The following is a 55,406-nucleotide window of genomic DNA, read 5'->3' on the forward strand; positions in this document are numbered from 1 at the left end:
TCCGAGGCCGCGGCCTCGACAGCCTCCCCAGCACCCGCCCCGACATCACCGACCCGGCTGACTAAACTGCCCACAACCGTTCACTTTTCGAACGCCGGAAGTGTTCACAATTCGAGCGCCGCCGACATCGAAAGGCTCCGGGCATCCGGGGCCTTTCGAGTACCTGAAACGATCAGTTTCGAGCGATTGCGGAAACCTACAACTCGAAGCCGTTGCGCCCGGACTCCTAGGCTGAGCGAATGGCGATCAACGTTAGGCAAGTCATCGACACCGACGAGAACGAGTGGTCGCGGCTCTACGCCGGTTACCGGAGCTTCTACAAGCTCGACGGCGATCCGCGAGCCGTGCACACCACATGGGCGTGGGTCTCCAACGCCCAGCACGGGTTCATAGGCTTGGTGGCGACCCTTGACGACGTCGTGGTGGGGCTCGCCAACCTCCGCCGATTCGCTCGGCCATCCACAGCCGCGATCGGCCTGTACCTCGATGATCTGTTCACTGACCCCGACTCTCGCGGTGCAGGTGTCGCCACAGCACTGCTGCACGAAGCGGCCGCCATCGCAGCTCGCGAAGGCGCGAACGTGGTTCGCTGGATCACCGCTGCGGACAATGCGGCTGCGCGGGGCGTGTACGACAAGGTTGCGACCGCAACTCCGTGGGTCACCTACGACATGAAGCCTTCCCCCGCACGCTGATCCACGACCTCGACCGAAACTCCGGTCCGAAACCACTCTCCCGAAACCCCCGGTTTCGATACGGGACAGCTTTACGGTGGCCGCTGCGGCATCAGTGCCAAGCGCTCCCGCAAACGATGGTTTCCGGCGAGCGGATGGCTTCGGTGCCTCTTGACCGCCGCTAACTTCCGCCGATACACCAATTAGATTGGTGCTTGTGACGTTGAGGCCAGTACCGCTAGGCGTCAGCTGTGACCACGATCCAGTAGCGGCGCTTGAGGGCACTGCGACCGGGACGAACGTCTTCGAGGATTCCGCCGAGCTTCTCGATCACCCCAGCTGACGCGGTATTCGTGTCGTCGCAGGTGACGAGGACGCGTTCGACACCCCTCGCCGCAAGGTCCGCGACAGCGAGACGAAGGATGTCCGTCGCATACCCGCGGCGACGATACTCAGGTCCGACCGCGTATCCGACGTGTCCTCCCTCATTCAACAAGAAGTCGTTCAGCACATGGCGAATTGACACCCGCCCGACGACCTCGCCATCAACGTCCGCGACGAGCCAGCTGCTACGTACGCGCCCCGGTGCGATGTCGACGCCCTCATGCTCTCGACGGACGGCAGCGCAGATCTGCTTCCAAGTCCCCTCCGCCTGGAGGAATGCAAAGTTCTCCGCGGCGAGCTGTTCATGCAGGCGACGGCAAGCCGCCTCGTCGGCCGGTCCAGGAAAGCGAAGCGAAAGCACCATCCGGAGACAATATCCAAGTTTCTCGAGCACGCTCGACTACGACCACGTACCGTGTTCGCATCGCCGAAAACCATCGTCTCTGGCAGGGTTCGCTTGTTGCGCTCAATCAGGCTTGTGTAAGACCTCTCGACCAAGCGCTCGACGGGGTCGCTTCACTTCGATAGTTGTGCGATCCATTCGGTACCTGCAATCGCTTCTCGTCGCTGGAAGGCGCGGAGAGTCCATCCCTTCGGCGACTCGGGGCGCACGGTCAGCGCACGGAAGGCACCACGGCCGACGTTCGCCTCGAAGTCCTCCACCGCCTCCCGTAGGGCCGCCGCCTTGAGCTGCAGCTCTCTCGCCGGATCCACCACGGGCGCGACCTCGAACTCGTAGCCGTCGATCGGGATGCCGCTCGAGAGCACCACCTGATCATCGATCTTCACGAAGCCGCCGTCGACGAAGGTGAGCTGCGCGTACACCTCGCGGCCGCGATTGCCCCAGGCACGCCCTGTCAGCCGAACGCGCTGGCCCTCGTAGTGCCGGGGCTTGATCGGGTTCCTGGTCATCGCTGGAGCCTCTTCGCCGTGTCCTCGGCGACTCGTCGGACCTCCACGCGCCACGAGCCGGCGCCGTTGAACGCGTCGTCGTCGAGCCGGATCGTGAGATATGTGCCGGCGCGACGAGTCAGTCCCTCATGCTCGGGGCATTCGCAGTCCTCCAGGCTGCATTGCATCGGCTCCCCGTCCTCGAACTGGACGGCGCGGATCTCGCCGGTCATCACGTCGTCGCTGGCGGGCTGGGCAGCACCGGCGGCATCCAGCACCGCCTGCAGGTCATCGAACTCGATGAGGTGCACGTGTCCATCGGGTGTCCGGTACGACGAGGCGGTGTGGACGGTGGAGCCGGCGTCCACGTACGCGCGCAGGCGCGCGATCGACGCGTCTAGCTGAGCCCTCGTCGTGGGCTCGGTCTTGTCGGTGGTCATCTCCAGCTCCGTCCTTCGTTCTGATCTCCGTCGTGCCAGCGCTCCTGCGTCCGGCCGTTGTCGCTCTGCGCGACGTGCTGGCGCTTGCGGTGTCCTGCCGGCTTCTGGCACCGCACCAGGTCGGTATAGCCGGCTGTCTGCGCGGTGACGTACGTCGCCGTGCAGCGATTCGTGTCGTCCATGAGGTCCTCTCGATGGGGTAGGTCAGGGGTGCGGCGCCTGGCGCGCGAGTAGCGAGGGGGCGCAGCGGGTGCAGCCGCCCGCACTCGTCAGCGCGAGGGGCGATTGATAGCGTGCGGTCATGCGCGCGTCGTCGGGGAAACCTCTGGTTCTGATCGCCTCGGTTCTGCTGCTCACCGGGTGCGCGGCGACACTCACACCCGCAGCAGAACCCGTCCGTACACCGACAGGTCCACGAGCAGCAGACGTCAAGCCGGTGGCAACGCGTCCTCCTAAGCCGACGCCGGCTCAGGCATCGACACCGCCCAGCCCCTGCGAGGGGTACGCGGTCGAGGGCCGCTCGAACGAGGTCGAAGACCGCGTGGGGAACTACTTCGGTCTTCCGAAGGACCTCGGCCCCGTCGACGGCGGCACCGGGGACGTCATCCTCAACGCCGAGGGCGAGCCCGCGGCTTACGTCGTGGCCGAGGGCGACACGACCTATGCGATCGCCGAGCGCTTCTGCTTCGGGACCGCGGCCTACCTCGAGGAGATCAACTCCATCCGACGGAACGGCGCCTGGGCGCCGATGTCCGACGAGGACGGGACGTTCGTGATCTTCCCCGGGGACACCCTCAACCTCGACCCGTACACGATCGCAAGCGTCGGCGACGAGCAGGGCGTGGTGTACGACCACACGCCGGATTTCCACATCCCGCCGCAGCGGTGAGGACCGCGGGAGCGTACCGTCTGACGCCCGGTACTTACCCGACGGGTGCACGTAGCAAGCGTTGTCAGCCCCTTCGCGCGGCTTCCGGAAGGTCTATACGCTTCGCGACGAAGGGAACGCCTCCCACTCGCCGCGGTCCTGCGCAGCGTGCAGTTTCTTCACCCTGTCACAGCTGCGGGAGGCGATGGCGGGCATCGAGCTTCCCGACAGCAACGCCTTCCTCGACGAGGTCCCGGCGGCCCACAAGCCGATCGACCGGGTGATGACCGACGCGCCGGCCTCGTGACTGCGCGGCACGCCCTGCGTTAGCTCGCCCCCGAGCAGCGGCCACGCGCGGACACCCGCCCGCCGCCGTCACACCACCGACGCTGCGAGGGCGGCGGGGATGGGCCGGCGAGCCCAGGCGGGGGCCGTGGCGTTCGACGACGCGGGAATCACGATCCCGTCGCGCCGCAGCAGCTCGGCCGTGCCCTCTGCGTCGACGAACCGTCCCACGGTGGCGGCGCCCGCCGCCGGCACGACCGTGTGCATGACCGTGCGCTCGTACACGTGCACGAAGTTCACCGTCTGCGCGGCGTCGCGCCACGCGTGCCACGACCAGGCGTCAGCAGATCCTGCGTGTAGCACGTCGACGACGCGACCGAGACGGGAATGCCCTCGAGGCTCGCGGTGGTGTTGTAGTGCAGGTGGCCGCCCAGGATGGCGCGTACGTCGCTGCCGCGCAGCACGTCGGCGAACGCGGCCTGGTCGCGCAGCTCGACGGTGACGGCGAGGTCCTGCAGGCACGGGATCGGCGGGTGGTGGAGGGCGAGGATGGTGCCCTCGGGCGCCGGCTGGGCGAGCACCCCGCGCAGCCACGCGAGCTGCGCGGGCTCGAGCTCGCCGTGCGCGTGACCGGGGACGGTCGAGTCGAGCACCACGATCCGCAGGCCGCCGAGCCACTCGACGCGGTCGCATGGCTCAATCGTGGGCTCCGCGTCGAGCAGCGTGCGCCGCAGGGTCGCGCGGTCGTCGTGATTGCCCATCACCCAGATGATGCGCGCTCCCATGCGCGCAGCGGCCTCCTCGACGACGGTGCGCAGCTCGGCATACGCCTCGGCCTGACCGGTGTCAGCGAGGTCTCCCGTGAACACCAGGGCCTCGGGGTGGATTCCCGTGTCCGCGACGGTCGCGAGCAGCGATCGCAGATGGGCGCTGGCATCGGCGACGCCGCCCAGACGCTCGCCGGGCATCACGAAGTGCGTGTCGGAGATGTGCACGAGGAAGTGCTCGGGCAGCGGGTGCTCCGCGATCCGGATTTTCATCAGAGCTCCTGTTCGAGGGTGGCGGCCGGGGCGATGCCGACCGAAGCGGTGGGGGGAGGTGCGACGGTGCGGCCAGGGACGAGGCGCCCGGGGACGAGCTCCCGGATGGTTCCCGACGGAGGGTGGTCGCCGATGAGGGCCGCGATGTTCGCGACGGCTCGCTCGGCGAGGCGCTCCACGCCGATGCGGTAGCTGGTGAGGCCCATCAAGTCGATGCCGGGCAGGACGGCGTCGCAGCCGGTGACGGACACGTCGCCGGGCGCCGACAGGCCGGCGACGTCGAGGGCACGCAGCACGTTGAGCGCGCGCAGGTCGGCAGGACACATCACGGCGGTGATCTCGCGGCGCCGCACGAGGTCGATCACGTCGGCGATGCCGTCGGTGAGGGCGACGGCCGGCAGTGGCACGATGCGCACGCCGCGGGCCGCGAGCTCGGCCGCGGTGTTCGTGGCGCGGACGTACTCGGGGTACGACGCGTGCTCCTGCGTCACGATGAGAGCGACCGATCGGTGCCCCTGGTCAGCCACATGCGCGGCGAGCGCGCGCGCCGAGGCGTGCTCGTCGTACGAGACGGCGTGGATGTGGCCGGTCTCCTCGGGCCGGCCGGCGCGCACGATGGGGATACGCTCCCGGAACGGCTCGAGCTGAGCGCTGGTCACGCCGCCGGTCGCGACGATGAGGCCGGCGACGCGCATGCCCATGAGGCGGCGCAGGCTGTCGATCTGCCGACTACCGCGCGGGTCGCCGCTGATCGTCATCGAGATCAGCGTGATGCTGGCGTCGTGGGCGGCCTCCTGCAGGCGCGTGAACAGCAGGCCGTACGCCGGGTTTGCGGCGTCGCGCAGCAGTAGCCCGACGACGGACGATCCGCGCGACGCGAGCTCGGACGCCATTACGTTCGGGACATACCCGAGCCACTCGGCGACCGCGAAGACCCGTTCGCGGGTCGCGTCGGACACCTTGCCCTGGCCCAGGAACACACGCGACACGGACGAGCGCGAGACTCCCGCGGCGGCGGCGACGTCCTCCATCGTGGGTCCCCGCAGCGATATGGGCGGCTGCTCGCTCACGCCCTCACCAGCCGTCGCTCGCGGTAGGCGTGCAGCAACCACGGCCAGTCGGTCTGGATGGCGTCAATTCCGAGCTCAAGGATCGCGCCCCACCCGGCGTTGGGGTCACCGAACACCGAACGGTCGTCGTCGAGCCCGGCGAACAGCGGCGGCCCCGACGTGAGCACCTCCGCGTTGGCCATCGCGAACACGCCGCGCTCGCGCAGGCCGACGATCACGTCGCGGTCGACGAACGGGCTGTCAGCGTCGGCGGCGAGCATCTCGATGCCGATGGTGTTGAGCGCCGGGTCGGCGACGATCCGCTCCGCCTCCGCGAGCGTGCGGCAGATCGGCATGAACGGGTACGGCTCGGGGTGGGCGCGCAGCAATTGCAGGCGGGTCTCGTCGGTCGCGTGGCACTTCAGTAGAATCCGCTCGGTCACGCCCTGCTCGTCGAGCCACGGCAACAGCGTCTCCCACCACGGCCACGACCGGTCGAGGTTAATAAGCGCGTCGTCGGGCAGGGCGGCCAGCAGGTCGCCGAGCTCTGGCACGCGGCCGTCGCGCGCGGAGCCCGCGATGCGCAGGTGACGCAGCGTGCGGATCCGGTCGGCGGACAGGTGCTGCAGGTTCTGCGGCACGCCCAGCAGGATGGGCTCCATCCCGTCGTGAAAGGCGAAGAGCACGCCGTCGTGCGACGCTACGGCGTCGAGCTCGACCACGTCGCCGCCCGATCGGAGCGCGGCGCGCACGGCCTCGATCGTGTTCTCCGCTACGGACCCCGTTGCGACGCCGCGGTGCACCACGATGAGCGAGCCCTTGTCGTCGAGCCGCTCGGCGAACCGGCGGTTCACGTGCGCGTGCTCGGGGCGTCCGAGCATGCGCGTCATCGCGCCGACTCCGCCGCCACGCTGGCACCAAGAGGCGACGTGGGCCAGGCGAGGGCACCCCCCGATGCGGCGTCGTCGCGGGATGCGTCCGAGACACCCCGGCCGGCCGCCCGCCGCCTCGCACCAGCACTGCGGGACGCTTTCCGAGTCGCCCGGCCGTAGACGAGCCACATCGTCACGCCCGTGATGATCATGAGTAGCACGGTGTAGACGAAGGTGTTCGCCCGCGCGTTCACGTCCAGCGAGCCCGAGGCGCTGGCCTGGATCACGAGGCCCAGCGGCTGGAACAGCGGGTGCGCCAGGAACACGGCCGTGTCGTAGTCATCCAGCAGCGAGTTGAAGTTCAGCGCGAAGACGGCCGCGGCGGTCGGCAGCACCACCGGCAGGATGATGCGCCGGTAGATCGTGAACGTGCCGGCCCCGAGCAGCGACGCCGCCTCCTCGAGCGCCGCGTTCACCCCGAGGTACGCGGCCTTCATGAGGCGCAGCGTGAACGGGATCTTCGCGATCACGAACGCGATCAGGAGGATCGCGGTGGTGCCAGTCAGCACGATCCCGCCGACGAGCGGGTTGGGGTGGTCGTAGCTCATGATCAAACCGAGCGCGATCATGGCGGCAGGCAGGATCCACGGGATGTGCAGCAAGTACTCGAGCGCCGTGCTGATCGCATTGCGGTGGCGCACGATGATGCGCGACAGCACAAGCATGGCGAGCACGGCGATGCCCGCGGCGAACGCGCTGTAGACGGTCGAGACGACGAATGGCCGCAGCGCCGAGCCCTGGCTCAGCACGCGCACGTAGTTGTCGAGCGACATCCGGTCGAGCGCAAGCGCGCCCGTCTGGATCGCGGCCGAGTCGGCGAACGAGTACAGCACGATCAGCACGACCGGCAGCAGGTACACGACGAACAGCAGGTACGCCGCGCCGTGGACGAGCGCGTTCACGATCGGGTTGCGTAGGCGCTGGCGCTGCAGCGGGGTGGAGATCTTCGACAGCGAGAAGTAGGTGCCGCCGCGCTCAATGCGAGTCAGGATCGCGAGCATCGCGATCGTGACGAGACCCAGGATCACGGCCATCAGCGCAGCAATGTCGCGCGAGGTGGCCGAGGTGGCGAAGCTCAGGATCATCGGGGCGATGGTCTGGAAGTCGCGCCCGCCGAGCACCTGCGGCGCCGAGAGGGCGCCGAGGCCGGTGAGGAACGACAGGATCGTGACGGCGAACAGCATGGGCCGCAGCGCGGGCAGCACGATGCGCCACAGGATGGTGCCGTTGCCGGCGCCGAGGTTGCGGGCGGCCTCGATCAGCTGGAAGTCGAGCTTCGCGATCGCGGGCGACAGGAACAGCAGGTGGTTGGTGGTCGTGGCCAGGGTCATGACCATGAGCACGGCCGGAAAGCCCTGGAACCACTGCGGATCCATGCCGGGGAACCACGCCAGCAGCAGCGTCGTGACGATGCCATCGTCGCCGTATACGAACCGGTAGCCCGCGGCGAGCACGATGCCGCCGTAGATGAGCGTGGTCGCGTAGCCGAGCCACAGGATGCGCGCCCCGGCAACGTGGAAGTACCGCGTCACGAGCACGATGAACACGCCCACGACGTTGGTGCTGATCGCGAGGGCGAACGCCAGCAGCACGCTGTTGCCGAGCGATCGCAGGGCCCGCTCGGAGCTCAGCAGCCGCTCGACGGCGCTGCCCGAGAACGCGCCGTCGGGGAAGAACGTCTCGAGCAGCAGGTTGGCGTTGGGCCACACGAGGAACGCGACGATCGCCCATCCCGTCACGAGCAGCGTGACGACCGTGAAGGGCGAGCGCAGCATCCGCCGCGTCGACGCGGCCGCGCTCATGCCACCGCCTCGGCGATGCGCGCGGCGATGCGGCGCCCGCTCGCGTCGTACTGCAGAACATGCGCGGGGTCGATGGCGAGGTCCACCCGCGATCCGGTCGAGGGCACCGCACCCTCGTCCGGTCGCACCAGCACCTGCACCTCGGCGCCCTCGGAGGCGACGGTGCAGCTGGTGTGGGTGCCGTGGTAGCGGGTGCCGGTTACCTCGCCGGCCACGCGCACACCGTCGGCATCGGCGCCCGGACGGACGATACGGGGCCGTTCGACGCGCACGTATGACGACGCGGCGGCCGGGAGGCCGAGCCGCTCGACGAGCGCGGGCGTGAGCTTCGAGGCGGCCCCGACGAACGTGCACACGAACTCGGTAGCCGAGTCCTCGTAGATGTCCTGCGGGGTGCCGATCTGCTCAATCCGACCGGCGTTGAACACGGCGATCCGGTCGGACATCGACAGCGCCTCGTCCTGATCGTGGGTGACGTAGAGGGTGGTGATGCCGAACTCCGACTGGAGGGCCTTCAGTTCCGCCCGCAGCTGCTGGCGGAGCTTCGCGTCGAGGTTCGACAGCGGCTCGTCGAGCAGCAGAATCTTCGGCTGCATCACGAGCGCACGCGCGATCGCCACGCGCTGCTGCTGACCGCCGGAGAGCTGGTCCAGCGTGCGGGCGAGGTGCCCGTCGCTCAGCTCGACGCGGCGCGCGACCTCGGCGACCAGCTCGTCGCGGCGGCGGCGCGGCACGCGGTTGACGCGCAGGCCAAACGCGATGTTCTCGGCGACGTCCATCGACGGGAACAGGGCGTAGTTCTGGAACACCATGCCCACCTGCCGCTGGTCGCTGGGCAGGCGGGTGACGGCGCGATCCTGCACGTAGATCTCGCCTCGCGTGGGCTCGACGAAGCCGGCCAGCGCGCGCAGCGCGGTGGTCTTGCCGCACCCCGAAGGGCCGAGGAGGGTGAAGAACTCCCCCTCGGCCACCTCGAGGCCGAGATCCGGGATCGCGGTGAAGTCGCCGTAGCTAACCTCGACGTTCTCGAATCGGATCACGGGATGTACTCGAGCTCGATCTTCTCGACCCAGGCGGGCAGGTTCTCGGCGACGAGGTCCCAGTCGATCTCCTGGCGCGGCAGATCCTCGTGGAACGCGACGATCTCGGCGTCCGCCTCGGCGATCGCGCCCTCGTTAACCGGCATGGAGTCGAACTCGGCCGACCACGCGGCCTGCACGTCGGCGCTGCCGAACCAGTCGATGAACTCCTGCGCCTGCTCGGCCTGGTCTGTGCCCTTGACGACCGCGACCTGCTCGACGGCGTAGGGCACGCCCACCTCGGGGCGCACGACCTCGCTGTCGATGCCGTACTGCTCCTCCCGGGCGGGCAGGCCCGAGGTCCACATCTGGCCCATGTCGACCTCATCTTCGGCCATGCGGGCGTAGAGGTCGGTGTCGGGCACGGCGGGGTTGCCGTGCTCGAAGTAGGCGGCGACCTGCTCCCAGCCCTCGTCGGAGACGCCGAGGTCGCCCGACTCGTCGAGGTAGCGGGTGAGGATGCCGGCGAACACGAGTTGCGAGGTCGCGCCGCCCAGGTCCGGCACGGTCTCGTAGCGGCCCTCGAAGCGGGAGTCGGTCCACAGGTCCGTCCAGTCCTGCGGGGCGTCCTCGGGCGTGGGGAAGGCGGCCGTGTTGTAGGCGAGTACGATGCCCTGCTGCACGAGCGGCCAGTAGTAGCCCTCGCCCGACGGATCGCCGAGCGCCGGGGCGACCTCCCCCGACCACGCGGGCGTGTAGGGCTCGATCGTGTCGGCGGCAATCAGCTGCGAGAAGTACATGTTGTTCAGACCGAACACCACGTCGGCCACCGGATTGCCGGCCTCGGCGATGAGCTTCTCAGTGGTGTCGCCGCCGCCCTGGCCGACGATCTGGATCTCGAAGCCCGCCTCGGCGGCCTGCGCGGTCAGCCACTCGGCGCGGCCGTCAGCGTTGGAGTTGGTGTAGATGATCAGCGGGTCGCCGCTCTCGGCGGCGGCCTCGCCTGCGGTTCCCGCGGAACAGCCGGCGAGCAGGGTCAGGGTGGCCGCAGCGCCGACGGCGACCGCGGTTTGGGCGTACTTGTGCACGGCTCGGTGGTCCTTCGCTCTGGTGGATCGGGCGCGGGATCAGCTCCCCTTCCGGGGGGAGCGCTCTCCCCGCCCTTCGACCCTGTCGAGCGAGGGTGACGCCGCCCTGGCGCTCACGCGACCGTTGAATGAACATCGGTTCCGCCCCCGTTAACCAGGCACGGGTACGCGGGGAGAGCGCTCCCCCTCACCCGTCGGCGCCGCGGCGCCGGCACGCAGACGGCCCCATGCCAGCGTGTGCGTAAGCGGATCATGCAAGCATGCGGATACGCCCGATGGCGCGGGTGGCGATCGGGCGCGGAGATCCGGAGCATCAGGCTCCGATCGCGAGCGGGTTCGCGGCGTTCGGGCAGACGCCGGTGAGCAGCATCACCTCGAAGCTGCCATCGATTCGTGACCGAGACGCCCAGACCGGGCTTTGTCCACTACTCCTCGCATGCCGCTACCCAAGAACCGGTTACGTTCCCGTTCTTCTTGACGGTTAACGTGGCGGTGCCGGCTCCCCGCGGCGCCGGCGACCTCGGGCCAAGTGAACCGCAAGGGATGGTCCTCATCGGTAGACGCGCTCCTGCATTGCGCGTTCAACTGCCCAGGGCCGCTTGGTGACGCGCGTGCGGTTGGCGAGAGGCACATCGCACAGCTCGAGAACCGCGCCAGGGAGCTTCTCGCGGGGTCGTCCGAGCGCACGCAACGCAAGACTTGCCAGGAGATCTCGTAGCGCTCCCCATCTGTCACCGGCGGCTTCGGCGCAGTGTGGCTCGCGCTTCCTCGACGCTCAGCGTGCGACCAGCGGCTATGTCCGACTCCGCCTCGTCGATCTCGCTCGCAGTGAGGGAATCGCTGAGCCAGGCGACCGTGTCGGTGAGCTGCTGCAGGTCATCGGCCGCGATGAGGACCGCAGCTGCCTCCCCATGACGCGTGATGGTGATCGCATCATGTCCGGATGCAACGGCCTCCACCAGCTGGGACAGCTTGTCCTTGGCATCGCTGACGTCCATGGTCCGCATGAACCGTAGGTTAAGGGCTTGGCCGAAACCTTGGCTAGATCCAGTCGAGACGCAGCACAGGAAGATCGCGGCATGGCGACCGGATCACGGCGACGCGGCGCAGATCGCTGCAGCCGTCGGGGCCGCGGCGAGCTCGTCGGTGGTCGCGAAGAGCTCGTCGACCACCCCTCGAGCGGCGTTGAGCGCGGAGAGGTCGTCGAAGGAGAAGGGGCCGGAGTACACCTGCGTCAGGTGGGCGATCTTCTGCTGCGGTGCTCATGCTCGTCTTCTCCGGTTGATGGGCACCCGACCGGTCGCCCGTTGCCCGCCGGCACGGCTGTGCCGGCGCCACCTGATAGCACTGTCCCCTCGTCGCCCCCGCAGCTGCCCGATGCCTTGACTCGCGCGAGTTGGCCCGAGGACCATAGCGTGCGTACCTTCTGGACCTCGATCACGGCCATCACGCCATTGCCATGCAGGTCCCGTCATCGCAACCCTCTCCCCCGCCATAGGCGCCGGTCGGTAGACCTGGAGACCCAGACCGAATCGAACGAGGAGCATCATGCCCACTGGAGACGTCGAGACCTATCACCGCGACGGCGCGTGGCACAACCGCATCGAGGGCACCGGCGTCACCGTGCCCGAGACGTACCCGACCAAGCACGAGGCGGTCGAGGCGGGACGGGAGATGGCGCGCCAGCGGAAGACCGAGCACATCATCCGCAACGAGAACGGCCAGATCGGCGAGCGGAACTCTTACGGCAACGACCCGCGCGGCGTGAAGGGCTGAGGGTGCGCGCATGATCATGCCGGCCGGGCTGAGGCCGCCGCTTGTGGTGGCGCTCGCCCGGCCGGTGGACTCGATCCCGGGCGCAGACGCTCTGCCGGGAGGGACTCTCTACGAGCCGAAGTCGGACGGCTTCCTTCACTGAACCCGGGAAGGCCCGGTTGGACGTCAAGTGTGCGGCTCCGGGCGGAAGATCTCTTCCCAGGTGGTACCGAAGTCACGTGTCGTGACCACGCCACGTTGGTCGACGAGGGCGATCTCGTCGCCCGGCGTGACGGTGAGGGCCTGGGCGGCACCTTCGTACTCGCCTCCGGTGGCCCACTCGCCGCTGGGGAGCTGGTAGACGAGTGTGTTGTCGAAGCTGGTGCCGACCAGTAGCCCCAGGCTGTTCGTCGCGATCAGAACCATCCGCGGCGCAGTCTCGTCGAGCTCGAACGTCGCACCCGCGTCACGGCTGACATAGAGCCCTTCGGGAGTGGTCGCGTAGACGGTGTCGGAATCGTCGGGGTCGGCGAGCATGTCGCGTGCGTCGACGCCGACTCCGTCGTTCCAGGTGCGCCCGCCGTCGTCGGAGCGGTAGACGATGCCGAAGTTGTTCGCGTAGATGCGATTCGGATCGGATTCGCTGATGGCGAGGTCGTGAAAGTCGGCCTCACCGGTGAATGCGACGTTCGTCCAGGTGCCGGCGTTGTCGTCGGAGCGGATGAGGCCGAGATTCTGGCCGGCGAAGTGGTCGGGGCTGTTCGGCCCGGGGTGTCCGGAGGCATAGAGCTGACCGTCGACGGCGGTGAACCCCATGGCGTCGAAGTCGTTGCCGGCGACCGGTCCGCTGAGCTCCGCCGAGCGGGTGAGGGCGTCGAGTTGGTAGATGCCGCCGTGGCTGGCGATGAGCAGACCGCCCGTCTCGGGGTCGGAGGCGAGCCCGTGGATGTGCTCGAGGGCCACCTTGGTGTCGTGGTCGGGGTCCTCGGCTCGGATCAGAGCGCAGCCGGTGAAGAGGGGCGCAGTCAGGGCAAGGGCGGCGAAGGCGGCCAGGCGCCGTCGGGGAATGGCGGGGGTGAAAGGCATGGGAGATCTCCGGGATGGTTTGGGCAGGGCGGAGCCGGTGACCCACCCGGACGGGGTGGCCACCGGCGTGGCGGGTGCTCACAGCTGGGCGAGCAGCTCCTGCATCTCGGTGATCTCGGCGGTCTGGTCCTCGACGATCTTCTGCGCGAGGGCGACGGCGTCGGGGTTCTGGCCGTTGTCGATCTGGGCCTGAGCCATGTCGATCGCGCCCTGGTGGTGCATGATCATCTGCTCCAGGAACAGGCTCGATGCGGTTTCGCCGTCGGCTTCCTCGAGGGCGGCCATCTCCTCTTCGGACATCATGCCGCCGCCGTGGTCCATCCCACCCATGTCGGTGTCCTGGCCCCAGTCTTCGAGCCACTGGTTCATGGTCTCGATCTCCGGGCCCTGAGCGGCGTTGATGCGCTCGGCAAGCGCGACGACGTCCGGGTGAACCCCGTCCTTGGCCAGCAGAGTGTCGGACATCTCTATGGCCTGCTGGTGGTGCATGACCATCTCCATCGCGAACGTCACGTCCGCGTCGTTGAACACCGCGCCACTGGCCTCAGCGGAGGCGCTGGGCGAGCTGCTGGTGCCGTTGCCGTGGTCCATGCCTTCCATATCGGAGCCACCGGTGTCGCTGCAACCGGTCAGGACGAGCGCGGTCGCGAGGATGCCGACGTGGAATGCAATCGTGCGGATCTTCATGAGGGTCTGTCTCCTAAGTCGTTGTTGAGGGGCGTGCCGAAGCACGGGATCTGCGACAGCAGATGACCCTCAGGTGCGACTGATGGAGAGGACGTTCAGATCGGGAGGAACCGGCGGCGCCTCCGTGAGCGTCGCCGTGGCATGTGGCGGCGCCTGAGCGCGCGCAATGGTGACGACCCGGCCGGGGCGAATGGCGAGGACGATGCTGACGGCGAGCAGGGCGAGCACGCACGCCATGAACGCCATCGCGTCCATGCCGCCCCCGCAGTCGCCCTCAGCGCAGGGATCCGCCGCGGAATGATCACCGGCTGTAGCCGCGTCCGGGCTCGCGACGTCAACCATCGCGGGCTCACCGCCATGGTGCCTGCTCTCGCTGATCACCACGGGAGCGTGGTGGGTGCTGCCGCTGCTGAGCACGTGCATGCCGACTAGGCCAATCAGCACCCCGATGACGGCCGCGGCGGTGAGTAGGAAGGTGCGCGCCAGTGTGGCGCTCGGACGCATCGCCTGGCGCAGCGTCATCACGCTCATCAGCGCACCTCCCTTCCCGCTCACAATCTACGAAACCCGCCTGTCAGGCACCACGCAAGACCGCTGCAGCGGTGATCTCGGGGCGCATGTCCAGCCGGCGCAACAGCTGCGCGTTCAGCGCGACGACGATCGTCGACAGCGACATCAGGATCGCCCCGACCGACATCGGGAGCACGAACCCGAACGGGGCGAGCACCCCGGCGGCGAGCGGGACGGCGATCAGGTTGTAACCGGCAGCCCACCACAGGTTCTGCTTCATCTTCCGGTAGCTTGCCCGCGACAGCTCCATCACCGACAGCACCGATCGCGGGTCGTCGCTGGCGAGGATGACACCGGCGGAGGCGATCGCGACGTCGGTGCCCGCACCGATCGCTATACCCACGTCGGCCTGGGCGAGGGCGGGAGCGTCGTTGACGCCGTCGCCGACCATCACGACCTTGCGGCCCTCCTCCTGCAGCTGCTTGACCTTGGAGGCCTTGTCCTCGGGACGCACGCCGGCGAAGAACCGGTCGATGCCAAGCTCCTCGGCCACGGAGGCGGCGACCGCTTCCGCATCGCCGGTGATCATCACGACCTGGACGCCGCGGACGTGGAGCGCCTCGATCGCCTCCCGGGACTCGCTGCGGATCTCATCGGCCAAGCGAAGCGCCCCGGCGACCTGACCGTCGATCAGGATGTGCAGGATGATCGCCCCCTCGCGGCGCCACTCGTCCGCGACGGGCAACTCGGCGGATCCCTCCTGCTCGAGCAGGTAGGGGCCGCCGACCTGTACCAGGTGCCCGTCGACGGTGGCGCGCACGCCGACCGCCGGTGAGGACTCGAACCCGGAGGATCCCGGCACCGCCAGTCGCTTCTCGCTCGCGCCGTTCACGATCGCGCGTGCCAGGGGGTGCTCAGAGTCCGCCTCGGCCGCCGCAGCGAGGGCGAGCAGCCGATCGGCGTCGATCCCGCCGGCGGGGTGCACCGCGGTGACCGCCGGAGCGCCCTTCGTCAGGGTGCCGGTCTTGTCGAACAGGACCGTGTCGATGGTGCGCATACTCTCCAGCGCCAACCGGTCCTTGATGAGCACTCCGCCGCGCGCGGCCCGCTCGGTGGCGATGGACACCACCAGCGGGATCGCCAGGCCCAGAGCGTGGGGGCAGGCGATCACGAGGACGGTGATGGTGCGGACCACGGCCTGATCTGGGAGGCCCAGCAGCGTCCATACCAGCGCGGTGATGACGCCTGCGATCAGGGCGAACCAGAACAGCAGCGCCGCGGCGCGGTCAGCGATTCGCTGCGCGCGGGACGAGGAGTTCTGCGCTTCGGCAACCAGCCGCTGGATGCCGGCGAGGGTGGTGTTCTCTCCGATCGCGGTGATCTCCACGCGCAGGCCCGAATCGGTCGCGACGGTGCCGGCGACGACCTGGTCGCCCTCGGAGCGGCGGACCGGGCGGGATTCGCCGGTGATCATGGCCTCGTCCATGCTCGCGGAGCCCTGCACGACCCGCCCGTCTGCGGGCACGCGGCCGCCCGGGCGGACCACCACGACGTCCCCGACACGCAGGTCGGCGGGGGCGACGGTGACGGTGGTGTCGCCCTCGATGCGCTCGGCCTCGTCCGGCAGCAGCGCGGCGAGGGAGTCCAGCGCGGACGTCGTCTGGGCAAGGGAGCGCATCTCGATCCAGTGCCCCAGCAGCATGATGACGATCAGCAGCGCGAGCTCCCACCAGAAGTCGAGCTCATGGTGCAGGACGCCCAGGCTCGCGCCCCACGAAGCCAGGAACGCGACCGTGATGGCCAGACCGATCAGCAGCATCATCCCGGGCTTGCGGGTGCCCAGCTCGCTGACCGCGCCGGTGAGGAAGGGCGCACCGCCCCACACGTACATCACCGTGCCGAGCACGGGTGAGATCCAGCTCACCCATGCGGCGTCGGGCAGCGCGTACCCGAGCAGCATGGCGAACATGCTCGAGAACGCCACCACCGGCACGGCGAGGGCGAGCATGATCCAGAACAGGCGGCGGAACTGCCCCACGTGATCACCGTGACCGGCATGCCCGCCATGGCCGACGTGCCCGCCATGACCAGCGTGCGCGGCTTGACCGCGATGCGCGCCGTGATTGTGCTCCGCTTGATCGTGACCGCTGTGGTCCTGGCTGCCGTGCGCTGCCGGTTCGGTCGCGACGGCTTCGCGCATACCCTCGGCGGTTGCCTCGGGATCCGTGTGCTCCGTGGTGCTGTCGTGTCCGGCGCGGTTGTGGCCGGTGTGCCCGTGCATGGTGTGATCGTGCTGGCTCATCGGAGCCTCCTCTGCGAGTTGCCGCCGCTGGAAGGCCGGGAGGGCAGGAGTGGGTGGATGCTCGGCCGTGTCAGGCGTCGCTGACGGTGTAGCCGGCCTCAGCGACGGCGACGCGCAGCGCATCGGCGTCGACGGGAGCGGAGCTTCGGACCGTGACGGTCGAGGTGCCGCCCGCGGTGAGCGCGACCGACACGTCGTCCACGCCGGGAACCGCGGACAGCTCTTCGGTGACGCTGGCAATGCAGTGCGCGCACGTCATCCCCTCCACCAGCAGCGTGGCCGACAGTCCCGCTTCCACGGGCAGCTGTTGCGTCGTCGAGGCGCTCGGGGCGGCGCAGCAGGCGCATCCGACGCCGGCGTCCTTGAGACCCAGCTCGACTCGTTCGATCGTCATGATGATGTCCTTCCGGTGACGTGGTTCACGAGCGCACCAGGCGCGCGATGGCGGCGTTGGCTTCGCGGATCTTCTCCTCCGCGACCGGCCCGCCCTGCGCGGTCGCCTCGGCCACGCAGTGGCTGAGGTGGTCGCCGAGCAGCGACAGTGCCACCGCTTCGAGGGCCTTCGTCGCTGCGGAGACCTGCGTGAGGATGTCGATGCAGTAGTCGTCGTTCTCGACCATCCGCGCGATCCCCGCGACCTGTCCCTCCGCGCGGCGCAGCCTCTTCAGCAGCGCTTCCTTGTTGTCCGCGTACCCGTGCACGCGCCAATGATACATACCCCCACGGGGTATGCAACCCGGTGGGGGAATCTGTGCCGAGGCCCTACCGTGCCGAGGGTCGGGGAAGCGCCCCGATCGAGGAGAAGGAGGACGATATGACTGTTGCAGAGCAGATGCTGACCACTCACCCCCGGGCGGGCGCCGGCGCCGACACCGCGGCCTTGGTGCGCTGTATCGAGGCGTGCGTGGAGTGCGCCCAGGCGTGCACCGCGTGCGCAGATGCCTGCCTGAGCGAAGAGATGGTGGCTGACCTGACCGCGTGCATCCGCAAGAACCTCGACTGCGCCGACGTCTACGCGACGACCGCCGCGGTCCTGTCGCGCCAGACCGGCTCGAACACCGACGTCCTGCGCGCCCAGCTCGAGGCATGCCGCGCGGCCTGTGCGTCGTGCGCGGCCGAGTGCGAGACGCACGCCCAGATGCACGAGCACTGCCGGGTGTGCGCCGAGGCCTGCCGCCGCTGCGAGCAGGCGTGCGCGGAGCTGTTGGGGGCACTGTGAGCCAGGCCGGGCACCACTCCGAGCACGAGGGCATGCCGCACTCGAAGCAGGGCGGGATGCAGCACGGGGGGATGGCGAGCTACGGCAAGCTCGCCATCTCCCTCGCACTCAGCTTCATCGTGATGTACCTGCTCACCTTCGCGATGATCAACGTCTTCGCCGACTTCCTGCCCAACATCAGCAACCTCTACATGGCGCTGATGATGGTGTTCCCGATGGGGATCATCATGATCGCCGTGATGTGGAAGATGTTCCCCAACAAGCCACTCAACATCGGACTGCTCGTCGGCTTCGCCGCGCTGTTCGTGGTGGCGTTCCTCATGGGCCGAGCAGAAGCATTCGTCGGGGATGACCAGTTCCTGCGGTCGATGATCCCGCACCACTCCCGCGCGATCCTCGTCTGCGAGCAGTCCAACATCACCGACTCCGAGATCGTCACGCTGTGTGAGCAGATCGTTCAGTCCCAGCAGGAGGAGATCGACCAGATGAAGGACATCCTCGAGCGGCTCAACGATTAGGGGTGGTGTTAAGCACCTCCGTGAGGCGAAAATCGACCGGCTTCTCGAGCTGCTCGTACGTGCATGTCGTCGGGTCTCGGTCCGGAGCCATCTCGACCGAGCGAGGTACCTGGGGTTTGAGTCAAATCGCACGCTCGGCGACTATGCGGACGATCACGAGCGGATCTTTCACGCGCTGCGGGATGGACGCACCGAGGACGCCCATGCTGAGCTCTGCACGCACCTTCGTCAGATCCTTCACGACGTCCCACGCATCCGGGTTCAGAAGCCCGAGATCTTCGGATGACCTTGTGACCCGGACTCCTTCTGCAGCAGCTCACGTCGGCGCTCAAGTCGCCTCTGCTCGAATTCGTTGCCGAATAACGCGTTCAGCTCGCGGTCGCCCCCAGCCACGAGTTGTGGCGGTAGCTGATGAACGTATAGTCCCTCGCGCGCCTCACCGAGGCGCTGAACGTCAACGCCGAGGAGCGCCTCTCGGGCGGGCGATTCAGGCTTCCTCGATCTCATTCGCGGTGCGAGCCAGAGCCCGCACTCGCTCGGCCGCTCCGCAGAACCGCCAGAGCTCGATGGAGTTAGCAGCGGAGAAGAGCATTGTCCCGCCCGCGAAGACTCGTCGTGTGAGCTCACTCAGGCGCGACGTGGTGTTCTCTGAGCGTGGACCGGCGTAGTACGCAGATTTCCGCGTGCGACTCGTCGACCTCGCGCATCGATGGTGGGTCGAAAGTCTCGTCAGTGTGACCACCGGTCAACGTCTTCCTCGGCCATACGTTTGACTTCGCCAGCATGCCCTGCGCGGAGAAGCGTCGCCGCCGTTTCTCCGCCTCGATCGTCCATGGGCGAGTTCAACCACAGCGCGACATCCCAGGGATCACTGAGCACATTCCGCAACATCTCGAGGACCGGAGGCAACGCGGGCAAGGTGGCACCATCATCCGAGAACTGGAACGTCGGGAACAGGGTCTCCTCGCCGGCGATGACCGCGATCAACTCTCCACGCTCGACGAATTCTTGAAGAGCATCCACCGGCAGGTCGCCGAGCAGACGCGCTACGGACTCCGGACGGTAGAACGGTCCGAGGGCTGCGTCCCAATCGTCGATACTCGCGCCTCGCATACGAGGAAGAGTAGCCCTCCGTCCGCTACGCCGCCCCGCTCGCGCCCCTCGCCTCGCATCGCCTCCGGCGCCCGACTCGAGATCCGGGCGACGCGCCACCAGATGATCCCACCCCACACAGCGCCACCAAATGGTCCCAGCCGCCAGACCGGCGCCAAGGGCGCCCGGCCCCGCGCTACCAATTGACGCCACCCCAGCAGGCGCCACCAAATGATCCCACCCCGCCAGGCGCCACCAATTGATCCCACCCCACACAGCGCCACCAAATGATCCCAGCCGCCAGACCGGCGCCAAGGGCGCCCGGCCCCGCGCTACCAATTGACCCCACCCCAGCAGGCGCCACCAAATGATCCCACCCCGCCAGGCGCCACCAATTGATCCCACCCCACACAGCGCCACCAAATGATCCCAGCCGCCAGACCGGCGCTAAGGGCGCCCCGCCCGAGCGCCACCAAATGATCTCACCCGGGCGAGCGCCACCAACGGGGTCATCCTGGAGCGCGCTCGCCCTGACGCTGAGACCAGATGCGGCCGCAGCCAGAAGCAGGCAGTGCACGCCCTCACCCGCGCCAGGTGGTGATGTGGGGAACAACCGCCGATACGACTCCGTCGGACCCACTCTGGATCGACTCGCGCGCGACAATGAGGCCAGGGCGGTTCCGCAAGGGCTCACGCCGGAGGAGGTTCAACTTACCGGCAAGCGGAAGGACCTTCGCGAGCCGGTGCCGTGCGCTGCGCTCGTCCAGCATCGAGTCGAACGAGTCGATGCCAGGCAGGTCGACGGCGAAGTGATCGCAACTACTCCCGGTGGTGCTGTCCTCGTGCGCTGGAAGGACGAGCGCGGCCATCTGTGCCATGCCTGGCTATGGGGCGGGGCGGTTCGACCGAGGTAACGGCTCCGTGGCGCGCCGCTCCTCCCGTGCTACTGCGCCCAACCGAGGCGGGACAAGTCAGCGCGCCGGGGCTTGGTTGAGGTACTCCTCAAGCATCTCAATCAGCTCATCGACGGTCGTCGCGCCGGCAACGGAGAGCAGATCGCGAACCTCGGACCAAGTGAGCATGGCGCGAGCGTAGCGTTGAGTGAGGAGCGGTGCGCCACTCTCCATCGGCCGCCCTGCGCGCACGACACGCCGAACAGAGGCGACGATTTGAGCGCTACCCGGGCGGCACCGACATTTGCTCATATACGAGCCAATCTCGCTCCCCTCGCACGCAGTAACTCCCGGTCAAGCGGCATATCCCGGCGCAGAGCTCTCCGCTTCACACCGTAGCATCGAGGCCATGAATCATGATGCGCCCCGCGAAGAACCGGAAGCCGCGGAGCGAGCTTCCGCGGTTGAGCGCCAAGCGTTCGAGCGCTTGTACGCGGCGCTGCAACGTCTGGGCGGAAACACCGATTGGCTCGTGGAAGGGCTGACCGAAGCACTCCTGCGCATTCCGCCCGTTCAGAAGGACGGGCTGAGCGAGCGGCAGGAGCAGTTCCTGATCGAGGTGGGCGTGTTCACCGCTGACAAGCTCGACGAGGCACGATCGGACGTAGCGAGAGGAGCCCTACAACTGAGCGCCGCGAGAGCCTTCCTGACCCACATCTCAAGCATGATGTCGCTCGACGACGTCGTCGCCTACCTCGGGTGGACCGAGGAGGCCGTGCGAGCGGCAGTGAGAGAGGATCGGCTTTACGCGGTCGAGATCGCGGGCCGCCTGCTGTTCCCCTCCTTCCAGTTCACCCTGCTCTTCGGTGAGAAGCTGCTCCCCGGGCTGAGCGAGATCATCAAGGCAGCCAAACGCCGCTGGACCTGGCAGGACTTCAGTGCCTTCATGTCGACGCCGCAGGAGGATCTGATCTCCAGGGGACGGCAGACGCCCACCGAGTACCTTCGCTGGGGCGGCCCCGTGGACCGAGTCGCGCAGATGATCGACGAGTCGGGCTGGCGGTGAAAATCTCCGCCGGTGCGCCGCGAGGCGCAAGCAGCGCCGCGAGAGCGAATGACGGTGACTGAGCCAGCAGAACGACCCGGCTCGCCCGCAGGACGGGTGAAACTGATCGATAAGACCGCGCGTTGTTACGCGAACGAGGAGCACCGGCGCAGCGGAAGGCGGCTGCCACCCTGGGGCGATCGGTCTGAGGAACAACAGAAGGTGCTCATCGAGGAGATCACCCGCGTCTTCCAGGCGATAGACGAAGCTCAACGGACCGTCGCGGTAAGTGAGCCCGCTAAGGCAGATCCGCTGGCGTTCCCGGCCTCGGAGGACGACCAGTTCCCGTACGACGGCGAAGGCTCCTGGCCGTACGGGCTTGAGAGCGGACGATACGACGACGATCTGGACGCACTTTTGACTTCCCGTGGCTGGACTTCGGACAGATCGTGGAAGGAAGACGTAGTTGTGGACCAGTGGCTCCTGACGTTCGGTCCCGATCACTACGGGCGCACGAAAGAGACGGTCATTACCTGCAATGACCGCAATGCCGACCTCTTCACTGTCCAGCTCGCCGGCGTCGTGAGCTTCGGCACCGACATGACGCGCGACGAGCTTCTAGGGACCCTCGACGCGCTCGAGGCGCACCGGCCATAGACGCGACACCGCACCCCGGCTTACCCGGCTTGCAGACCGCAGACGCGGAGGACTTCCGAGACGGATATCACCTACGCCGTGCACAACGTGTTTCGCATTAGCCTCCGCGGCGCCGCGCGTATCGATGGTGTCCATACCGCCTCAGGCGTCACCGTGGCCACCGCCGAAGCTCTCGGGTCACTCGCCTACGCCGAAGACGCTCAGGGCAGCGCCGTGGTCGTCATCGACGAGAACGCGGTGCGCGTCGCCTGTCAGCTCGCCGGCTACGACGTCGGAGCGCGGAACGACCCCTCGCTGCGGAACCCCGACCACGGAGCGCACAGGGTTTCACCCCGAGCGAGACGACGGTCACGCACATAACGATCATGCTCGCCCGCACGAGGACGTTCTTCGACGCGTTTAGACCGGTCACGAAGGACGGCTTCATCTTCACCGACCCTGAACTCTTCCTGCACCGCGATCGAGGCGGCTAAAGGAATCTGGTCGATTCCGGTGACGGCGACTTCCTCACGGCCGACACGCTCTGGGACATGAAGATCTCCGCGAACAAGCCGACGAAGGATCACACGCTCCAGCTCCTGATGTACTTCCTGATGGGACAGACCTCTGGCCCCCGGGGTTCGCACACCTGACGCATGTGGGGCTGATCAACCCCCACCTGGGCACCGTGCATCGCCTAGCCGTCGCCGGTGTGCCCAGTGACACCATCAACCTGATCCGTTGCGACGTAGGGTACGAGTCGTAAGCTTCGGGCCCGAGTGCCACCGATTGGTCCCACTCGGCAGGACCCGATCACCCCCGGTCTTCGCGTCAGCTACGTCAACGCGCAGCGGTAGCAACGGTCCCAGTCAGACCGCCACCAGTTGTTCCCACGCGAGGGTCCCCGGCGCCACCGATTGTTCCCAGCAGGGAGTCGCGACGGACCAGGGCGCCACCTTTTGTTCCCATCAGGAGTCCGTTACGGAAGGCCGGCGCCACCGTATGTTGCCTCTGCTCCCGCACGCGGAGAGCAGAGGCGCCATCAATTGTTCCCACGGCTGCTGAGGTGGCAGCGCGGTTGAGCACCTCGGCTGCGCGGGGCGGCGGCCGCCGCGACAGCGCGCAACCCCTTCCGCCATCCCGTGGCGCGCCGATAGAGACGGGGGGGGGAGGATCAAGGCCAGAAGGAGGGCTTCATGCCGGACGCGATGCCGCGCGCGAGCGACGCGTCGAGCACATCCTTCGGAATCTATACGGACAGATCGGCGAGCGGAACTCCTACGGCCACGATCCCCGCGATGTGTCCCGCCGGCTGAGGTCGCGGATCCTGTCCATGAGAGTTCGCTCGAACAGGGCCCCCTTCGCTGCATACACTCATGCCGTGGGCAAACACGAGAAGCTCATCGAGCAGGCGCAGGCGCACCTCGATGAGGGCGAGACGGTGGATTGGTCGGTCTTCGGCTTGTACGAGGCCATGCGCCTGGGCAATAAGGTCGCTCGGAACGGGGTGCTGATCGCGACGGACCGGAGAGTTCTCTTCTATGCCAAGCGCCTCGGCGGCTACGACCTGGAGTCCTTCCCGTACCGGAACATCTCGTCGTTCGAATCGGGGAAGTCGCTCACTGGGAGCAATGTGACCTTCTTCGCATCCGGCAACCAGGTCCGCGTCAAGATGATCCAACCCGACGGCGCCGTCACGAAGCTGGTCGAGCTCGTTCGGCAGCGTATGTCCGCACCCGCGGCCCCTGTCGGCACGGCGCCGGGGACGAGCGGCGGCACGGAGGACGTCATCGCTCAGATCGAGCAGCTCGGGAAGCTCCGGGACGCCGGCGTCCTCACGGAGGAGGAGTTCGCGACCAAGAAGGCGGAGATGCTCGGCCGTCTATGACGCCTCGCCTCGCTCGCGCTCCGTACATCCGCCTGCGAGAGTGGCGGCTTGTGCGGACGCTTCGCTCTCAGCTCCTGTCTGGGAATCGTTCGCCCGATGCAACCGGCGTCTGTGGCCGCAGCGACGTAGGCGGACGCCCAGTGAGAACCAGCAACCCCGGAAGCTGCACCAGGAGCGTGACTTTCCCGCTCGTCAGTGCTGCAGTTCGAGGCGGGGTGTGAGCTGCACCAGCTGGGTGGGGGCGGCGCAGCAGCTGCCAGCTGCAGCTCCGAAGTCGCCTGCTCCCCCGCATACCCCGGTGTCCGGGAGGACGAGCTCGTTGCGCGCGGCTGCTTCGTGGTCGCCTGCGAGGTGCGCTGCGACGCTCCGGGCCTGTTCGTATCCGGTGAGGGCGAGGAACGTCGGGGCGCGGCCGTAGCTCTTGGCTCCGATGATGAAGAACCCCGGTTCGGGCTGGGCGAGCTGGCGAGCCCCGGTGGCTCCGACGGAGCCGCAGGAGTGGATGTTCGGGTCGATCTCGCTGGCGATGCCGGCGACAGCTTCGAAGGCGGGGTCGAGGCTGGTCCGAAGCTCGGCGAGCATGGCGGTGTCGGGGCGGAAGCCGGTGAGAGCGAACACGCGGGCGACACCCCCGATCCCCCGTCCGTCGTCTGCGGTGATCGTGATGCCGTCCTGGTCGTGGCGGATCTCGTCGACGCGGAAACCGGTGACGACATGCACGTGGCCCTGCCCCACGGCCCTCTGTGCGCGGGTACCGAGCGCCCCTCGCTCGGGGAGCTCGTCGGCTCCGCCGCCGAAGACGTTCGTCGTGGACGCGCGTCGGAGCAGCCAGGTCACACGGGTTCCGGGGGTCTTCCGGGCGAGGTCTACGAGGCGGAGGACCGCATGTGTAGCGGAGTGCCCCGAGCCGACGACCACGACGTGCTGGCCGGCGAGGTCGGAGACGTCGTCCGGGATGCGGTAGGAGATGGCATCTCCCGTGGCGTGTTCTCCGAGGGCCGGAAGCCCGTTCGCCCCGGCGGGGTTCGGGTGCGCCCAGGTGCCGGAGGCGTCCAGGACGGCGCGGGCACGGTAGCGGTCTTCACGCCCGAGCTCGTCAACGGTGTGCACGACGAGGGGTGCGTTCTTCCGCCCGCTGTCGACGACTTTGTCCCGTCCCGCGCGGCTGATGCCCGTGACGGTGATCCCTGTGCGGACACGCTCCCCGAGGGCGGCTGCGAGCGGGCGGAGATAGGTGTCGACCCACTGGGCACCGGTCGGGTAGCCAGACGCCGGCGCAGTCCAGCCGGACCTCTCGAGAAGGTGCCGGGACGCGGTGTCGATCAGCTCGGGCCAGGCCGAGAACAGCCTCACGTGTCCCCACTCCGTCACCGCCGCCCCGGCTGCAGGTCCCCGCTCGAGCACGATGACGTCCTGGTCACGCTGGACGAGGTGCGCGGCCGCGGCTAGTCCCTGAGGGCCGGCGCCGATGACGACGATGGGAAGGTCCGACATGCTCACTCCTCACATTGAGAAATTTCAATGCGACACTATTCGGCATCTATCGAAGGATGTCAATACGTGTCAGGATGGAGGCGTGAACATGCCCCTGATCGTCGACGCCGCAACCGAGTCGTCCTGCTGCGCCCCGCGCATCACCTCTGCGCTCAGCGATGAGGATGCAGAGCACCTCGCGAAGGTCTTCAAGGCGCTCGGGGACGCGACCCGGGTGAAGCTGCTGTCGCTGATTGCGGCGGGCGAGGGCGGTGAGGCCTGTATCTGCGATCTCACCGAGCCGGTCGGGCTGTCCCAGGGCACGGTCTCGCATCACATGAAGCTTCTCACCGACGCGGGCCTGGTAACCCGCCAGCAGCGCGGCAAGTGGGCGCACTTCTCCGTCGCCGACGGGGCGCTGGAATCCGCTGCGGCAGCCCTTCGCGTCGAGTGAGCGCGATAGAGGTCCGCCCGTTCCGCCCCGCGGACTGGTCGGCGGTCGAGGAGATCTACCGGCACGGCATCGCCACGGGGCATGCGACGTTCGAGGAGCACCCGCCCACGTGGGAGGAGTTCGACCGAGGGAAGATCCCCGGTCTTCGGTTCGTCGCGGACATCGAGGGGCGCCTGGCCGGGTGGGTGGCTGCGTCTCCAGTCTCGTCCCGCGCGGCCTACCGCGGAGTCATCGAGCACTCCGTCTACATCCACCCGGCCGCTCAGGGGCAGGGTGTCGCGCGGGTGCTGCTTGCCGAGTTCCTCGAGGCGTCCGACGCCGCGGGATTCTGGATGGTGCAGTCGAGCATCTTCCCCGAGAACACCGTCAGCATTGCTCTCCACGAACGGGCTGGATTCCGGCGCGTGGGCGTGCGGGAGCGCATCGCCCTCATGACGTACGGTCCCCTCGCCGGCACCTGGCGGGACACGGTCCTCTTCGAGCGGCGACGCCCCGCGGAGTGAGACCGCGACGTCAGGCGGTAAGGCGCGCGGCAAGGGCTCGGACGTGCGCCGCCACGTCATCCCGCAGGCCCCGCACCTCGTCTGCTTCCCAGTTCGCAGGGTCGGGAAAAGACCACTCCACGAGCTCCCCGCGCACCGGGCCGGGCAGGGGAAGGCCGGGCTTCATGAGCACGACGACGTCTGCGTCCTGGAGGTCCTCCGGCGTGACCAAGCGAGGCTTCGCCGCGGTGGTGTCGATGCCGAGTTCGGCGAGCGAGGAGGCGATCGCGGGGTTGATGGCATCCGCGGGAGCGATGCCAGCGCTCATGGCCGCGAGGCGCTCATCATCGAGGTGCGTCAGCAGATGCGCGCCGAGCTGAGAGCGACCGGCGTTGTGCTTGCAGATAAACAGAATACTCTTCGGCTTCGTCATACCCATGTCCTTCAGTGTGGGGACGCGGATGACGAGCGGGTGAACCCGTCGTCGACAGAGTTGCGCACTACATAGACTGTTGTCAATATAGAAGCATGTCGATACAAGAGGTTGAGCTGCTGATCATCGGATCTGGTCCCGCCGGGTACACCGCGGCCGTCTACGCCGCGCGCGCCGGTCTGCAGCCGGTTGTGCTGGCCGGGTCCGTGACGGCCGGTGGGGCGCTGATGACGACCACGGAGGTTGAGAACTTCCCCGGGTTCATCGACGGCATCCAGGGCCCTGACCTCATGGACGCCATGCGGCAGCAGGCCGAGAGGTTCGGCGCGCGCATCCTCCTCGACGACGCGATCAGTGCCGAGCTCGAAGGCGACGTGAAGGTTGTCCGGACGGGCGCTGGTGAGACGTTCCACGCGCAGGCGGTCATCCTCACCATGGGGTCCGCGTACCGCAAGCTCGGTCTCCCCGACGAGGAGCGACTGTCGGGTCACGGTGTGTCATGGTGCGCCACATGCGATGGGTTCTTCTTCCGTGAGCAGGAGATCGTCGTGGTGGGGGGTGGGGACTCCGCGATGGAAGAGGCGCTGTTCCTCACCCGGTTCGCCTCGAAGGTCACCCTCGTGCACCGTCGTGGCGTGTTCCGGGCCTCGAAGATCATGGCCGAGCGCGCGCTCGCGCACCCGAAGATCGACGTCGCATGGAACAGCGAAATCGCCGCCCTCGTCGGGGAGGACAAGGTCGAAGCCGTGCGACTGCGCGACACGGTCACCGGCGACGAGCGGGAGCTGCCCGCCACCGGCGTGTTCGTCGCGATCGGGCACGACCCGCGCTCCGAGCTCGTCACCGGCCAGGTCGAGACCGACGACGACGGGTACGTCCTCGTGGACCACCCCACCGCCCGCACGAACCTTCCCGGGGTCTTCGCCGCGGGGGATCTCGTCGACCACACCTACCGGCAGGCGATCACCGCCGCCGGCACGGGATGCGCGGCCGCGCAGGACGCCCAGCACTACCTCGCCGCCCGCGACGGTGTCGTCCCGGCGCGCGCCGGGGAGGTGTACGCGTGAGCGCCACCACCGCGTCCCTGCCCCAGGTCGCCACCACGCGCCGCCTGTCGCCCCTTGACCGGTGGCTTCCGCTCTGGATCGGCCTGGCGATGGTCGCCGGACTCCTCCTCGGACGGTTCGTTCCCGGCGTGTCCACGGTGCTCGCCCGCCTCGAGGTCGGCGGGATCTCCATCCCCATCGCCCTGGGGCTGCTGGTGATGATGTACCCGGTGCTGGCGAAGGTCCGCTACGACAAGGTCGCCGCCGTTACCGGCGACAAGAAGCTCCTCGTGTCCTCGCTCGCCCTGAACTGGCTGGTGGGGCCAGCGCTGATGTTCGCTCTGGCATGGGTGTTCCTGCCGGACCTTCCCGAGTACCGCACCGGCCTCATCATCGTCGGCCTCGCGCGGTGCATCGCGATGGTCGTCATCTGGAACGACCTGGCCTGCGGCGATCGAGAAGCGGCCGCGGTGCTCGTAGCGATCAACTCCGTCTTCCAGGTTATCGCGTTCTCGCTGCTGGGGTGGTTCTACCTCACCGTCCTACCTGGCTGGCTGGGACTGGACAGTCAGGGTCTGGACGTATCGGTCGGGCAGATCGCCATGAACGTGCTCATCTTCCTCGGCATCCCGCTCGTCGCCGGGTTCGCGTCCCGGTACGTCGGGGAGCGCCGCCGAGGACGCGCCTGGTACGAGGAGGCGTTCCTGCCGAAGGTCGGCCCGTGGGCGCTGTACGGGCTGCTGTTCACGATCGTGCTGCTGTTCGCTCTGCAAGGCGAACAGGTCACCACCCGCCCCTGGGACGTCGTCCGCATCGCGCTGCCGCTGCTGGCGTACTTCGCGGTGATGTGGTTCGTCGGGCTCCTCACCGGGAAGACTCTCGGCCTCGGATACGCCCGCTCTTCCACGCTGGCGTTCACCGCGGCGGGCAACAACTTCGAGCTCGCCATCGCCGTCGCGATCGGCACGTTCGGCGCCACCTCCGGGCAGGCCCTCGCCGGTGTTGTCGGGCCTCTTATCGAGGTGCCCGTGCTCGTCGGCCTCGTCTACGTCTCCCTCTGGGCCGCGCGCACCTGGTTCGCCACCGACCCCTACGCCATCCCCACCGCCGACGACAGGACTCCCCGATGAGCACGACCGTCCCCCCCACGCCCGTCGACGCCGCCTGCGCCCCGTCGTCCACGCACACGATCGGACAGCCCGCCGCCGCCGCCCTCGCCGGCACCCTCAAGGCCCTGTCCGACCCGCTGCGGCTGCGGATGCTCTCCGCAATCGCCACCGACGCGCGCGGGGAATCGTGCGTGTGCGACCTCGCCGAGCTCGCAGACGTGTCCCAGCCCACCGTCTCCCACCACCTCAAAGTGCTCCGCGACGTGGGTGTGCTCACCTCCGAACGCCGCGGCACGTGGGTCTGGTACCGCATCACTCCGGAACTGCGACCCGCGGTCACCACCCTCCTGGACTCCTTCGCCCCCGTCGCCGTCCACCCCCACCCGGCCGAGTACGGCGGACTCGAGAACGTCGACGACGCCCTCACCCGTCTCGCCAACGTCCTCCACAGCCTGCACCCGTCGCTGAGCGCGGACCTGGTGACCACCGTGGTGCGGGAGTCCTACACGTCCCTCGCCAGGAGCGCCCGCATGAAGACGCACCTGCTGGCCCTTACCGAGCACTTCGCCCGTCAACGCCTCGCCGACATCACCCGCGACCGCACCAGCGGACAACCACAGGTGCTGTTCGTGTGCGTCGCCAACGCCGGCCGCTCCCAACTCGCCGCCGCCCTCGTCAACGAACGCTCCGGCGGGACGGTTATCGCCCGTTCCGCCGGGTCCGCCCCCGCCGCCGAAATCCACCCCACCGTCCAGCCCCTCCTCGAAGAGATCACCGGCACCACCGATGAGGGACGGTTCCCGAAGCCCCTCACTGACGACGCCGTCCGCGCCGCCGACGTCGTCATCACCATGGGCTGCGGAGACGTATGCCCCGTCATCCCCGGCGTGCACTACGAAGACTGGGCCGTCGGCGACCCCGCCCTGGCCTCCGCCGAAGGCGTCGCCGCCATCCGTGACGACATCGCCCACCGCGTCGACGCCCTCCTCGCCACCCTCACCACCGACTGAACCGGAGACACCATGACCGCTCAGAAGCCCTCCGTCCTGTTCGTCTGCGTCCACAACGCCGGCCGCTCTCAGATGGCCGCCGGATTCCTCCGCCACCTCGCCGGCGAACACATCGAAGTCCGCTCCGCCGGGTCCATGCCCGCCGAGCAGATCAACCCCGTCGCCGTCGACGCCATGGCTGAGCTCGGCATCGACATCATCGCCGAGCAGCCCAAGGTCCTCACCACCGAAGCCGTCCAAGCCTCCGACGTCGTCATCACCATGGGCTGCGGCGACGCCTGCCCGTTCTTCCCCGGAAAGCGCTACGAGGACTGGAAGCTCGACGACCCGGCCGGGCAAGGCCTCGACGCCGTCCGGCCCATCCGCGACGACATCCGATCCCGCATCGAGCAACTCGTCGGCGAACTCCTCTGATCGCGGCAGAAGCTAGGTGCAACAATGATGCATCTGATGGCATGCTTGGGGGGTGAACTCAGGTCATAGCGGCGCAACGGCTCTGCGGCTCCTCGGAAACGTGCGGCCGCTGGACGAGAAGCAGTTCGTCTATGACGCGATGCTCGCAGGGTGGAGTGATCAGCAGTCCAGCCGAGGTCTGGCCGCTTCGACGATCCGCAGCCGGGTTCTCACCGTCCGGCGCTTTGAAGCGTTCACCGCCAAGTACCCGTGGGATTGGTCGGCCACGGACGTCGAGGACTACACAACGCGGCTGAAGTCCAGAACTCGTCCCGCCTCACGCTCGACCATCCGCGCGTTTCAGACGATCGTGCGCCTGTTCTGCGACTACCTCTGCGATGGGCGCTACGAGTGGGTGATGGAATGCGAGCGCCGCTTCGGACGGGCTCCCCAACAGGTCTGCCATGAGTGGAACACCACCGCGCACCTGGTCGACTACGAAGGGCGCGCGCAGCGCCGGGCGCTCACCTACGACGAGCTCGAGCGATTCCTCGCCGCCGCCGACGCCCGCGTTGAAAGCATCCTCGCTCAGGGCCGTAAAGGGGCTCTGGCTGCCTTGCGGGACGCGCAGATCTTCAAGACGATCTACGCCTACGGACTTCGCCGGGCCGAGGTCGTCGGGCTCGACCTCGCGGACCTGCGTCCCAACGGCGCAGCTCCCAGGTTCGGACGTTTCGGTGCCGTCGAGGTGCGCTGGGGCAAGGGCGCGAACGGTTCCGGCCCTCGGCGGCGCACGGTGCTGACCGTCCCCGAGCTCGGGTGGGTCACCGAGGGTCTCGCTCAGTGGGTTGACCACGCACGACCACGGTTCACGTCCGAGGCCGGGATGCTCTGGCCGACCGAGCGCGGCAGCCGCGTGAGCCTGCGTTATATCGACCTGCGTTTCGCGGCCCTGCGCGATCAACTGGGACTCCCTCCCGAACTCAGCGTCCACGCCCTTCGCCATACCTATGTCACCAACCTCATCGAATGGGGCTACACGGAGAAGTTCGTTCAGGACCAGGTGGGGCACGCCTACGCCTCGACCACCGCGATATACACCTCGCTCGGAGACGACTACAAGACGCGCATGGTGACCCGTGCGCTCGCCCGCATCTACGGAGGAAACGATGCCCACAGCCGCTGACGACAGCCCGATCACCTGGCAGCTGCGCCAGGTCATGGCCACCGCCGGAATGTTTCACACGACCGACCTCATCGACCCGCTGCGGGAGCAGGGCGTGTCCTTGTCCCGTGAGCAGATCTATCGCCTCGTGACGAAGACGCCGGAGCGGCTCAACGTCGAGGTACTCGCCGCCCTGTGTCGCATCCTCGACTGCACACCCAACGACCTCATCGACGTAGCGCCCGCGGCCGCGGCACGCGCGCCACGAGCTGTCGGCGAGACCCGCAGTTCGGGGCCCGCCATCGGCTCGCTCCGCCCGATCCCAGCGAAGCTCCACCGCCCTGCAGACTGAGACACAGAGCCGACCATGAACAACGGGTGGAAGCGCCGGTGCGACTCATGCGAGCGCGACGTCGAGGCTCGCTACGAGATCCTCGGGCAGCGCATCTGCAACGCCTGCTACAGCCGGCTGCGACGGAATGCCGCCACCTGCCCCGGATGCGGAGTGACGAAGGTTCTGGCCTTCCGTTCCGATAGCGGACAGGTCGTCTGCGCCACGTGCGCCGGCGTCCCTGCGCGATTCGGGTGCACCCGATGCAGTAGCGAGGAGTTTCTCGCCGGGTCGCACTGCGGACGGTGCCGACTCGAGGAGCGGCTGAACGAGGTCCTCACCGACGACCAAGGTCGAATCCATCCGCAGCTTGCCCCGCTACGCGCGCACCTCCTGAGTACCCGTGACCCCCGCTCAGCTGAGCGGTGGCTGCGCCGTGAGCCCACCGGCGCCACTCTCCGAGCGATGGCAGGGGGCTTGAAGCCGGTCCGCCATGAGACCCTCGATGAACTTCCACCCTCGACCCGCCTCCGATACTTCCGGCGGACGCTCATCGCGGCGGGCTGTCTGCCCGAGATCGACGTGCGACTGCACGACCTCGCGTTGCGCACGGAGAGCTTTATTCAGACGCTCCCCGCCGATCATGCCGTTATCGTGGCGCGGTACTTCTCGTGGGAGACGCTCCGGAAGCTGCGTCGACGGCCACTGGACCGCCCGGTCAGCGTCGGCGTCGTCAATACCCGCACGACCGAGGTCCGGAAGATCGCCGCGTTCCTCGCTTGGCTCGATGAGAACGACGTGGAGCTTGAGACTCTCCAGCAGGTCGCCCTAGACCGCTATCTCGCACATCGGGACCCGCATCGCGCCCTCGCACGGTTCCTGCGTTGGGCCGTGCACCATCGGGTCATGCCGAGGGTCCGTCTCCCGCCGACCCCGAGGGTAGAGCGCGGCCCAGCCACGAACGCAGATGCGCTCTGGGACCACGTCGACGTGCTCCTGCACGACGAGACCACGCCGCTGCCAAGCCGCATCATCGGACTCTTCCTGCTCGTGTTCGCCCAGCCAATCAGCGACTCCGCACGCCTTCGCCGCGACGCCGTGCAGGGATACGGCGAGGAACTCACCGTCAGGTTCGGCACCACACCCGTCAAGATGCCCCCACCGATCGCCAGCCTCCTTCAACAGCATCTCGCCGAAGCCGGGAACCGCCGGCCGTACGTCGGGCAACCATCGGCGTGGCTATTCCCCGGCACCATGCCCCAGCAACACGTCACCGAGGACGCTGTCAGAGGGCATCTTGCAAAGCACGGTTTCCATGCCCGCGCTGCCAAGCGAGCGAGGCTCCACCAGCTCACTCAGGTCCTCCCGGCAAGCATCGTCGCCGACATCACCGGATACGCCGTTCAGACGGCGGTGCGTCACGCTGCGAAGTCGGGAGCGGCATGGGGGGCATACCCCGAGCTGAGGGAAAGCGAGACCTCAGAATTGGACGGGCACAAATAATGCTGATTGCCAATACCATCGACCAGCTCATCCGCGAGTTCGTCTCCGAGGGAGGGAAGCCCGAGGGCTGGCGGCCGGGATGGGAGCCGCGCTACTCGACCGCACCGGAGACGGCGAGCAAATGCGAAAGGGACGCCGCTTTCATCGCCGTGTCCAGGTCCTCCGAGACGGCGCGCGTGTCCCCGACAGCGAGGCCTGGAAGGAGCATCGATCCCGGCTGCGGCAGGGTCGACGCACGCTCGACGAACGTGTCGCGAAGACCGGCCGCGATGGCCAAGAGCGCCGGTGGCGCGGCGAGCACCTCCGTCTCACACGCGAACACGACGAGCACGGCCCGATCACCAGCATCACCGGCGATGGCGCTTCCGTTCACCGTTGCGACCGAGCCGAGGTCGAGCTTCTCCCCCTTCGCCGCATCCGCAGCCACGCTTACCGTCACCGACATAAGGCCCTGCAGCGTCTCGTCGCCGCGCCGGACGGCGGACGCCTCGGCGTCGAACCACAGGGCTTCTCCTCGCCGCTCGACCTTCGACGTCACGGACAGCTCGAGGTCGACCGCCTCGCCGCCGCCCGCGGCGAACTCGCCTACCGCGACACGAGCCGGCTGCGCCAACGCGACGTGGCTGGCCACGGCGCCCGCAGCCGCAGCCGCAGCCGCGCAGGCTATCACCGCCATCGCACACAGCTCCGGCAGGCGACCCGCCGCCATACGGAGAGCCAGCTCGCCACGAGGACGACAGCACCGATCGCCACGCCGAGAGCGATCGCCGGCACGACCACGCTCAGCAGCGCAGCGCACCAGCAAGCCACTGCGACCGCAACCATGCGCCGATCACGCGGAACTGCACCTGCAGGAATCCGCTCGGCGCTCGACATGGCGCAACGCTACGAAGTGAGCGCGGGGCACGGGCACACAGCGAGCCTCGTGTGAACGCCTCCGGACAGCCACGGCCTTGGGGACGAGAGACCGGCGCCATCTACCCACAAATCGGGTGTCCCTTACTCGTGCAGCAGACCCGTGATGTCGGCGGCACCGGATACTTTGGGGGCGAGACACCTGTTGGAAACCGGGAGGACGGCCGTGACCGATTCGCTGCTCAGATCGCTCCGAGACCACATGATGGACGAAGCCGAGCCTCTTGCGGGTCTCCTGCGCAAGTGTCTGCTCCTTGGTGCGGAGACGGGATCTGTCTCGCTCAGGCAGTGGGCGCGGAAGGAGTTGCACGGCTACGAGGATGCGGACGAGTTACCCGGCTATCGGAAGCTGCCCACGCCGCCGATCTCCGCAGACACGCTGAGCGGGAATACGTGGGCCTCGAACATGACCTACAGCGTGCTTCAACTGCCGTCCGCCGCGCGTGAGTACTTCCGCGACGGATTCTTCCTGTACCAGCCAATTGAGGAACTGGAAAAGATTGCCGCACAGAAGTCGGCATCGTTCACGGGCCCGGGCCTGGCCTACGCGCAGCATGCGTGGAACAAGGGACTTCCCTTCGGCCAGCAGGTTGTCAACCTGAGGTTCACCCTCTCGGGGTCGACGTTCGCCGGTGTCCTGGGCCAGATCCGCACGCAGCTCGTAGATCTTGTCGCTGACCTTACAGCGGGCACGCCACTCGAGGAGCTGCCGCGGAAGGAGCTCGTCGACGCGGCGGTCGGCACCCACATCGGCACGCAGTACAACACGACGATCCAGACGATGAACGGCGCAACCGCGATCGGTGACCAGGCCAGGGCGAAGAGCGAAGGGCTCAGCGTCGATGATGCGATCAGGTTGCTCGACGCCGTGCGGACCGCGTCCGGCGACGTTAGCGATGCGGACGCCAAGTCGGAGCTGCTGAAAGCCATCGAGGACCTCCGAGGCGAACTGCAAGCGGACTCACCGGAAACGAGTGCCGTCGTCACGAAGGCTGGGAGACTCAAGGAGATCGCGGCGAAGATCGGCGGTGCTGGTGTGAGCGCAGCGGCTTCCGGCGTCATTGAGGCGGTCACGGCCCTCGTCATGAGTGGCGCCTTCGGCTGAAGGTGACCAGATGGCCTCGAAACTTGACCTCTCCCCTGCTGCACGCGATCTCCTGAAGCGGGTGAAACAACGCTATTTGACGTCGCGAGACTTCAACGGGCTGCACCTCCGCCCCGACCAAACTTCCGCCGAAGAGATCGCGGCCGCGATCGAGGTCGTTGAAGCGGATCTGGTTCAGGTCGTGGGACCAGACGACTACATCAACATCCACATCCGTCCCTGGCCATCGCGCCGGGCTATGGCCGCGCAGGTCGAGGAACTGCGCGACTTGTCGGGGGACGACTATGGCGTTGTCCTCTATCCGATGGCGAAGGCTATGAAGTCGGTCAAGCTCCCGAAGAAGTACGAAGCTACCCCGTTCTCGCGTGCGATGGCGCGTGGCCGGTCGACGCTAGAAGTCGCATTCTTCAGCGCGGACGTCCTTGAGGGCTATCGCAACGACGCCCGGTTCCGGTTCGGCATGAGCGACTTCGGCATCAACTTCTGGCTGACTGACGAAGCGAGTGACGACGAGGACCACTCGGACAAGGACAGCGTCTCGCTCGTTCATCTGGGCTTCGCATACGACATGCGAAAGTACTCCCCCGAGGATCCGGAGTCACCGATCGTGCGACGCGTCGCTGCGTTCTACGGCGATCTGAAGAACCTGACCCCCGAGCACCAGCAACGATGGTCCAGCTATCAGGTCGATACCGACGGAATAGACCCTCATCCGGTCTGGTTCGCGTCGCAGATGGGCACCTGGCCGGACGGCGTCGGACCGTTCGGGCGGCTAAGACAGGAACTCGAGAACATCAACGAACTGTTCGAGAACGTGTGGGGCATGAAACTCTTCAGGACCCACGAGGCCCCCGACGACTTCGGCTGGATCCTGCGGGCCGACCAGAGGGAGTGGGACCACTTTATTCACTCCCTCGACAAGCTCCTATCAGACAACATCAACGGTTCTGCCCTCGACAATGCGGGGGTCGAGAGGAAGAACTCTGCCGGGCAGCCGATTGGCACCCTTGTTCGCCTCGAGCGGTTCATGAGGATGAACCACGTGGAACCCGACAAGGCAACCTGGGCGCTTGCACCGTTGCGCGAGGTGAGAGCCGCGCGCCAGAAGCCTGCGCACTCCCTACGCGCCAACGTCACTGACAAAACGTTCGTCCGCAAGCAAATGCGCTTGATGCACGACGTGAACGAAGTACTTATCAACATGCGTCAATGGCTGGCGAGCCATCCGCGGAATCGCGAATGGTCTGATCCGCTGTCCGGACTCAAGAACTACCCCATTTAGCCGCGAAGGTCGCCATGTACCCGCTCAGCGGCGATATCGCCGAGACGCATCGATACGAGGCGGGTGTCGACTGGCGATTGGACCGGCGAGCCGTGCCGGGCGGCTGAGCCCGTTACCACTCACCCTCCTGTTCTCGCTGCACGACTTCGTTGAGCTGCGCTTCGAGGTGGCTAATCGTACGGCGGCACCAGCGCATCGCGCCTTCGGATTGGCCGGGCTCCGTGAGCCAGCGTCCAACCTGTGCAATCTGATTGCGGTCCGGACCGACTCATTACCGGTCCAACCGCCGGAAACGAAATCCCCCAGAAGGATGGCGGAGACAGTCTCGTCGTCGGGGAAACGCTCCAGAAGGAACGAAGCGACAGGACCAAGCGTGTTGTCACCGACCGAAGCGACCGGTGCCACGACGCGCGCCCGTTCCTCGGATTCGCCGAGCCACTCCTTAACGACGTCGAGGTCCGCGGCGTCAGCAAGCCACCCGCGCGCAGCGAAGGACAGGCGCCACGAGTCGCGGAGGGCGAGTCGGTCCATGACCCGGCACCAGGCGGACGGGTCCGAAGCCCCGATAGCGTTCCTGAACAACTGCTTTTCGTGAGAGTCCGAGAAGATTCTGACGGCATCACTCTCCACCAGCTCCACGAGGGCATCGAGCACTCGCTCCGGCGCCCGCTCGAGCTCCCCCCTGGCGAGGGTGACCCAGTCGTAACTTTGCTGTCCGACGTCCGGGAAGGCCTTGCGCATCATGACGATCTCGCCGATGAGCTCACTCAGCTCGGCCGACGGCCCAGGTCGATCGTGCAAAGCGAAGGCTATGACGTCGACTAGGGCGTTGTAGTCGGCCTGAGTTTCGACGCGAGCCTTCCATCCGACGATGAGGTCACGTAGCGCCTCCTCATCTTCCGAATCGCGCACTCGGTAGAAGACCGTGCGGGCACCATCGGCCACCGACACCCGCCGCAATAGCTCCGCAATCCGTACCTCAGAACGAGCCGTGGAAGGCCCCTGCGCGGTGAGACGGAGTTTCACGACAGCGTCGAAGTTGGCGGCGTCAACAAACGAGTCGTACGCGCCGGGATCCGCTTCGTCTCGGGCGAGAAGGTATCCGATGAGCGCGCGCTGGTTCGGACCCCCCAAGCAGTCGACGAGAAGCTTCTCAATGCGATACTCCGCGGCACCAAGCCGCCCGATTGCGCGACCGATGCTGAAGTCCGTGGGCACTGCGGTCGTCAGGGTGCCCGCCAGCGCCAAGGCGGCTTCGGCCGGACGCAGGTCGCTGAGGATGCCAAGCAGCTCGGCCTCGACATCACTGTTGCGCCGGTCCCACGGCGACGAGTGAGAAACCACCCAGAGCCGGTCGGCAATGGTGCCTTCCGGCAAGGCGGCGACCATCGCATCGAGCGCCTCGCGATAGTTGCGCTCGTCGCCGCTACGGGAGTAGAGCGACTCCAGACTCGCGATCTCGGCCCGCGTGCGCTCCAGTTGCGAAGGCAACAGCGTCGCGAGAGTCGCCGCCAAATGGTCACGCAACCGATCTATGTCCAGGAAGCCATGGATGGCGCCGGTGAGCGCCTCGACGGCGGCGTCCGCCACGCTCGTCTCTGGATCATCCGCCAGCGACCTAGCCAGGTCGACAGCCGCGTTGCGGTAATCCCAGGAATCACTCCGGGTAGCCGGCATTCCGCGGGGCTCGACGACCCCGCCACCCTGCAGTTCGCCCGAAACGATCGTGGACTCGTTGGTATCCAGCGCACGGCGTGCCGCTCGCACGACCAGCTTGCGGACCACCGGATCCTCCGACTGCGCCTTCTCACGCAGGTAGGACAGGCGGGAGTCCGGCGTCGCCGCGGTGGACGGAAGCATGGTGCCGAATAGCTCGATCCAGACCGCAGTCGAGTTGTTCGAATATGTTTCGTTCTCAGCCAGGGCGAGACGAAGGAGCGAGTCGGCCGCTTCGGCGAAGGTCGCCCTGTGCCAGGCGAGCTCCTGCAACGCCCAAACGAGCGACTGCCTCGCAGCGGTAGCGGCCTGAAGGGCCTCCTGGGAGCTGCTTTCCAGGAGCTCCCAAATGCGCCGCGACACGCGCGCGGGAGAAAGAATTGCGAGGTGGTCGAGAAGATTCGTTCGCCGATCCCCGGACACGGCCTCCAACGAGCTGAGCGGCCCGTCCGCCCCGAGCATCCTGTCGACCACTTCCCGGGGCAGCGATGCGTCGCCAATCTCGGCCGCTCGCGCGAAGAGGCGATGGACCATCTCGTCACTGAGCTGCGGGATGAGATCCGTCACGACTCGGGATCCGAACTCCGACCATCCGCTCGAAGCAAGGTAGATAGCGACCGGACTCGGGCCGACGCTGCGGTAGCGTCCCTGCCGGGCCAGCAGCCCATTGGCAGCGAGCTGCGAAGCGGCTGCCCGGAGGTCGTTCTCGGGAATCCCCAGCGATTTGCTGATGATGCGGAGCTCTTCTGCTGGCACGCCGTCGAATCCGAGCCGGCTAAGAAGGGCGAGAGCGCAGGACGCTAAGAAAAGTGCGCCGCCCGGGAGTTCGTCCACGATGAACTGTCGAATGTCGCTCGGGCTCACTAGCTGGCGTGCGGTAGCGGATCCCTGAGCGATGAGTGCCTTGGCGCACTTCAGCGCATAGTCAATGTTTCCGGCGGACACCTCAACAATCACCCGAGCCGCTTCAGGCCACAGCGCAGGCACGTTGGCGAGGAGCAGTTCCGAGAGCGGCTCGTCTTCGAAAGCAGTAATCAACAGGGGGTCAACTCTGATAAGCCCAATAGGTCGGCTCGTGGCCCACGATCCAAGGGGACGGCAGACCCGAGGAACTCACAGCCCTGGCCGACGCGCGCCTTGTTGCATAGAGTGGCCCCGGCTCCAGGAAAGCGGCCCCCAAGTGCGGCTGATGTCGGCCGTCTACAGCTACGAGCGCCGGTCTCATCAAACCGATCAAGTCGCCCACCCACCCTGGTTTGCAACGGTATCTCCGCTCACCGCGGTCAAGTGCGACAGCGATGACGTCTTCATGGCCGCGTCGAGGTCGTCTGAGACGCCGCGGTCATCGCCGACGGCGAGCCCGGGCAACAGGCCGGCACCTGGCTCGGGAAGCCCTGCCGCGACGTCGTGCACGAAGCCGTCCCGCAGCCCGCTCATGAGCCCCAGCACGTGCGGCGGCCCGCGCATCACCTCGCCCCGCTCTGCGAAGACGACCAGCACCGACCGCTCGCCCGCGTCGCCCGGCTTCGCCGACCCCCGCAGGGTCACCACCGACCCGAGGTCGAGAGCCGGGCCATCCCGCAGCTGCGCCGGCTCGATCGAGACCGTGATGGGAATGCGCAGCGGGATCTCGTCGCGCCCGCCGCGCAGCCGCGCGGTGTCGCCGTCGAACCACAGCGCATCGCCCACCTGGCGCACCTTCGTCGTGAGCGTCACCGTCGCCTCGACGACGCGGCCGGGCTGCGTCGCCAATGCTCGCGCCGACGCGCGATCGCCCTCGGCGACGGCCACATGCGCCGCGACGGCCCCGGAGACGGCCAAGGCCACCGTGAGCAGTGGCATCGCGGTCGCGATGAGCCGGCCACGTCGCACCGCGAGCAGCACCACCAGCGCGAGCGCCGCCATCCACAGCCCGACGGCGACGCCCGCTGCGGCCATCGGCAGCAGCACGCACACGAGTGCCACCGCCCAGACGACGCCGGCGATCGGCAGCAGGCGGAGGTCGCGAACGCGTGTCATAACGTCACCAGCGGACGGAGGGTCTCGAGCATCTTGTCGCCGATGCCCGGGACGGCGAGCAGGTCCTCGACCGCCGTGAACGGCCCGTTCTCGTCGCGCCACGTCATGATGCGCTGCGCGAGGGCGGGGCCGATCCGCGGCAGTGTCTCGAGCGCTGCCTGGTCGGCACTGTTGAGACTCACCAGCGCTCCCTCGGCGGATGGCCCCGCTTCCGTTCCCGGGGGCGGTGCAGGTGGAGGCGGCTCCTCCCCCACGACCGGCACCCCGAGCTGCTCGCCGTCCGCGAGCGGGCGCGCCAGATTCACCGCTGCGGCATCCGCGTCCTCGGCGAGCCCACCGGCTGCCGAGATCGCATCGACCACGCGGGCGCCGGTCGCCAGCACGTAGAGCCCGGGTTCTTGGACGGCGCCGTGCACATGCACGAACAGCTGCCCGGCCTCGGCGACGGGGCTGCTCGTGGGTGCCACGGTGACCGCGACCTCCTCCACGGGGGAGGAAGCGCCACGCCAGATGCCGATGCCGACCGTCACGGCGAGGGCGGCGAGCACGAGCACGACCACCCCGCCCACGCCCAGGCGGGCGCGCGGCGATCGGAAGCCCGTCTCGGCGCTCATCCTCGTCACGCTAGGCGGCGACGGGCACCGAGGGCCGGGCACAGGCGAAGCGGCGCGCGCCACGCCGTGCCCACCCGCCTGTGCAGACGGCGACGCAGCGGATCACGGCCGGCGCGAGCGCTCAACTCCAGTGGATGCACGAAGGCCGGCGTCCCCTGACGGGAAGCCGGCCTTCGGGCGCCTCGGCCTTACTTCGTCGAGAAGCTGACGACCTTCGGTGGGCGGACGATCGCGCGTGTGATGTCGCGCTCGCCGAGCGCGCGCAGCACGCGCTCGTCGTTCCGGGCGAGGTGCTCGAGCGACGGACCGTCGATCTTCGCCGGCACCTCGAGCGTTGCGCGCACCTTGCCGTCGATCTGCACGACCGCGGTGACCTTCTCCTCGACGAGGAGCGTCGGGTCGGCGTTCCGCCAGGTGACGAGGCCGACCGAGGGCTCGTAGCCGAGTGCCTCCCACATCTCCTCTGCGGTGTGCGGGGCGAAGAGGTCGAGCACCATGGCGGTGACCTCGGCGGCCTCGCGGACGGCGGGGTCGCCGGCGCCTGCTCCGCTGTCGATCGTCTTGCGGATGGCGTTGACGAGCTCCATGAGGCGCGCCACGACGACGTTGAACTTCGTCTGCTCGACCAGGCCCGGCGCCTCCGCCAGCAGGCGGTGGGTCACGCGGCGCAGCGCGATGTCGCCGTCGGCCCACACCACGTCGCGCGAGCTCGTCACGTCCTGCGCGACGCGCATCGCGCGGGCGAGGAACTTCTGCGCGCCGGTGGTCGAGACGTCCTTCCAGTCCTTGTCGTCCTCCACGGGCCCCGCGAACGCGAGGGCGACGCGCAGCGCGTCGGCGCCATGGGCGGAGAGCTCGTCGCTGAAGAGCACGAGGTTGCCCTTCGACTTCGACATCTTCGCGCCGTCGAGGATGACCATGCCCTGGTTGATCAGGCTTGAGAACGGCTCGGTGAAGTCCACGCGGCCCATGTCGAAGAGGACCTTCGTGATGAAGCGCGCGTACAGCAGGTGCAGGATCGCGTGCTCGACGCCGCCGATGTAGGCGTCCACCGGCGCCCAGCGCGAGGCGTCCTCGGAGCCGAACGGCGCGCCATCCATACCCGGGGACAGGAACCGCAGGAAGTACCACGAGCTGTCGACGAACGTGTCCATCGTGTCTGGGTCGCGCAGCGCGGGAGCGCCGGTCTCCGGATCGGTCGTGGTGACCCACTCCGTGGCGGCGCCCAGCGGCGACTTGCCCTTCGGCTTCAGGTCGAGGCCCGACGCTGCCGGCAGGCGCACCGGCAGCTGGTCCTCGGGAACGGGGACGACCCGGCCATCCTCGGTGTGGAGCATCGGGATGGGCGTGCCCCAGTAGCGCTGGCGCGAGATCAGCCAGTCGCGCAGACGGTACTGCTTGGCGGCGCGACCGGTGCCGGCGGCCTCCAGCTGCTCGACCACGCGGACGATCGCGTTGCGCTTGGAGAGCCCGTTGAGCGCGCCCGAGTTGATGAGGCGGCCTTCACCGGTGAGAGCGACGCCGGTCTCGCGGGGATCCGCCGTCGGCATGGGGTCGATCGGCACGCCGTCCTCGTCGAGCTCGATCACCGGGATGGCCCCGGTGACGGGAGCGGCCGTGTCGACCACCACGCGCACGGGCAGATCGAAGCGAATGGCGAAGTCGAGGTCGCGCTGATCGTGCGCGGGCACGGCCATGACGGCGCCGTGGCCGTAGTCGGCCAGGACGTAGTCCGCGGCCCAGATCGGCAGGCGCTCGCCGTTGACGGGATTGATGGCGAAGCGGTCGAGGAAGACGCCCGTCTTCGGGCGGTCGGTGTTCTGGCGCTCGATGTCCGTCTGCTTGCGCACCTCGTCCAGGTAGGCCTGGAAGGCCATCCGCACCTCCGGCGAGGAACCGGCGACCAGCTCCGCCGCGAGGTCGCTATCGGGCGCGACCACCATGAACGTCGCGCCGTGCAGCGTGTCGGGGCGCGTGGAGAAGACGGTGACCTTCTCGTCGCGGCCCTCGATCTCGAAGTCGATGTCGGCGCCGACCGAGCGGCCGATCCAGTTGCGCTGCATCTGCAGCACCTTGTGCGGCCAGAAGCCCTCGAGCTGGTTGAGGTCGTCGAGCAGGCGGTCGGCGTACTCCGTGATCTTGAAGTACCACTGCGTGAGCTTCTTCTTCACGACCTCGGCACCGCAGCGCTCGCAGTGCCCGTCGACGACCTGCTCGTTCGCGAGCACCGTCTGGTCGTTCGGGCACCAGTTGACCGGGCTCTCCTTGCGGTAGGCCAGACCCCGCTCGTGCAGCTGCAGGAACAGCCACTGGTTCCAGCGGTAGTAGTCCTCGTCGCTCGTGTGGAGCACGCGGCTCCAGTCGAACGAGACGCCGTAGCGCTTCAGACTCTCCCGCTGCTGCGCGATGTTGGCGTACGTCCACTCGCGCGGGTCGGCCTTGCGCTGGATGGCGGCGTTCTCGGCGGGCAGGCCGAACGAGTCCCAGCCGATCGGGTGCAGCACGTTGTAGCCGCGGTGACGCCAGAAGCGCGCGACGATGTCGCTGTAGAGGTAGTTCTCCGCGTGCCCCATGTGCAGATCGCCCGACGGGTAAGGGAACATCGCGAGCACGTACTTGCGGGGGCGGGTGTCGCCCTCTTCCCCGGCGAGGAACGTGCCGTGCTCGCTCCAGTAGGCCTGCCACTTCGCCTGGATGGCGTGGACGTCGTTCTCGGGGTGCTCTGCGGGGTTCTGCGACACGGGGTTCTGCGACACGGTGCGATGAGGCCAATCGGAATCGAAAGGCGCCGCCCGGGGAGCCGGACAGCGGAAGATCGGGAAGACTCAAGGTTAGCGCGAGCGCTCGTCTCGTAAGCTCGGCACGTGATCAACGAGATCCTCCTGTGGATCCTGGACCTCGTCGCGGCGGTGGATCCGGTCCTGCGCACCGCGCTGGCGGGTCTCGCGGTCATGCTCGAGACCAGCGTCCTCGTCGGCCTGATCGTGCCGGGCGACACCATCGTGATCGTCGCCGCGGCCGGTGTGGAGTCGGTGTGGCAGGGCCTCGCGCTCGGCTGCGCGGTCGTCGTCGGCGCGCTCATCGGCGAGAGCATCGGCTTCGCGCTCGGCCGCTGGCTGGGCCCCCGCATCCGCCATTCCTGGCTCGGACGTCGCATCGGCGAGCGCAACTGGGAGCGATCGGAGCGCTACCTGCAGCGCCGCGGCGGCATCGCCATCTTCCTCTCGCGCTTCCTGCCCGTGCTGCACTCCCTGGTGCCGCTCACCGTCGGCATGACCGGGTTCGCCTACCGCCGGTTCATCGCGTGGACCCTCCCGGCCTGCGCGCTCTGGGCGGGCATCTACGTGAGCATCTCGGCGGGCGCCGCGCGGGGGTTCCGGGAGATCGCCGACCAGGCGCACTACGCCGGCTACCTGTTCGTCGGGGGCATCCTGCTGTTCGCCGTCCTGGTCGTGGTGGCCAAGAAGATCATCGCCCGCATCGAGCACCGCCACCTGCATGGCGACGAGAGCCCCGCGAGCGATCCCGCCATGGAAGACTGAGGGCGATGTCCTCCTTGACACCCGCCCCGGACAAGATCCACTGGGTCGCGCGGCTCGAGCGCCGGTTCCATGCATGGCGCGAGCGCGTCGCGCGCCGCAAGGGGCGCGTGCCCACCGCCGTCCCCTTCTCGGGCTACGGCGGGAAGGGGTGGATCCGCGTCCTCGGTCGCGTCCTGATCGTGCCGGCGCCGCGCAGCACGCCCGAGGGCGAGGCGGCGAGCGTTCGCGGCTGGCGATCCTTCGCCGGCATCCCGATCGCGTTCGCGAAGGTCACCGTGACTGTGGGCGGTGCCACGCACGAGGTCGTCGCCGACCGCGGCGGCGTGATCGACGCGGTGGTGCCCGCCGACCTCGAACCCGGATGGCAGACCTTCCGGCTGTCGGTCGAGGGCGGCAGCGAGACATCCGGGCGCGTGTTCGTCGTCGACCCCGACGTGCGGTTCGGCATCGTCTCCGACGTCGACGACACGGTCATGGTGACCGCGCTTCCGCGTCCGCTCCTGGCCGCGTGGAACTCGTTCGTCATCCACACTCACGCCCGTCAGCCGGTTCCGGGGATGGCCGTGCTCCTCGAGCGCATCGTCCGCGAGAACCCGGGCGCCCCCATGCTGTACCTGTCGACGGGGGCATGGAACATCGCCCCCACCCTCACTTCATTCCTCTCGCGGCATCTCTTCCCACCCGGATCCATGCTCCTGACCGACTGGGGCCCCACCCACGAGCGGTGGTTCCGCAGCGGCAGCGATCACAAGCGCATGAACCTCCTGCGCCTCGCCGAGGAGTTCCCCGACATCGCGTGGCTCCTCATCGGCGACGACGGCCAGCACGACGACGAGATCTACACCGAGTTCACGCGCAAGCATCCGGACTCCGTCTCGGCCGTGGCCATCCGTCGTCTCTCGCCCGCGCAGGCCGTGCTCGCCGGCGGTCGCACCGTCGTCGACGACCACAGCGCTGCCGGCGTGCCGTGGGTGACGGCGGGCGACGGGGCGGGGCTCGCCGAGCGGCTCGAGGCTGTCGGACTCCTGAAGGCGTAGCCTGCCACCGTGTGCGGACGCTTCGTCGTGGCCCGGGTGGGCTCGGAACTGGTCGGTCAGCTGCGCGTGGATCTCGTCTCGGACGACCTCCCCGCGCCCTCGTTCAACGTCGCGCCCACCGCGCAGGCCGCGATCGTGCTGGACTCCGCGAAGACCGATCCGCCGACTCGGCGGCTCGAGTCCGCGCGGTGGGGACTCGTCCCGTCGTGGGCGAAGGATCCGTCCATCGGCGTCCGCGCCTTCAACGCCCGCGCTGAGGAGCTCGAGGAGAAGCGGATGTTCGCACCCGCGCTGCAGAAGCGCCGCGCGGTCGTCCCGGTGACGGGCTACTACGAGTGGCAGGTCACCGAGGAGGGCAAGGTGCCGCTCTTCATCCACCCGTCCGAGGAGGAGGCGCTCCTCCTCGCCGGACTCTACGAGTGGTGGAAGGACCCGGCGAAGGCGGCCGACGATCCGTCACGCTGGATGCTGAGCTTCACCATCCTCACGCGCGAGGCGATCGGGCAGCTCGGGTCCGTGCACCAGCGGATGCCCGTCTTCCTCGACGCCGACCACGCGGACGCGTGGCTCGACACGGACGTGGACTACCCGCTCGACATCCTCGACGCCGCGCTCGACGACGCCCCGCGCGTGGCCGAGCAGCTCACCTACCACCGCGTCTCGGCGGCGGTGGGGAATGTGCGCAACGACTCTCCGGAGCTCATCGAGCCAGTGGAGTGACCGTCGGGGTGGGCGTCGCCCAGCGAGCGCTCGATACCCTGGAGGGATGACCGTCCCGACTGCCGCACGCGCCCACATCGACGACCTCGCCGCCTTCGTGAGCGCGTCGCCGTCGTCGTACCACGCCGCCGACGAGGCGGCGAGGCGTCTGGTGACCGAGGGCTTCATCCGCCTGAGCGAAGCGGAGGCGTGGGATATCGCTCCCGGCGGTCGATACGTCGTCGTGCGCGACGGGTCCGTGATCGCGTTCGTCGTGCCGCATGGCGCGACCGCGACGACGCCGTTCGCCATCGTGGGCGCGCACACCGACTCCCCCGGCTTCAAGCTCAAGCCGAAGCCCACGACCACCGGCCCGGGTGGGTGGTGGCAGCTGGGCGTCGAGATCTACGGCGGCCCGCTGCTGAACTCCTGGCTCGACCGTGAGCTCGAGCTCGCCGGGCGCGTGGTGACGGCGGATGGCAGGGAGCACCTCGTGCGGACCGGTCCCCTGCTGCGCCTCCCGCAGCTCGCCGTGCACCTCGACCGCTCGGTGAACGACGGCCTCGCACTCGACAAGCAGCGCCACACGCAGCCGGTCTGGGGCTTCGGCGACCGGGAGAGCGCGGACATCCTCGCCGTCGTCGCGGAGCTCGCCGGCACGACCGCCGACGCGATCGACGGCTACGACCTCGTCGTCGCCGACACGCAGACCCCGCGCGCGTTCGGCGCGGACGAGGCGCTCTTCGCGTCCGGCCGTCTCGACAACCTGCTGTCGACGCATGCCGCGCTCACCGCCATCCGCGATGCCCGGCCGACCGATGCGATCGCGATGTTCGCTGCGTTCGACCACGAGGAGATCGGCAGTGCGTCTCGGTCGGGCGCGGCGGGGCCGTTCCATGAAGAGGTGCTCGTGCGCGTCTCGACGGCGCTCGGCGCGGGGCCCGAGGAGCGCGCGCGGGCGTATGCGGCGTCGCTGCACGTCTCGAGCGACGTCGGGCACGCCGTGCACCCGAACTACGCCGATCGCCACGACCCGGCCAACCAGCCGATGGTCGGCGGCGGCCCCATCCTCAAGATCAACGCGAACCAGCGCTACGCGACCGACGCCCACGGAGCCGCCGCGTGGAACGCCGCGTGCCGGTCGGCCGACGTTCCGTCGCAGGAGTTCGTATCGAACAACGCCATCCCGTGCGGTTCGACGATCGGTCCGATCTCGGCGACGCGCCTCGGCATCCGCACCGTCGATGTCGGCGTGCCGATCCTCTCGATGCACTCGGCGCGCGAGCTCACGGCGGTCGTCGACCCCTGGTACCTCTCCCGCGCAATGAGCGCCATCCTCGCCCACTGAGATGACGACGTTGGCCTCTGCCGAATGGCGTGCGCGGGAGGAGGCACACGTCGCCCGCGCGGATGCGCTGACGGCGGAGCACCGTGCCCGCGCCGCGCGCGGCGAGAAGCACCCGGTATGGGACTTTCTCTTCACGTACTACTCGTACAAGCCGTCGGTGCTGCGGCGCTGGCATCCGGGTCCCGGCGTCGAGCTCGACGATGCTGCGTCCGACGAGCGGGCCGGATGGCGCTGGTACACGTCAGGGACAGCTCCGGGGTCGCTCGTGGTCGACCGCGACGGATTCGAGGCCGCGAAGCCGCACCTGCTGTCCCTCATCGGCGCCATCCTGCGCCGGACGGCGTCGCGGCCGGGCCAGTTCGGGTGCTTCGGCTTGCACGAGTGGGCGATGGTCTACCGACAGGGTGACCACCGCCATCCGCAGCCCCTGCGCCTCGGGCAGGACGCGACGGACGCCGTGGTCGATTCGCACGAGCTGCGGTGCACGCACTTCGACGCGTTCCGGTTCTTCACGCCCGACGCCGTGCCGCGGAACCGCGAGCTGCTGAGCCGCGAAGGGCAGCCGGAGCGCGAGCAGCCCGGGTGCCTGCACGCGGGCATGGACGTCTACAAGTGGGCAGTGAAGCTCGGGCCCCTCGTTCCCGGGGAGCTGCTGCTCGACGCATTCGAACTCGCTCGAGACATTCGCCGACTCGACATGGAGGCGTCGCCGTACGACCTCGCCGACTGGGGCTTCGAGCCCGTCGCGATCGAGACGCCCGAGGGCAAGGCCGAGTACGTGCGCCGCCAGCGTGAACTCGCGCCTCGTGCCAACGCGCTGCGTGCGCAGATCCTCACGGCGTGGCAGGGCAAGGGCTGATCGCTGCTGGACGCAACGCGTGTGGGCCTTCTCGGTAGCTGCACCGCGGGTCATCGCTGGGTCCATCGAATTCTCGTGTGGAGTCGGGTGGTGGAGGTGGGGGCGGGCCGGTAGCGGTGGTGTCGGTCGATCCAGTTCGGGGCGGCGATGTAGGGGGCGCCGTTTCGTATCTGGATGTCCCATCCGGAGTGTTCGAGGTGGTGGTGGTGCCACCAGCACAGCAGGACGCCGTTGTCGGTGCGGGTGGGGCCGCCTCGGGCGTGGTCTTGGACGTGGTGGATCTCGCACCAGGCGGCGGGGATCGTGCACCCGGGGATGATGCACCCGCCATCGCGGGCGACGATCGCTTTGCGCTGGGTGGCGGTGAAGGTGCGCTGCACGCTGGTGAGGGACAGGATCCTGCCGTTCGGGGCGTGCACGGCGCGGAGGATGTCGCCGCTGCACCCGATCCGCCGGGCGACGGACGCCGGCACGGCCCGGTGGACCCCGTCGAGATGCGCGATGCCGTGCTTCGAGCGACTCGGCGCTGATGGCGGCGGGGGCGGTGAGGGCGGTGGGGGCGGTGGTGGCTCGTCCCATGCGGGCTCGTCGCCCCACGCAGACTCGGGGAACCGCGTGGACGCGAGGTCCTGCTGCGCGACGTGGACCATGACCGTGGGGGCGGCGCCGCCGAGGGTTGGAGTCTCGGCTGCGCGGGAGGCGGCCTGCAGCATCGCCATGAGCGCGTCGTGACGCTTCTGCGTGGCCGTGCGCGGGTCGTGGACGATTTCGTCCGACTCCCAGGCCGCATCGCCTCGATCCTCGGGAGCGGTTCCGTCGATGAAACCGCCGCCCTCGGGCGCCGCCACCTGTTCGTCAGCGGAATCGCCGGCGAACGCCACGGTGCGGGCGGGGTTCGTGTGCGCGGCGAGGAGGACCTGCAGAAGGGCGCCTGCTTCGGGGACGAGGACCCCGTTCACCCGGAAGTTCCCGTTCGGAAGCTCCGTGACCGTGAGGCTCCGAGCGCGGAGCGCCTTGTCGTGTTCATGGTCCGGATCGAACCCGTCCGCCGTGAGCACATCGACCCACGCATCCGCGTGCGCCTTCACCACGCTCCACGGCGGCGGCAACACCCCACCTGCGGCAGCACCATCGGCTTCCGCATCCGCTTCCGCGTCGGCATCGGCGCCAGCGGCGTCTGCAGCGGTCTCGGTCGCGGGGTCCAGGAGGTCGACAAGCGGACCGGGAACGGCAGCGTCGTCGAGGTCGGAGCCGATCGCGCCGGTGGCGATGCCGACCAGGTGCGCCTCCATCGCATCGATCTTGTACCGCTCCTCGGCCGGCAGCGCCTTCGACGCCGTATCGAACGCCTTCACCAGCAGCGCCGCCGGCTCCACCCCGATCCGCCCGGCCGCCAGGGCCGCCGCGAGGACCGGGCGCTCCGGCAGCAGCGGCAACCCCGTCGCGGACTCCCGCTGCCGGGTCCGCTCATCCAACCGCGCCCGCGAGGAGAGCGTCACCCCCGGCACCCCGGTCACCCGCTCCAGCACCTCCCTCCCGGTGCGGCACCCCAGCCCCTCCGACAGCGGATGCTCCAACCCGCGCCCCGAACGTCGCGTCACCTCTCCCGCCGTTCGAACGCGGACGGCGTCAACCATCCGGCCCAGCTGCTCCACCCGCCCCGTCAGCGCCACGAGCTCCGCGTCGGGAAGCTGCTCGACCAGCCCCAAGACCCCGTCCAGCAGCTCCGCGACCGCACCCACCGAAGTGGCGGGAGCGGTTCGCGAGACCGGCCTGGCATCTTTGACCATGCCCTCACGATAGAAGCCACCACCGACATTCCCGGACCGGACAACCGAACATCCAGCAGGTGTGGAAAACCCACCTCAGACACGCCGACGCGCGCACGCTGTGCACACGACGACGCTTAAAACGACGCTCCCACTCAATCTCCTTCAGTGCCTTAGCACCTCATCCGCTCGTCGCGCGAGCCAGATCGGCGGCAGAGTATCAAGCGCTCTACTTAACTCAGCAGGCGACCTCAGTCATCCGCCACGCGCGCCGAAAAGTAGCTGCCCCAGCGGCAACGACACAACCGCATGTCCCACTTGTGCACCCCAAGACCCGGTCTTGGGGTGCACAAGTGGGACATGCTCAGAAGGCCGGGCCCGGAGAGAAGGCCGGCTCGCGAAGCGGTCAGCCCTGGGGCGCGGCGCACTCCCCCTCGCACGGCAGCAGCGAACGCCCCGCGCCGCCGGCCTGGAGGCGCAGCGCGACGACGCGGGTCGCCGCCTCGGTCAGTCGCTCCTCCGACAGCGTCCCCGAGTCCACCGCCGCGGCGATGCCCGCAGCCATGTCGGGAGCGGTCTGCGCCGTCGAGCTGGCGACGGTGAGCACGAGGTCCGCGCCGGCGGAGAGCGCCATGATCGCGTTCTGCACGGGGTCCTGGTACTCCGGGCGCCCGCTCTGCACGAGCATCCCGAGGTCGTCCGTGACGGCGACGCCCTCGAAGCCGAGCTCATCGCGCAGGATCCGGTACCACTCGGGTGAGAGCGACGCCGGCGCCGGGTCGACGGCCGTGTAGGAGAGGTGCCCCATCATGACCAGCGGCGCCTGCGCGGAGATGCCGGCCAGAAACGGGCGCGCGTCCCGCGAGTTCCACCGCGACAGCGTCGTATCCGTCGCGGGGATGGTGAAGTGCGAGTCCTCGCGCACCGGCCCGTGCCCGGGGAAGTGCTTGAGCGCCGACAGCACGTACGGCGACTCGCCGCTCACAGCCGCCGCGACCCGCGACGTCGCCGCGCTCGGCGTCTCGCCGAGCACCCGGCTCCAGATGAACGAGCCGGTGTCTGCGGTCGTGTCGGCGACGATCCCGAAGTTGACGCTGATGCCGGCACGCGCGACGAGCGCCCCGCGGGCCGCGAAGGCGGTCTCCGTCGCACCCGGCGACTGGTCGCGCAGCACGCGCGCAGAGGCCGCGTCATCCCAGTAGAGACGGGACACCACGCCTCCCTCCTGGTCCACCGCGATGAGCGGTGGCAGCGCAGGGTCGACGGTCATGGCGTCGGTGAGCGCGCGCGTCTGCTCCTCCCACCCGACGTTCGCGCCCATCAGGAGGAAGCCGCCGAGGTTGCTGTCGGCGAGGTACGACCGCACGGTCTCCGCATCACGCGACGGGATGTGCCCCATCACAACGGTCCCCGCTCGCTGCGCGGGGGTCATCTCGGCGACGATCTGCGCCGCCCGGGCCGCGTACGCGTCGGACGAAGCCGCTTCCACGCGAACCGTCGGCTCCGCAGGCGGGGCTGCGGATGGCGAGGGCTCGACCGAGGCGGATGGCACCGGCTCGGTCGACGGGGATGGCGACGTCTGCGCGGATGCGACGGCGGGAGCTCCGGCGAGGAGGAGAGCGGTCACGACCGCGGCACCCGCCGCTCGGGTGAGAGCCCGCGTGCGTCCGGTCGATCTCGTCCTCATAGCGCAATGCTAAGCCGGGGCCCCGCGCGGGACACGGTGACGCGCAGCTCGCCCGCGCGTTCTCAGGTCACGCGGAGCAAGCGCGCCGGCGGCTACGCTCGGGACCATGCCGTCCGAGCCCCTGCCGCCCGCCACCGCCCGCGCGCAGCTGGAGGCCCTCGCCGCGGATCACGACTTCGCGGGGCCCTGGGCGGCGGAGCGGGCGCGCATGATGCCCGCAGCTGGCCGCCCGGCCGCCGTCCTCGTCCTGTTCGGGGTGCTCGACGACCTGCCTGCCGCCGGCGCGCCCGCTCCGCAAGCCGCCGGCGCGCCCGCTCCGCAAGCGGCCGGCGCGCACAGCGAGGTCTCGCGCGATCTCGATGTGCTGCTGCTGGCCCGGGCGACGACCCTGCGGTCGCACCCGGGAGAGGTCGCCTTTCCCGGCGGCCGCGTCGACTCGCACGACGCCGACGTCACCGCCGCCGCGCTGCGCGAGGCGCACGAGGAGACCGGGCTCGACCCCGCCGGAGTCGACGTGCTCGGCGAGCTCGCGGCCATTCCCGTGCCCGCCTCCGGCCATCTCGTCACGCCCGTCCTCGCCTGGTGGCGCCGACCGTCCGCCGTGCGCGTCGTGGACGTCGGCGAGTCCTCGGCCGTGTTCCGCGCGCCGGTCGCCGACCTGCTCTCGCCCGCGTTCCGCTTCACGTCGGTCACGCGCCATCGCGGCAGAACCTGGCGCGGGCCGGCGTTCGTCGTGCCCGACCCTCGCACGGGCGAGGAGCGCGTGGTGTGGGGCTTCACCGCCGGCGTGCTCGACGCGATATTCGACCGGCTCGGATGGACCCTCCCGTGGGATGCGAGCCGCACTCTGGACGTGCCCGCCTGACGCCGACGCTCGGCGGATCGGAGAGGATGGTCCGGTGACCATCGGACTCCTCCTCGACGTCGACGGCCCGCTCGCGAGCACCGTCACCCGCACGCTGCGCGTGACCTCGATCGCGCCCGACCTCGTCGCGCTCGCCCACGCCGGCGCGCCCGTCGTGTTCAACACGGGCCGCTCCACGGCGTTCCTCGTCGAGCGCGTGATCCCGGAGCTCGCGGCTGCCGGCCTCCGACCCGACGCTCCCGTATGGGGCGTGGGCGAGAAGGGCGCGACCTGGTTCTCGCTCGAGCCCGATGCGCCGGAGGTGCGGGTCGGCGAGATCCACGCCGACCTCGAGCTGCGGCCGCCGCAGGCGCTCACGGACGCCATCCGCGCACTCGCCGACCAGCACACCGACCTCATGTTCTGGGACGACACCAAGCGCACGATGATCTCCATCGAGCAGAACCTCGACGTCGCGAGCGAGGCGTACCTCGCGGCACAGCCCGCGCTCGTCCGCGCCTGCCAGCAGGTCATCGACGACCAGGGGCTGAGCGACCGGTTCCACATCATCCCGACGATCATCTCCATCGATATCGAGCACGTCGACGCCGGCAAGGCGCTCGGCGCCGCCCGCGCGCTCTCCCTCGTCGAGCAGCGGATGGCCGCGCCCAGCCGCTGGTTCACGGCGGGAGACTCCCCCAGCGACTACGACATGGCGCGGTGGCTGCACGCCCGCGGCGACGCGGTCACCCATCTCGACGTGCGCGTGGACGGCGAGGCGATGACTGAGCCGTTCGAGGTCGTCCGGGAGATGCCGACGCCGGAGCGCGCCGAGGACGACATCACCGCGGAGCACCTCGGCCGGCTGCGGGCCGAGCTCCCCGCCTGACGACCCGCGCCCCGCTCGCGCGTCGTAGCCTGGAGGCGCGGAGGTGACGCCATGGCAGCACGCGACGAGGAGCACGTCGACCCGCGCTTGAGCGCGGTCCAGTACCGCATCGATCGCATGCGCGAGGAGCTCGGCGAGACGGACGACACCCCGACGGGCTCCGCGGGCGCTCCCGGGCTGACCGATCGACCCGCCTACGTCGAGATGGTCATCCAGCAGGCGATGCGCCGCGGCGAGTTCGACGACCTGCCCGGTGCCGGGCGCCCCCTCGAGGGCCTCGGCGAATCGCACGACCCCGACTGGTGGATCCGCCGCAAGATCGAACGCGAGGGGCTGACCGGGCTCGGCCCGCCCGCCCTGCAGCTGCGCTCGGAGCACGCCGGCCTCGCGCAGACGCTCGACACGATGTCGCGCGAGCAGGACGTGCGCGAGCACCTCGACGACTTCAACCGCCGTGTGAAGCTCGCGCGCATGCAGCTGCTCGGCGGCCCGCCCGTTGTCACGCCGCTCGTGGACATCGATGCCGAGGTGGCCGGATGGGCCGCCCGACGGGAGGAGCGCCGGCAGGCGGCTCGCGCCGTCGCGGCGCCCGAGCAGACGCCGCGACGCCGGCGGCTGCGACGTCGTCGCGGCGCGGACGGCCGGTAGCATCGGTCGGATGACGGATGCACCTGCCGCCGACGCCGGCGCCGCTCTCGACGACGACCCGCGCACGGCGCGGCGCGTGCCCGAGGCGATCGACGAGTACCAGCGGCGCGAGCGCAATCCGGAGTACCGCGTCGACGTGGAGCGCATACGCTTCTCTCCGTACTACTCGCGCCTGTCGGCGGTCACCCAGGTCATCGCCCAGGCCGGCGCGGGACTCGCCGTCCACAATCGGCTCACGCACTCGGTGAAGGTCGCCGCCGTCGCCCGCGGCATCGCCGTGCAGCTGTCGCACAGCGCGGGCCCGGAGGGCGAGATCGTCGCCCGGCTCGGCGGCTGCGATCCCGTCGTCGTGCAGGCGGCCGCCGCGGCCCACGACCTGGGCCATCCGCCCTTCGGCCACCTCGGCGAGCAGGCCCTCGACCGGCTCGCGCGCGACCGCTTCGGTCTGCGCGACGGCTTCGAGGGCAACGCGCAGACCTTTCGCATCGTCACCCGGCTCGATGAGTACGACCGGGCCGGCGCGGGTCTCAACCTGACCGCCGCGGTGCGCGCGGCGGTGCTGAAGTATCCGTGGCTGCGCGCCGAGGGCGACGGCTGGTCCGGTCGACCGGAGGCCCCGCGCGGCATCACTCCCGCCTCGCCCGGCAGCGGCGCCTACAAGTTCTCCGCCTTCGCGCTCGACGCGCACGAGATGCGCGCCGCCCGCGCTCCCTACCCCGCGATCGCGCCGCTGCAGCAGACGATGGAGTGCTCGGTGATGGACATCGCCGACGACATCGCGTACTCGCTGCACGACCTCGACGACTTCTACCGGGCGGGGCTGCTCAACCAGTCCACGATCTCCGCCGAGTTCCGCGCATGGCGCCGTGACCGCGCCGCCCTGCACGCCGCCGCCCAGGGCGACCTCGTGCTGTCGCAGCGCACGCCCGGT

At 68.7% G+C, this 55,406-nt stretch carries 59 protein-coding genes (1 of these 59 running past the window's edge); 29 read left to right on the plus strand and 30 right to left on the minus strand.

Annotated elements, in window-relative coordinates; all coding sequences use genetic code 11:
- Nucleotides 1-239: 239 nt before the first annotated feature.
- Complete coding sequence (locus QWJ90_RS00005) at nt 240-695, plus strand: GNAT family N-acetyltransferase (protein ID WP_290105504.1); 456 nt, start codon at nt 240-242, stop codon at nt 693-695.
- A 217-nt stretch (nt 696-912) separates the two neighbouring features.
- Here the strand turns inward: QWJ90_RS00005 and QWJ90_RS00010 are convergent, their stop codons facing one another.
- From QWJ90_RS00010 to QWJ90_RS00025, 4 genes are all read right to left on the minus strand, one after another.
- Nucleotides 913-1,422: a GNAT family N-acetyltransferase gene (locus QWJ90_RS00010; protein WP_290105505.1), complete on the minus strand. Its 510-nt coding sequence runs from the start codon at nt 1,420-1,422 to the stop codon at nt 913-915.
- A gap of 152 nt (nt 1,423-1,574) precedes the next feature.
- A complete protein-coding gene (locus tag QWJ90_RS00015) occupies nt 1,575-1,970 on the minus strand; it encodes a hypothetical protein (protein WP_290105506.1) in 396 nt (131 codons plus the stop codon).
- Nucleotides 1,967-2,389 (minus strand): hypothetical protein, encoded by a 423-nt coding sequence (locus tag QWJ90_RS00020; RefSeq protein WP_290105507.1) that lies wholly within the window; start codon nt 2,387-2,389, stop codon nt 1,967-1,969. The genes QWJ90_RS00015 and QWJ90_RS00020 overlap by 4 nt, the downstream gene beginning before the upstream one ends.
- Entirely contained in the window at nt 2,386-2,571 is a 186-nt protein-coding gene (locus tag QWJ90_RS00025; RefSeq protein WP_290105508.1) for a hypothetical protein, read from the minus strand. The genes QWJ90_RS00020 and QWJ90_RS00025 overlap by 4 nt, the downstream gene beginning before the upstream one ends.
- A gap of 254 nt (nt 2,572-2,825) precedes the next feature.
- Between QWJ90_RS00025 and QWJ90_RS00030 the strand changes: the two genes are divergently transcribed.
- Nucleotides 2,826-3,278, plus strand: coding sequence for a LysM peptidoglycan-binding domain-containing protein (locus tag QWJ90_RS00030; RefSeq protein WP_290105509.1), 453 nt, complete (start codon nt 2,826-2,828; stop codon nt 3,276-3,278).
- Nucleotides 3,279-3,632: 354 nt separating this feature from the next.
- On the opposite strand, the gene QWJ90_RS00040 is transcribed toward QWJ90_RS00030, so the two are convergent.
- From QWJ90_RS00040 to QWJ90_RS00080, 9 genes are all read right to left on the minus strand, one after another.
- Nucleotides 3,633-3,833 carry a hypothetical protein gene (locus QWJ90_RS00040; RefSeq protein WP_290105510.1) on the minus strand — a complete coding sequence of 67 codons (201 nt, stop codon included), beginning with the start codon at nt 3,831-3,833 and terminating at the stop codon, nt 3,633-3,635.
- Between the two features lie 5 nt (nt 3,834-3,838).
- Nucleotides 3,839-4,582, minus strand: coding sequence for a metallophosphoesterase (locus QWJ90_RS00045; protein ID WP_290105511.1), 744 nt, complete (start codon nt 4,580-4,582; stop codon nt 3,839-3,841).
- Nucleotides 4,582-5,613 (minus strand): LacI family DNA-binding transcriptional regulator, encoded by a 1,032-nt coding sequence (locus QWJ90_RS00050; protein WP_290105513.1) that lies wholly within the window; start codon nt 5,611-5,613, stop codon nt 4,582-4,584. Before QWJ90_RS00050 ends, QWJ90_RS00045 begins: the two co-directional genes overlap by 1 nt.
- A 35-nt stretch (nt 5,614-5,648) precedes the next feature.
- Nucleotides 5,649-6,521 (minus strand): glycerophosphodiester phosphodiesterase family protein, encoded by an 873-nt coding sequence (locus QWJ90_RS00055; protein WP_290105514.1) that lies wholly within the window; start codon nt 6,519-6,521, stop codon nt 5,649-5,651.
- Entirely contained in the window at nt 6,518-8,365 is a 1,848-nt protein-coding gene (locus tag QWJ90_RS00060) for an ABC transporter permease (RefSeq protein ID WP_290105515.1), read from the minus strand. The genes QWJ90_RS00055 and QWJ90_RS00060 overlap by 4 nt, the downstream gene beginning before the upstream one ends.
- Nucleotides 8,362-9,405: an ABC transporter ATP-binding protein gene (locus tag QWJ90_RS00065; protein WP_290105516.1), complete on the minus strand. Its 1,044-nt coding sequence runs from the start codon at nt 9,403-9,405 to the stop codon at nt 8,362-8,364. Before QWJ90_RS00065 ends, QWJ90_RS00060 begins: the two co-directional genes overlap by 4 nt.
- Nucleotides 9,402-10,472 carry an extracellular solute-binding protein gene (locus tag QWJ90_RS00070; RefSeq protein ID WP_290105517.1) on the minus strand — a complete coding sequence of 357 codons (1,071 nt, stop codon included), beginning with the start codon at nt 10,470-10,472 and terminating at the stop codon, nt 9,402-9,404. The genes QWJ90_RS00065 and QWJ90_RS00070 overlap by 4 nt, the downstream gene beginning before the upstream one ends.
- Nucleotides 10,473-11,203: 731 nt before the next feature.
- Nucleotides 11,204-11,479 (minus strand): type II toxin-antitoxin system Phd/YefM family antitoxin, encoded by a 276-nt coding sequence (locus QWJ90_RS00075; protein WP_290105518.1) that lies wholly within the window; start codon nt 11,477-11,479, stop codon nt 11,204-11,206.
- 84 nt (nt 11,480-11,563) lie between these two features.
- A complete protein-coding gene (locus QWJ90_RS00080; RefSeq protein WP_290105519.1) occupies nt 11,564-11,701 on the minus strand; it encodes a hypothetical protein in 138 nt (45 codons plus the stop codon).
- 319 nt (nt 11,702-12,020) lie between these two features.
- Between QWJ90_RS00080 and QWJ90_RS00085 the strand changes: the two genes are divergently transcribed.
- Entirely contained in the window at nt 12,021-12,248 is a 228-nt protein-coding gene (locus QWJ90_RS00085) for a DUF2188 domain-containing protein (RefSeq protein ID WP_290105520.1), read from the plus strand.
- Between the two features lie 165 nt (nt 12,249-12,413).
- Here the strand turns inward: QWJ90_RS00085 and QWJ90_RS00090 are convergent, their stop codons facing one another.
- The 4 genes from QWJ90_RS00090 to QWJ90_RS00105 form a co-directional block, all read right to left on the minus strand.
- A complete protein-coding gene (locus QWJ90_RS00090) occupies nt 12,414-13,313 on the minus strand; it encodes a F510_1955 family glycosylhydrolase (protein ID WP_290105521.1) in 900 nt (299 codons plus the stop codon).
- A 78-nt stretch (nt 13,314-13,391) separates the two neighbouring features.
- Nucleotides 13,392-14,000: a DUF305 domain-containing protein gene (locus QWJ90_RS00095; protein WP_290105522.1), complete on the minus strand. Its 609-nt coding sequence runs from the start codon at nt 13,998-14,000 to the stop codon at nt 13,392-13,394.
- Nucleotides 14,001-14,069: 69 nt separating this feature from the next.
- Complete coding sequence (locus QWJ90_RS00100) at nt 14,070-14,531, minus strand: DUF6153 family protein (protein WP_290105523.1); 462 nt, start codon at nt 14,529-14,531, stop codon at nt 14,070-14,072.
- Nucleotides 14,532-14,574: 43 nt separating this feature from the next.
- On the minus strand, nt 14,575-16,518 hold the full coding sequence (locus tag QWJ90_RS00105) for a heavy metal translocating P-type ATPase (RefSeq protein WP_290106314.1): 1,944 nt from the start codon (nt 16,516-16,518) through the stop codon (nt 14,575-14,577).
- A 30-nt stretch (nt 16,519-16,548) separates the two neighbouring features.
- Between QWJ90_RS00105 and QWJ90_RS00110 the strand changes: the two genes are divergently transcribed.
- Complete coding sequence (locus tag QWJ90_RS00110) at nt 16,549-16,896, plus strand: hypothetical protein (protein WP_290105524.1); 348 nt, start codon at nt 16,549-16,551, stop codon at nt 16,894-16,896.
- Here the strand turns inward: QWJ90_RS00110 and QWJ90_RS00115 are convergent.
- Nucleotides 16,883-17,206, minus strand: coding sequence for a heavy-metal-associated domain-containing protein (locus QWJ90_RS00115; protein WP_067027614.1), 324 nt, complete (start codon nt 17,204-17,206; stop codon nt 16,883-16,885). The genes QWJ90_RS00110 and QWJ90_RS00115 overlap by 14 nt on opposite strands.
- 25 nt (nt 17,207-17,231) lie before the next feature.
- On the minus strand, nt 17,232-17,513 hold the full coding sequence (locus tag QWJ90_RS00120) for a metal-sensitive transcriptional regulator (protein WP_067027616.1): 282 nt from the start codon (nt 17,511-17,513) through the stop codon (nt 17,232-17,234).
- A gap of 113 nt (nt 17,514-17,626) precedes the next feature.
- Here QWJ90_RS00120 and QWJ90_RS00125 point away from each other — a divergent pair, with 113 nt between their 5' ends.
- Nucleotides 17,627-18,031, plus strand: coding sequence for a four-helix bundle copper-binding protein (locus QWJ90_RS00125; protein ID WP_436836667.1), 405 nt, complete (start codon nt 17,627-17,629; stop codon nt 18,029-18,031).
- Nucleotides 18,032-18,063: 32 nt separating this feature from the next.
- Nucleotides 18,064-18,549, plus strand: coding sequence for a DUF305 domain-containing protein (locus QWJ90_RS00130; RefSeq protein WP_290105526.1), 486 nt, complete (start codon nt 18,064-18,066; stop codon nt 18,547-18,549).
- 729 nt (nt 18,550-19,278) lie between these two features.
- Here QWJ90_RS00130 and QWJ90_RS00135 read toward each other — a convergent pair.
- Nucleotides 19,279-19,662 (minus strand): hypothetical protein, encoded by a 384-nt coding sequence (locus QWJ90_RS00135; protein WP_290105527.1) that lies wholly within the window; start codon nt 19,660-19,662, stop codon nt 19,279-19,281.
- A 560-nt stretch (nt 19,663-20,222) separates the two neighbouring features.
- Nucleotides 20,223-20,519, minus strand: a complete 297-nt coding sequence (locus tag QWJ90_RS00140; protein ID WP_290105528.1) for a hypothetical protein — start codon at nt 20,517-20,519, stop codon at nt 20,223-20,225.
- A 424-nt stretch (nt 20,520-20,943) separates the two neighbouring features.
- Here QWJ90_RS00140 and QWJ90_RS00145 point away from each other — a divergent pair, with 424 nt between their 5' ends.
- The 3 genes from QWJ90_RS00145 (at nt 20,944) to QWJ90_RS00155 (ending at nt 24,103) form a co-directional block, all read left to right on the plus strand.
- A complete protein-coding gene (locus tag QWJ90_RS00145; protein ID WP_290105529.1) occupies nt 20,944-21,600 on the plus strand; it encodes a hypothetical protein in 657 nt (218 codons plus the stop codon).
- Between the two features lie 96 nt (nt 21,601-21,696).
- Complete coding sequence (locus QWJ90_RS00150) at nt 21,697-22,236, plus strand: hypothetical protein (protein WP_290105530.1); 540 nt, start codon at nt 21,697-21,699, stop codon at nt 22,234-22,236.
- A 1,360-nt stretch (nt 22,237-23,596) separates the two neighbouring features.
- Nucleotides 23,597-24,103, plus strand: coding sequence for a PH domain-containing protein (locus QWJ90_RS00155; protein ID WP_290105531.1), 507 nt, complete (start codon nt 23,597-23,599; stop codon nt 24,101-24,103).
- A 192-nt stretch (nt 24,104-24,295) separates the two neighbouring features.
- On the opposite strand, the gene QWJ90_RS00160 is transcribed toward QWJ90_RS00155, so the two are convergent.
- Complete coding sequence (locus QWJ90_RS00160) at nt 24,296-25,597, minus strand: FAD-dependent oxidoreductase (RefSeq protein WP_290105532.1); 1,302 nt, start codon at nt 25,595-25,597, stop codon at nt 24,296-24,298.
- Nucleotides 25,598-25,685: 88 nt separating this feature from the next.
- On the opposite strand from QWJ90_RS00160, the gene QWJ90_RS00165 reads away from it, so the two are divergent.
- Together QWJ90_RS00165 and QWJ90_RS00170 are read left to right on the plus strand one after the other, a co-directional pair.
- On the plus strand, nt 25,686-26,030 hold the full coding sequence (locus QWJ90_RS00165) for an ArsR/SmtB family transcription factor (protein WP_290105533.1): 345 nt from the start codon (nt 25,686-25,688) through the stop codon (nt 26,028-26,030).
- Nucleotides 26,027-26,533, plus strand: coding sequence for a GNAT family N-acetyltransferase (locus QWJ90_RS00170; protein WP_290105534.1), 507 nt, complete (start codon nt 26,027-26,029; stop codon nt 26,531-26,533). Before QWJ90_RS00165 ends, QWJ90_RS00170 begins: the two co-directional genes overlap by 4 nt.
- A gap of 10 nt (nt 26,534-26,543) precedes the next feature.
- Here the strand turns inward: QWJ90_RS00170 and QWJ90_RS00175 are convergent, their stop codons facing one another.
- Nucleotides 26,544-26,945 (minus strand): low molecular weight phosphatase family protein, encoded by a 402-nt coding sequence (locus QWJ90_RS00175; RefSeq protein WP_290105535.1) that lies wholly within the window; start codon nt 26,943-26,945, stop codon nt 26,544-26,546.
- A 95-nt stretch (nt 26,946-27,040) separates the two neighbouring features.
- Here QWJ90_RS00175 and trxB point away from each other — a divergent pair, with 95 nt between their 5' ends.
- The 7 genes from trxB (at nt 27,041) to QWJ90_RS00210 (ending at nt 33,502) form a co-directional block, all read left to right on the plus strand.
- Nucleotides 27,041-28,012 (plus strand): thioredoxin-disulfide reductase, encoded by a 972-nt coding sequence (gene trxB / locus QWJ90_RS00180; protein ID WP_290105536.1) that lies wholly within the window; start codon nt 27,041-27,043, stop codon nt 28,010-28,012.
- Nucleotides 28,009-29,121 (plus strand): ACR3 family arsenite efflux transporter, encoded by a 1,113-nt coding sequence (arsB, locus tag QWJ90_RS00185; protein ID WP_290105537.1) that lies wholly within the window; start codon nt 28,009-28,011, stop codon nt 29,119-29,121. The genes trxB and arsB overlap by 4 nt, the downstream gene beginning before the upstream one ends.
- Nucleotides 29,118-30,110, plus strand: a complete 993-nt coding sequence (locus QWJ90_RS00190) for a metalloregulator ArsR/SmtB family transcription factor (protein ID WP_290105538.1) — start codon at nt 29,118-29,120, stop codon at nt 30,108-30,110. Before arsB ends, QWJ90_RS00190 begins: the two co-directional genes overlap by 4 nt.
- A 12-nt stretch (nt 30,111-30,122) precedes the next feature.
- Nucleotides 30,123-30,524: an arsenate reductase ArsC gene (locus QWJ90_RS00195; protein ID WP_290105539.1), complete on the plus strand. Its 402-nt coding sequence runs from the start codon at nt 30,123-30,125 to the stop codon at nt 30,522-30,524.
- 52 nt (nt 30,525-30,576) lie between these two features.
- On the plus strand, nt 30,577-31,689 hold the full coding sequence (locus QWJ90_RS00200; protein ID WP_290105540.1) for a tyrosine-type recombinase/integrase: 1,113 nt from the start codon (nt 30,577-30,579) through the stop codon (nt 31,687-31,689).
- Nucleotides 31,673-32,020, plus strand: coding sequence for a helix-turn-helix domain-containing protein (locus tag QWJ90_RS00205; protein WP_290105541.1), 348 nt, complete (start codon nt 31,673-31,675; stop codon nt 32,018-32,020). Before QWJ90_RS00200 ends, QWJ90_RS00205 begins: the two co-directional genes overlap by 17 nt.
- Nucleotides 32,021-32,464: 444 nt before the next feature.
- Complete coding sequence (locus QWJ90_RS00210) at nt 32,465-33,502, plus strand: hypothetical protein (protein ID WP_290105542.1); 1,038 nt, start codon at nt 32,465-32,467, stop codon at nt 33,500-33,502.
- A 91-nt stretch (nt 33,503-33,593) separates the two neighbouring features.
- Here the strand turns inward: QWJ90_RS00210 and QWJ90_RS00215 are convergent, their stop codons facing one another.
- Complete coding sequence (locus QWJ90_RS00215; RefSeq protein ID WP_290105543.1) at nt 33,594-34,178, minus strand: hypothetical protein; 585 nt, start codon at nt 34,176-34,178, stop codon at nt 33,594-33,596.
- A gap of 405 nt (nt 34,179-34,583) precedes the next feature.
- Between QWJ90_RS00215 and QWJ90_RS00220 the strand changes: the two genes are divergently transcribed.
- Both QWJ90_RS00220 and QWJ90_RS00225 read left to right on the plus strand, forming a co-directional pair.
- A complete protein-coding gene (locus QWJ90_RS00220; RefSeq protein ID WP_290105544.1) occupies nt 34,584-35,522 on the plus strand; it encodes a hypothetical protein in 939 nt (312 codons plus the stop codon).
- 10 nt (nt 35,523-35,532) lie between these two features.
- Nucleotides 35,533-36,804, plus strand: a complete 1,272-nt coding sequence (locus QWJ90_RS00225) for a hypothetical protein (protein ID WP_290105545.1) — start codon at nt 35,533-35,535, stop codon at nt 36,802-36,804.
- A 24-nt stretch (nt 36,805-36,828) separates the two neighbouring features.
- Here QWJ90_RS00225 and QWJ90_RS00230 read toward each other — a convergent pair whose 3' ends face one another.
- The 4 genes from QWJ90_RS00230 to leuS all read right to left on the minus strand — a co-directional run bounded on the left by QWJ90_RS00230 (nt 36,829) and on the right by leuS (nt 43,909).
- A complete protein-coding gene (locus QWJ90_RS00230; RefSeq protein ID WP_290105546.1) occupies nt 36,829-39,558 on the minus strand; it encodes a hypothetical protein in 2,730 nt (909 codons plus the stop codon).
- A 195-nt stretch (nt 39,559-39,753) separates the two neighbouring features.
- Nucleotides 39,754-40,539, minus strand: coding sequence for a hypothetical protein (locus QWJ90_RS00235; RefSeq protein ID WP_290105547.1), 786 nt, complete (start codon nt 40,537-40,539; stop codon nt 39,754-39,756).
- On the minus strand, nt 40,536-41,153 hold the full coding sequence (locus QWJ90_RS00240; protein WP_290105548.1) for a ComEA family DNA-binding protein: 618 nt from the start codon (nt 41,151-41,153) through the stop codon (nt 40,536-40,538). The genes QWJ90_RS00235 and QWJ90_RS00240 overlap by 4 nt, the downstream gene beginning before the upstream one ends.
- Nucleotides 41,154-41,341: 188 nt before the next feature.
- Nucleotides 41,342-43,909, minus strand: coding sequence for a leucine--tRNA ligase (gene leuS, locus QWJ90_RS00245; RefSeq protein WP_290105549.1), 2,568 nt, complete (start codon nt 43,907-43,909; stop codon nt 41,342-41,344).
- A gap of 111 nt (nt 43,910-44,020) precedes the next feature.
- Here leuS and QWJ90_RS00250 point away from each other — a divergent pair, with 111 nt between their 5' ends.
- From QWJ90_RS00250 to QWJ90_RS00270, 5 genes are read left to right on the plus strand one after another with little or no spacing between them, the layout of a single operon-like run.
- Nucleotides 44,021-44,695, plus strand: a complete 675-nt coding sequence (locus QWJ90_RS00250) for a DedA family protein (RefSeq protein WP_290106317.1) — start codon at nt 44,021-44,023, stop codon at nt 44,693-44,695.
- Nucleotides 44,696-44,700: 5 nt separating this feature from the next.
- Entirely contained in the window at nt 44,701-45,732 is a 1,032-nt protein-coding gene (locus tag QWJ90_RS00255) for an App1 family protein (RefSeq protein ID WP_290105550.1), read from the plus strand.
- 9 nt (nt 45,733-45,741) lie between these two features.
- Complete coding sequence (locus tag QWJ90_RS00260) at nt 45,742-46,452, plus strand: SOS response-associated peptidase (RefSeq protein WP_290105551.1); 711 nt, start codon at nt 45,742-45,744, stop codon at nt 46,450-46,452.
- Between the two features lie 46 nt (nt 46,453-46,498).
- Entirely contained in the window at nt 46,499-47,779 is a 1,281-nt protein-coding gene (locus tag QWJ90_RS00265) for a M18 family aminopeptidase (RefSeq protein ID WP_290105553.1), read from the plus strand.
- A 1-nt stretch (nt 47,780) separates the two neighbouring features.
- Nucleotides 47,781-48,638, plus strand: coding sequence for a 3-methyladenine DNA glycosylase (locus QWJ90_RS00270; protein WP_290105554.1), 858 nt, complete (start codon nt 47,781-47,783; stop codon nt 48,636-48,638).
- Nucleotides 48,639-48,688: 50 nt separating this feature from the next.
- Here the strand turns inward: QWJ90_RS00270 and QWJ90_RS00275 are convergent, their stop codons facing one another.
- Together QWJ90_RS00275 and QWJ90_RS00280 are read right to left on the minus strand one after the other, a co-directional pair.
- On the minus strand, nt 48,689-50,428 hold the full coding sequence (locus QWJ90_RS00275; RefSeq protein WP_290105555.1) for an HNH endonuclease signature motif containing protein: 1,740 nt from the start codon (nt 50,426-50,428) through the stop codon (nt 48,689-48,691).
- 385 nt (nt 50,429-50,813) lie between these two features.
- Nucleotides 50,814-52,094 (minus strand): glycoside hydrolase family 3 N-terminal domain-containing protein, encoded by a 1,281-nt coding sequence (locus QWJ90_RS00280; protein WP_290105556.1) that lies wholly within the window; start codon nt 52,092-52,094, stop codon nt 50,814-50,816.
- 106 nt (nt 52,095-52,200) lie between these two features.
- On the opposite strand from QWJ90_RS00280, the gene QWJ90_RS00285 reads away from it, so the two are divergent.
- The 4 genes in view from QWJ90_RS00285 to QWJ90_RS00300 are tightly spaced (at most 51 nt apart) and all read left to right on the plus strand, a layout consistent with a single transcriptional unit that may run on beyond the window.
- On the plus strand, nt 52,201-52,959 hold the full coding sequence (locus tag QWJ90_RS00285) for an NUDIX hydrolase (RefSeq protein ID WP_290105557.1): 759 nt from the start codon (nt 52,201-52,203) through the stop codon (nt 52,957-52,959).
- Nucleotides 52,960-52,993: 34 nt separating this feature from the next.
- Nucleotides 52,994-53,827 carry a hypothetical protein gene (locus QWJ90_RS00290; protein ID WP_290105558.1) on the plus strand — a complete coding sequence of 278 codons (834 nt, stop codon included), beginning with the start codon at nt 52,994-52,996 and terminating at the stop codon, nt 53,825-53,827.
- 51 nt (nt 53,828-53,878) lie between these two features.
- Nucleotides 53,879-54,475: a DUF1992 domain-containing protein gene (locus QWJ90_RS00295; RefSeq protein WP_290105559.1), complete on the plus strand. Its 597-nt coding sequence runs from the start codon at nt 53,879-53,881 to the stop codon at nt 54,473-54,475.
- Nucleotides 54,476-54,485: 10 nt separating this feature from the next.
- Nucleotides 54,486-55,406, plus strand: the 5' portion of a protein-coding gene (locus tag QWJ90_RS00300) for a deoxyguanosinetriphosphate triphosphohydrolase family protein (protein WP_290105560.1). It continues 648 nt past the right edge of the window; only the first 921 of its 1,569 coding nucleotides appear in the window; its start codon is at nt 54,486-54,488; its stop codon lies beyond the right edge, outside the window.

The sequence above is a fragment of the Microbacterium oryzae genome (assembly GCF_030406385.1).
Lineage (GTDB): Bacteria > Actinomycetota > Actinomycetes > Actinomycetales > Microbacteriaceae > Microbacterium > Microbacterium oryzae_A.

What these genes read in the sequence shown, in the direction of transcription:
- QWJ90_RS00015 (WP_290105506.1), bottom strand. Translation starts at nt 1,970, where the DNA reads ATGACCAGGAACCCGATCAAGCCCCGGCACTACGAGGGCCAGCGCGTT.
- QWJ90_RS00285 (WP_290105557.1), top strand. Translation starts at nt 52,201, where the DNA reads ATGCCGTCCGAGCCCCTGCCGCCCGCCACCGCCCGCGCGCAGCTGGAG.
- QWJ90_RS00160 (WP_290105532.1), bottom strand. Translation starts at nt 25,597, where the DNA reads ATGTCGGACCTTCCCATCGTCGTCATCGGCGCCGGCCCTCAGGGACTA.
- QWJ90_RS00195 (WP_290105539.1), top strand. Translation starts at nt 30,123, where the DNA reads ATGACCGCTCAGAAGCCCTCCGTCCTGTTCGTCTGCGTCCACAACGCC.
- QWJ90_RS00240 (WP_290105548.1), bottom strand. Translation starts at nt 41,153, where the DNA reads ATGAGCGCCGAGACGGGCTTCCGATCGCCGCGCGCCCGCCTGGGCGTG.
- QWJ90_RS00255 (WP_290105550.1), top strand. Translation starts at nt 44,701, where the DNA reads ATGTCCTCCTTGACACCCGCCCCGGACAAGATCCACTGGGTCGCGCGG.
- QWJ90_RS00130 (WP_290105526.1), top strand. Translation starts at nt 18,064, where the DNA reads ATGCCGCACTCGAAGCAGGGCGGGATGCAGCACGGGGGGATGGCGAGC.
- QWJ90_RS00280 (WP_290105556.1), bottom strand. Translation starts at nt 52,094, where the DNA reads ATGAGGACGAGATCGACCGGACGCACGCGGGCTCTCACCCGAGCGGCG.
- QWJ90_RS00095 (WP_290105522.1), bottom strand. Translation starts at nt 14,000, where the DNA reads ATGAAGATCCGCACGATTGCATTCCACGTCGGCATCCTCGCGACCGCG.
- QWJ90_RS00090 (WP_290105521.1), bottom strand. Translation starts at nt 13,313, where the DNA reads ATGCCTTTCACCCCCGCCATTCCCCGACGGCGCCTGGCCGCCTTCGCC.
- QWJ90_RS00025 (WP_290105508.1), bottom strand. Translation starts at nt 2,571, where the DNA reads ATGGACGACACGAATCGCTGCACGGCGACGTACGTCACCGCGCAGACA.
- QWJ90_RS00100 (WP_290105523.1), bottom strand. Translation starts at nt 14,531, where the DNA reads ATGAGCGTGATGACGCTGCGCCAGGCGATGCGTCCGAGCGCCACACTG.
- QWJ90_RS00215 (WP_290105543.1), bottom strand. Translation starts at nt 34,178, where the DNA reads ATGGCGGTGATAGCCTGCGCGGCTGCGGCTGCGGCTGCGGGCGCCGTG.
- QWJ90_RS00005 (WP_290105504.1), top strand. Translation starts at nt 240, where the DNA reads ATGGCGATCAACGTTAGGCAAGTCATCGACACCGACGAGAACGAGTGG.
- QWJ90_RS00105 (WP_290106314.1), bottom strand. Translation starts at nt 16,518, where the DNA reads ATGCTCGCCCTCGCCGTGCCGGTGGTGGCGTTCTCGAGCATGTTCGCC.
- QWJ90_RS00165 (WP_290105533.1), top strand. Translation starts at nt 25,686, where the DNA reads ATGCCCCTGATCGTCGACGCCGCAACCGAGTCGTCCTGCTGCGCCCCG.
- QWJ90_RS00010 (WP_290105505.1), bottom strand. Translation starts at nt 1,422, where the DNA reads ATGGTGCTTTCGCTTCGCTTTCCTGGACCGGCCGACGAGGCGGCTTGC.
- QWJ90_RS00295 (WP_290105559.1), top strand. Translation starts at nt 53,879, where the DNA reads ATGGCAGCACGCGACGAGGAGCACGTCGACCCGCGCTTGAGCGCGGTC.
- QWJ90_RS00140 (WP_290105528.1), bottom strand. Translation starts at nt 20,519, where the DNA reads ATGGCACAGATGGCCGCGCTCGTCCTTCCAGCGCACGAGGACAGCACC.
- QWJ90_RS00270 (WP_290105554.1), top strand. Translation starts at nt 47,781, where the DNA reads ATGACGACGTTGGCCTCTGCCGAATGGCGTGCGCGGGAGGAGGCACAC.
- QWJ90_RS00055 (WP_290105514.1), bottom strand. Translation starts at nt 6,521, where the DNA reads ATGACGCGCATGCTCGGACGCCCCGAGCACGCGCACGTGAACCGCCGG.
- QWJ90_RS00175 (WP_290105535.1), bottom strand. Translation starts at nt 26,945, where the DNA reads ATGACGAAGCCGAAGAGTATTCTGTTTATCTGCAAGCACAACGCCGGT.
- QWJ90_RS00020 (WP_290105507.1), bottom strand. Translation starts at nt 2,389, where the DNA reads ATGACCACCGACAAGACCGAGCCCACGACGAGGGCTCAGCTAGACGCG.
- QWJ90_RS00075 (WP_290105518.1), bottom strand. Translation starts at nt 11,479, where the DNA reads ATGCGGACCATGGACGTCAGCGATGCCAAGGACAAGCTGTCCCAGCTG.
- QWJ90_RS00135 (WP_290105527.1), bottom strand. Translation starts at nt 19,662, where the DNA reads ATGCGAGGCGCGAGTATCGACGATTGGGACGCAGCCCTCGGACCGTTC.
- QWJ90_RS00210 (WP_290105542.1), top strand. Translation starts at nt 32,465, where the DNA reads ATGGCAGGGGGCTTGAAGCCGGTCCGCCATGAGACCCTCGATGAACTT.
- QWJ90_RS00205 (WP_290105541.1), top strand. Translation starts at nt 31,673, where the DNA reads ATGCCCACAGCCGCTGACGACAGCCCGATCACCTGGCAGCTGCGCCAG.
- QWJ90_RS00225 (WP_290105545.1), top strand. Translation starts at nt 35,533, where the DNA reads ATGGCCTCGAAACTTGACCTCTCCCCTGCTGCACGCGATCTCCTGAAG.
- QWJ90_RS00275 (WP_290105555.1), bottom strand. Translation starts at nt 50,428, where the DNA reads ATGGTCAAAGATGCCAGGCCGGTCTCGCGAACCGCTCCCGCCACTTCG.
- trxB (WP_290105536.1), top strand. Translation starts at nt 27,041, where the DNA reads ATGTCGATACAAGAGGTTGAGCTGCTGATCATCGGATCTGGTCCCGCC.
- QWJ90_RS00190 (WP_290105538.1), top strand. Translation starts at nt 29,118, where the DNA reads ATGAGCACGACCGTCCCCCCCACGCCCGTCGACGCCGCCTGCGCCCCG.
- QWJ90_RS00060 (WP_290105515.1), bottom strand. Translation starts at nt 8,365, where the DNA reads ATGAGCGCGGCCGCGTCGACGCGGCGGATGCTGCGCTCGCCCTTCACG.
- QWJ90_RS00115 (WP_067027614.1), bottom strand. Translation starts at nt 17,206, where the DNA reads ATGACGATCGAACGAGTCGAGCTGGGTCTCAAGGACGCCGGCGTCGGA.
- QWJ90_RS00265 (WP_290105553.1), top strand. Translation starts at nt 46,499, where the DNA reads ATGACCGTCCCGACTGCCGCACGCGCCCACATCGACGACCTCGCCGCC.
- QWJ90_RS00085 (WP_290105520.1), top strand. Translation starts at nt 12,021, where the DNA reads ATGCCCACTGGAGACGTCGAGACCTATCACCGCGACGGCGCGTGGCAC.
- QWJ90_RS00235 (WP_290105547.1), bottom strand. Translation starts at nt 40,539, where the DNA reads ATGACACGCGTTCGCGACCTCCGCCTGCTGCCGATCGCCGGCGTCGTC.
- QWJ90_RS00050 (WP_290105513.1), bottom strand. Translation starts at nt 5,613, where the DNA reads ATGGAGGACGTCGCCGCCGCCGCGGGAGTCTCGCGCTCGTCCGTGTCG.
- QWJ90_RS00145 (WP_290105529.1), top strand. Translation starts at nt 20,944, where the DNA reads ATGAATCATGATGCGCCCCGCGAAGAACCGGAAGCCGCGGAGCGAGCT.
- QWJ90_RS00045 (WP_290105511.1), bottom strand. Translation starts at nt 4,582, where the DNA reads ATGAAAATCCGGATCGCGGAGCACCCGCTGCCCGAGCACTTCCTCGTG.
- QWJ90_RS00125 (WP_436836667.1), top strand. Translation starts at nt 17,627, where the DNA reads ATGACTGTTGCAGAGCAGATGCTGACCACTCACCCCCGGGCGGGCGCC.